This window comes from Azospirillum himalayense, from assembly GCF_042657465.1.
GTDB lineage: Bacteria > Pseudomonadota > Alphaproteobacteria > Azospirillales > Azospirillaceae > Azospirillum > Azospirillum himalayense.
The window spans coordinates 170,724-228,394 of the sequence record NZ_JBHSLC010000111.1 but is presented as its reverse complement, the minus strand read 5'-3'; the positions used below and the strand labels follow the sequence as shown (position 1 = coordinate 228,394).

42 protein-coding genes (2 of these 42 cut by a window edge) are annotated in these 57,671 nt (G+C 69.6%); 26 read left to right on the top strand and 16 right to left on the bottom strand.

Annotation, left to right across the window (positions count from 1 at the left end; genetic code table 11):
- Together ACFPMG_RS30365 and ACFPMG_RS30360 are read right to left on the bottom strand one after the other, a co-directional pair.
- Positions 1-3,105 carry the 5' portion of a HAMP domain-containing protein gene (locus tag ACFPMG_RS30365; protein ID WP_376999225.1) on the bottom strand. The gene continues 1,842 nt to the left of window position 1, outside the view, so the window shows 3,105 of its 4,947 coding nt (coding positions 1-3,105); the start codon lies at positions 3,103-3,105; the stop codon falls past the left edge of the window.
- A 141-nt stretch (positions 3,106-3,246) separates the two neighbouring features.
- Entirely contained in the window at positions 3,247-3,681 is a 435-nt protein-coding gene (locus ACFPMG_RS30360) for a response regulator (RefSeq protein WP_376999223.1), read from the bottom strand.
- A 428-nt stretch (positions 3,682-4,109) separates the two neighbouring features.
- Between ACFPMG_RS30360 and ACFPMG_RS30355 the strand changes: the two genes are divergently transcribed.
- The 3 genes from ACFPMG_RS30355 to ACFPMG_RS30345 all read left to right on the top strand — a co-directional run bounded on the left by ACFPMG_RS30355 (position 4,110) and on the right by ACFPMG_RS30345 (position 6,908).
- The gene (locus ACFPMG_RS30355; protein WP_376999221.1) at positions 4,110-5,393 is read left to right on the top strand and encodes a pentapeptide repeat-containing protein; all 1,284 of its coding nucleotides are present in this window, start codon (positions 4,110-4,112) and stop codon (positions 5,391-5,393) included.
- A gap of 294 nt (positions 5,394-5,687) precedes the next feature.
- Complete coding sequence (locus tag ACFPMG_RS30350) at positions 5,688-6,059, top strand: c-type cytochrome (protein ID WP_040136324.1); 372 nt, start codon at positions 5,688-5,690, stop codon at positions 6,057-6,059.
- Between the two features lie 255 nt (positions 6,060-6,314).
- Positions 6,315-6,908, top strand: a complete 594-nt coding sequence (locus ACFPMG_RS30345) for a DUF4142 domain-containing protein (protein ID WP_376999219.1) — start codon at positions 6,315-6,317, stop codon at positions 6,906-6,908.
- Positions 6,909-6,931: 23 nt separating this feature from the next.
- On the opposite strand, the gene ACFPMG_RS30340 is transcribed toward ACFPMG_RS30345, so the two are convergent.
- Complete coding sequence (locus tag ACFPMG_RS30340) at positions 6,932-8,926, bottom strand: methyl-accepting chemotaxis protein (RefSeq protein WP_376999217.1); 1,995 nt, start codon at positions 8,924-8,926, stop codon at positions 6,932-6,934.
- A gap of 349 nt (positions 8,927-9,275) precedes the next feature.
- Between ACFPMG_RS30340 and ACFPMG_RS30335 the strand changes: the two genes are divergently transcribed.
- Positions 9,276-11,270 carry a methyl-accepting chemotaxis protein gene (locus ACFPMG_RS30335; RefSeq protein ID WP_376999215.1) on the top strand — a complete coding sequence of 665 codons (1,995 nt, stop codon included), beginning with the start codon at positions 9,276-9,278 and terminating at the stop codon, positions 11,268-11,270.
- 33 nt (positions 11,271-11,303) lie between these two features.
- Here ACFPMG_RS30335 and ACFPMG_RS30330 read toward each other — a convergent pair whose 3' ends face one another.
- The 8 genes from ACFPMG_RS30330 to ACFPMG_RS30295 form a co-directional block, all read right to left on the bottom strand.
- Positions 11,304-12,434: a prohibitin family protein gene (locus tag ACFPMG_RS30330; RefSeq protein ID WP_376999213.1), complete on the bottom strand. Its 1,131-nt coding sequence runs from the start codon at positions 12,432-12,434 to the stop codon at positions 11,304-11,306.
- Entirely contained in the window at positions 12,431-12,628 is a 198-nt protein-coding gene (locus tag ACFPMG_RS30325) for a hypothetical protein (RefSeq protein WP_040136327.1), read from the bottom strand. Before ACFPMG_RS30325 ends, ACFPMG_RS30330 begins: the two co-directional genes overlap by 4 nt.
- Before the next feature lie 119 nt (positions 12,629-12,747).
- Positions 12,748-13,392: a YcjF family protein gene (locus ACFPMG_RS30320; protein ID WP_376999211.1), complete on the bottom strand. Its 645-nt coding sequence runs from the start codon at positions 13,390-13,392 to the stop codon at positions 12,748-12,750.
- Between the two features lie 297 nt (positions 13,393-13,689).
- Positions 13,690-14,430 carry a thioesterase II family protein gene (locus tag ACFPMG_RS30315; protein ID WP_376999209.1) on the bottom strand — a complete coding sequence of 247 codons (741 nt, stop codon included), beginning with the start codon at positions 14,428-14,430 and terminating at the stop codon, positions 13,690-13,692.
- On the bottom strand, positions 14,430-16,082 hold the full coding sequence (locus ACFPMG_RS30310) for a cyclic peptide export ABC transporter (RefSeq protein WP_376999207.1): 1,653 nt from the start codon (positions 16,080-16,082) through the stop codon (positions 14,430-14,432). Before ACFPMG_RS30310 ends, ACFPMG_RS30315 begins: the two co-directional genes overlap by 1 nt.
- Positions 16,079-17,728 carry an ATP-binding cassette domain-containing protein gene (locus ACFPMG_RS30305; protein WP_376999205.1) on the bottom strand — a complete coding sequence of 550 codons (1,650 nt, stop codon included), beginning with the start codon at positions 17,726-17,728 and terminating at the stop codon, positions 16,079-16,081. Before ACFPMG_RS30305 ends, ACFPMG_RS30310 begins: the two co-directional genes overlap by 4 nt.
- Positions 17,725-18,720, bottom strand: coding sequence for a TauD/TfdA family dioxygenase (locus ACFPMG_RS30300; protein WP_376999203.1), 996 nt, complete (start codon positions 18,718-18,720; stop codon positions 17,725-17,727). The genes ACFPMG_RS30305 and ACFPMG_RS30300 overlap by 4 nt, the downstream gene beginning before the upstream one ends.
- A 17-nt stretch (positions 18,721-18,737) precedes the next feature.
- On the bottom strand, positions 18,738-31,325 hold the full coding sequence (locus tag ACFPMG_RS30295) for an amino acid adenylation domain-containing protein (protein WP_376999201.1): 12,588 nt from the start codon (positions 31,323-31,325) through the stop codon (positions 18,738-18,740).
- Positions 31,326-31,692: 367 nt separating this feature from the next.
- On the opposite strand from ACFPMG_RS30295, the gene ACFPMG_RS30290 reads away from it, so the two are divergent.
- A complete protein-coding gene (locus ACFPMG_RS30290) occupies positions 31,693-31,896 on the top strand; it encodes a DUF3008 family protein (RefSeq protein ID WP_376999199.1) in 204 nt (67 codons plus the stop codon).
- A gap of 39 nt (positions 31,897-31,935) precedes the next feature.
- Here ACFPMG_RS30290 and ACFPMG_RS30285 read toward each other — a convergent pair whose 3' ends face one another.
- Positions 31,936-32,541, bottom strand: coding sequence for a DedA family protein (locus ACFPMG_RS30285; RefSeq protein ID WP_376999197.1), 606 nt, complete (start codon positions 32,539-32,541; stop codon positions 31,936-31,938).
- Positions 32,542-32,750: 209 nt separating this feature from the next.
- Between ACFPMG_RS30285 and glpD the strand changes: the two genes are divergently transcribed.
- From glpD to ACFPMG_RS30240, 9 genes are all read left to right on the top strand, one after another.
- Positions 32,751-34,292: a glycerol-3-phosphate dehydrogenase gene (gene glpD / locus ACFPMG_RS30280; RefSeq protein ID WP_376999195.1), complete on the top strand. Its 1,542-nt coding sequence runs from the start codon at positions 32,751-32,753 to the stop codon at positions 34,290-34,292.
- Between the two features lie 81 nt (positions 34,293-34,373).
- Positions 34,374-35,477 carry an ABC transporter ATP-binding protein gene (locus ACFPMG_RS30275; RefSeq protein ID WP_149649048.1) on the top strand — a complete coding sequence of 368 codons (1,104 nt, stop codon included), beginning with the start codon at positions 34,374-34,376 and terminating at the stop codon, positions 35,475-35,477.
- A gap of 16 nt (positions 35,478-35,493) precedes the next feature.
- Positions 35,494-36,582, top strand: a complete 1,089-nt coding sequence (locus ACFPMG_RS30270) for an ABC transporter ATP-binding protein (protein WP_376999192.1) — start codon at positions 35,494-35,496, stop codon at positions 36,580-36,582.
- Entirely contained in the window at positions 36,582-37,466 is an 885-nt protein-coding gene (locus ACFPMG_RS30265; protein ID WP_059399526.1) for a carbohydrate ABC transporter permease, read from the top strand. The genes ACFPMG_RS30270 and ACFPMG_RS30265 overlap by 1 nt, the downstream gene beginning before the upstream one ends.
- A gap of 15 nt (positions 37,467-37,481) precedes the next feature.
- A complete protein-coding gene (locus ACFPMG_RS30260; RefSeq protein ID WP_014242527.1) occupies positions 37,482-38,279 on the top strand; it encodes a carbohydrate ABC transporter permease in 798 nt (265 codons plus the stop codon).
- A 19-nt stretch (positions 38,280-38,298) separates the two neighbouring features.
- The gene (locus ACFPMG_RS30255) at positions 38,299-38,592 is read left to right on the top strand and encodes a DUF2160 domain-containing protein (RefSeq protein WP_014242528.1); all 294 of its coding nucleotides are present in this window, start codon (positions 38,299-38,301) and stop codon (positions 38,590-38,592) included.
- Between the two features lie 58 nt (positions 38,593-38,650).
- Positions 38,651-40,405: an ABC transporter substrate-binding protein gene (locus ACFPMG_RS30250; RefSeq protein ID WP_376999189.1), complete on the top strand. Its 1,755-nt coding sequence runs from the start codon at positions 38,651-38,653 to the stop codon at positions 40,403-40,405.
- Positions 40,406-40,560: 155 nt separating this feature from the next.
- The gene (gene glpK, locus ACFPMG_RS30245; protein WP_376999187.1) at positions 40,561-42,066 is read left to right on the top strand and encodes a glycerol kinase GlpK; all 1,506 of its coding nucleotides are present in this window, start codon (positions 40,561-40,563) and stop codon (positions 42,064-42,066) included.
- A 12-nt stretch (positions 42,067-42,078) separates the two neighbouring features.
- Complete coding sequence (locus tag ACFPMG_RS30240) at positions 42,079-42,852, top strand: SDR family NAD(P)-dependent oxidoreductase (RefSeq protein WP_376999185.1); 774 nt, start codon at positions 42,079-42,081, stop codon at positions 42,850-42,852.
- Here ACFPMG_RS30240 and ACFPMG_RS30235 read toward each other — a convergent pair.
- Complete coding sequence (locus ACFPMG_RS30235) at positions 42,842-43,408, bottom strand: AAA family ATPase (RefSeq protein ID WP_376999183.1); 567 nt, start codon at positions 43,406-43,408, stop codon at positions 42,842-42,844. The genes ACFPMG_RS30240 and ACFPMG_RS30235 overlap by 11 nt on opposite strands.
- Positions 43,409-43,457: 49 nt before the next feature.
- Between ACFPMG_RS30235 and ACFPMG_RS30230 the strand changes: the two genes are divergently transcribed.
- Entirely contained in the window at positions 43,458-43,925 is a 468-nt protein-coding gene (locus ACFPMG_RS30230) for a flavodoxin family protein (protein WP_376999181.1), read from the top strand.
- A 123-nt stretch (positions 43,926-44,048) separates the two neighbouring features.
- Entirely contained in the window at positions 44,049-45,389 is a 1,341-nt protein-coding gene (gene gltA / locus ACFPMG_RS30225; protein ID WP_137106006.1) for a citrate synthase, read from the top strand.
- Positions 45,390-45,404: 15 nt separating this feature from the next.
- On the opposite strand, the gene ACFPMG_RS30220 is transcribed toward gltA, so the two are convergent.
- Both ACFPMG_RS30220 and ACFPMG_RS30215 read right to left on the bottom strand, forming a co-directional pair.
- Positions 45,405-46,268 (bottom strand): aldose 1-epimerase family protein, encoded by an 864-nt coding sequence (locus ACFPMG_RS30220; protein ID WP_376999178.1) that lies wholly within the window; start codon positions 46,266-46,268, stop codon positions 45,405-45,407.
- 22 nt (positions 46,269-46,290) lie between these two features.
- The gene (locus tag ACFPMG_RS30215) at positions 46,291-46,917 is read right to left on the bottom strand and encodes a MarC family protein (protein ID WP_247889784.1); all 627 of its coding nucleotides are present in this window, start codon (positions 46,915-46,917) and stop codon (positions 46,291-46,293) included.
- A gap of 184 nt (positions 46,918-47,101) precedes the next feature.
- Between ACFPMG_RS30215 and ACFPMG_RS30210 the strand changes: the two genes are divergently transcribed.
- From ACFPMG_RS30210 to ACFPMG_RS30165, 10 genes are all read left to right on the top strand, one after another.
- Complete coding sequence (locus ACFPMG_RS30210; RefSeq protein ID WP_376999176.1) at positions 47,102-47,524, top strand: response regulator transcription factor; 423 nt, start codon at positions 47,102-47,104, stop codon at positions 47,522-47,524.
- Positions 47,525-47,551: 27 nt separating this feature from the next.
- Positions 47,552-48,190: a chemotaxis protein CheC gene (locus ACFPMG_RS30205; RefSeq protein ID WP_376999174.1), complete on the top strand. Its 639-nt coding sequence runs from the start codon at positions 47,552-47,554 to the stop codon at positions 48,188-48,190.
- Between the two features lie 90 nt (positions 48,191-48,280).
- Complete coding sequence (locus ACFPMG_RS30200) at positions 48,281-50,257, top strand: methyl-accepting chemotaxis protein (protein ID WP_376999172.1); 1,977 nt, start codon at positions 48,281-48,283, stop codon at positions 50,255-50,257.
- Between the two features lie 22 nt (positions 50,258-50,279).
- The gene (locus ACFPMG_RS30195; protein ID WP_376999170.1) at positions 50,280-51,830 is read left to right on the top strand and encodes a chemotaxis protein CheW; all 1,551 of its coding nucleotides are present in this window, start codon (positions 50,280-50,282) and stop codon (positions 51,828-51,830) included.
- Between the two features lie 18 nt (positions 51,831-51,848).
- Positions 51,849-52,949: a chemotaxis-specific protein-glutamate methyltransferase CheB gene (gene cheB / locus ACFPMG_RS30190; RefSeq protein WP_376999168.1), complete on the top strand. Its 1,101-nt coding sequence runs from the start codon at positions 51,849-51,851 to the stop codon at positions 52,947-52,949.
- A 47-nt stretch (positions 52,950-52,996) separates the two neighbouring features.
- On the top strand, positions 52,997-53,614 hold the full coding sequence (locus tag ACFPMG_RS30185) for a HEAT repeat domain-containing protein (RefSeq protein ID WP_376999166.1): 618 nt from the start codon (positions 52,997-52,999) through the stop codon (positions 53,612-53,614).
- Positions 53,615-54,490 carry a CheR family methyltransferase gene (locus ACFPMG_RS30180; RefSeq protein ID WP_376999164.1) on the top strand — a complete coding sequence of 292 codons (876 nt, stop codon included), beginning with the start codon at positions 53,615-53,617 and terminating at the stop codon, positions 54,488-54,490.
- A 12-nt stretch (positions 54,491-54,502) separates the two neighbouring features.
- Positions 54,503-54,904: a response regulator gene (locus tag ACFPMG_RS30175; protein ID WP_376999162.1), complete on the top strand. Its 402-nt coding sequence runs from the start codon at positions 54,503-54,505 to the stop codon at positions 54,902-54,904.
- Positions 54,901-57,099: a chemotaxis protein CheA gene (locus tag ACFPMG_RS30170; RefSeq protein WP_376999160.1), complete on the top strand. Its 2,199-nt coding sequence runs from the start codon at positions 54,901-54,903 to the stop codon at positions 57,097-57,099. Before ACFPMG_RS30175 ends, ACFPMG_RS30170 begins: the two co-directional genes overlap by 4 nt.
- Entirely contained in the window at positions 57,099-57,338 is a 240-nt protein-coding gene (locus ACFPMG_RS30165) for a hypothetical protein (protein ID WP_376999158.1), read from the top strand. Before ACFPMG_RS30170 ends, ACFPMG_RS30165 begins: the two co-directional genes overlap by 1 nt.
- Positions 57,339-57,525: 187 nt before the next feature.
- On the opposite strand, the gene ACFPMG_RS30160 is transcribed toward ACFPMG_RS30165, so the two are convergent.
- Positions 57,526-57,671: the 3' end of a response regulator gene (locus ACFPMG_RS30160; protein ID WP_376999156.1), read on the bottom strand. The gene runs 253 nt beyond the window's last position; only the last 146 of its 399 coding nucleotides appear in the window; its start codon lies off the right edge, out of view; it ends in the stop codon at positions 57,526-57,528.

Sequence of the window (57,671 nt, the reverse complement as noted above, 5' to 3'; positions counted from 1 at the left end):
GAAGGTGCGCTCGACATGGCCGCGCAGGTCGTCCAGCACCACCGCACCGATCTCCAGCGTGACCGTGCCGGATTCGATTTTCGACAGGTCGAGGATGTCGTTGATGAGGTTCAGCAGGTCGGACCCGGCGGCGTTGATGGTACGGGCGAACTCCACCTGCCGGGGGGTCAGGTTGTGGTCGCCGTTGTCCGACAGCAGCTTGGACAGGATGAGCAGGCTGTTCAGCGGCGTGCGCAGCTCATGACTCATGTTCGCCAGGAACTGCGACTTGTATTTGGAGGTGAGGGAGAGCTGCTCCGCCTTCTCCTCCAGCGCCTCGTTGGTCTGGCGCAGCTTTTCCTGCTGGGCCATCAGCAGCTCCTCCGACTGGCGGAGCGAGGCGGCCTGATGCTCCAGCCGCTCGTTAGTGGTCTTCAGCTCCTCCTGCTGGCTCTGCAGCTCGGCGGTCAAGCGCTGCGACTGCTTGAGCAGCCCCTCGGTCCGCATGTTGGTGGCGATGGTGTTGAGGACGATCCCGATGCTTTCCGTCAGCTGCTCCAGGAAGGAGCGGTGCGTCTCGCTGAAATGGCCGAAGGAGGCCAGCTCCAGCACGGCGTTCACCTCGTTCTCGAACAGCACGGGCAGGACAATGATGTTCAGCGGTGCCGCCTCGCCGAGGCCGGAGCTGATGCGCACATAGTCCTTCGGCACGTTGGTCAGCAGGATCGGCTTCTTCTCGTGGGCGCACTGGCCGACCAGACCCTGCTTCAGCGTGAAGCGGGTGCCCAGCCCGTCGCGCTCCTTCAGGGCGTAGCTGGCGACCAGATCGAGAACCGGCTCGTCGCCATCGCGGCTGGTGACGTAGAGGACGCCGTGCTGGGCGTTCACCAGCGGCGCGATCTCCGACAGGATCATGTTGGTGACGGTGACCAGATCGCGCTCGCCCTGAAGCATCCGGGTGAATTTGGCGATGTTGGTCTTCAGCCAGTCCTGTTCCGCGTTCTTCTGCGTCGTGTCGCGCAGGTTGCGGATCATCTCGTTGATGTTGTCCTTCAGCGACGCCACCTCGCCCGACGCCTCGACGGCGATGGAGCGGGTGAGGTCGCCCTTGGTCACCGCGGTCGCCACCTCGGCGATGGCGCGCACCTGGGTGGTCAGGTTGGCGGCGAGCTGGTTCACGTTGTCGGTCAGGTCGCCCCAGACGCCGGTGGCGCCGGGCACCTTCGCCTGTCCGCCCAGCTTGCCTTCGATGCCGACCTCGCGCGCCACGTTGGTGACCTGATCGGCGAAGATGGCCAGCGTCTCGATCACGCCGTTGATGGTGTCGGCCAGCGCCGCGATCTCGCCGCGCGCCGCCACGGTCAGCTTGCGCTTCAGATTGCCCTCGGCGACCGCCGTCACGACCTCGGCGATGCCGCGCACCTGACCGGTCAGGTTGGCGGCCATCATGTTGACGTTGTCGGTGAGGTCCTTCCAGGTGCCGGCGACGCCCTTCACCTGGGCCTGACCGCCCAGCTTGCCTTCGGTGCCGACCTCGCGCGCCACGCGGGTGACCTCGCTGGCGAAGCTGTTGAGCTGGTCGACCATCGTGTTGATGGTGTCCTTCAGCTCCAGGATTTCGCCCTTCACGTCGACGGTGATCTTGCGCGACAGGTCGCCGTTGGCGACGGCCGTGGTGACGTCGGCGATGTTGCGGACCTGATTGGTCAGGTTGCCGGTCAGCAGGTTGACGTTGTCGGTGAGGTCCTTCCAGGTGCCGGCGACGCCCTTCACCTGGGCCTGCCCGCCGAGCTTGCCCTCGCTGCCCACCTCGCGGGCGACGCGGGTGACTTCCGAGGCGAAGCTGTTGAGCTGGTCGACCATCGTGTTGATGGTGTCCTTCAGCTCGCGGATTTCGCCCTTCACGTCCACGGTGATCTTGCGCGACAGGTCGCCCTTCGCCACCGCCGTGGTGACCTCCGCGATGTTGCGGACCTGACTGGTCAGGTTGGTCGCCATCGCGTTGACGTTGTCGGTGAGGTCCTTCCAGGTGCCGGCGACACCCTTCACCTGGGCCTGACCGCCCAGCTTGCCTTCGGTGCCGACCTCGCGCGCCACGCGGGTGACCTCGCTGGCGAAGCTGTTGAGCTGGTCGACCATCGTGTTGATGGTGTCCTTCAGCTCACGGATTTCACCCTTCACGTCCACGGTGATCTTGCGCGACAGGTCGCCGTTGGCGACGGCCGTGGTGACGTCGGCGATGTTGCGGACCTGATTGGTCAGGTTGCCGGTCAGCAGGTTGACGTTGTCGGTGAGGTCCTTCCAGGTTCCGGCAACGCCCTTCACCTGGGCCTGTCCGCCGAGCTTGCCCTCGCTGCCGACCTCGCGGGCGACGCGGGTGACCTCGCTGGCGAAGCTGTTGAGCTGGTCGACCATCGTGTTGATGGTGTCCTTCAGCTCGCGGATTTCGCCCTTCACATCCACGGTGATCTTGCGCGACAGGTCGCCCTTCGCCACCGCCGTGGTGACGTCGGCGATGTTGCGGACCTGGGCCGTGAGGTTGGCGGCCATCAGGTTGACGTTGTCGGTGAGGTCCTTCCAGGTGCCGGCGACGTCCTTCACCTGGGCCTGCTCGCCCAGCTTGCCCTCGATGCCGACCTCGCGCGCCACCCGGGTCAGCTCCGCCGTCACGGTGACGAGCTGCTCGACCATCCGGTTGACCGTGCGGGCGGTGTGCAGGAAGTCGCCCTGGAGCGGACGCCCGTCGACCTCCAGCGGCATGGACTGCGACAGGTCGCCCTTGGCGACCGCGCCGATGACGCGGGCCATCTCCTGGGTCGGCTGGGTCAGGTCGGCGACCATGGCGTTGACGCTGTCCACGCAGGCGCCCCAGCCGCCCGAGGCGGTGGGCAGGCGGACGCGCTGGCCGATGCGCCCCTCCTTGCCGATGGCGACGCTGACCCGGCCGACGTCCTCCACCAGGGCTTCGTTCATCTCCACCACGTCGTTGAAGGCGGCGGCGATCTCGCCGTCCAGCCCGTCCAGGTCGAGCGGCAGGCGCACGGAGAAGTCGCCCTTGCGGAACTGGCGCAGCGCGCGCAGGAGAAGCTGGGGGGAAAGCCGGTCGTGAGCGTCGGTCATCGTCATGACGCGATGGTCCCTAAGAAGTCCAGGCCTGTGTCTCGGGTGTCCCCTTGCGCACGGTGGGCGGCGCATCCGGCGGAACGCCGGAATGGCCGCGCGCCGGAGCGGCGCAGCCATGGGACGGCAAGCGGAAGGCGGCGGGGGCTAATGCTGGGGGGCGGCGTTGTTCAGCAGGGTCTTCAACTGGCGCTCGTCGTAGGGCTTCTGGATGAAGCCGTGCGGGCCGGCGGCGCGGGCGCGCTCCAGCAGGACGGGATCGCTGGCCCCGGACATGAAGATGCTGCCCACGGCGAAACGCTCGCGCAGGGCCTGCGCGGTCTCGATGCCGTCCTGCGGACCGGCGAGGCCGATGTCCACCAGGGCCAGGGCGGGGCGTTCCCGCTCGGCGATCTTCAGCGCGTCGGCGGCGTTGGCGGCGATGCCGCACACCTCGTAGGACAACTCTTCCAACATATCGGTCAAATACATGGCGACGATCGTCTCATCCTCGACGACCAGTACCCGGACGGGGGGTGTGGCTGCGGCGGGCGCGGTCCCGTCCGCCCCGGCCCGTGGTGACCTGTTGATCGGGTTGGTCATCCCTTATCCCTCTTGTCGTTCTGCCGGCTGCGGTGCCGGAACGGCGTCGATGAGGCGCCCATCCCGCCCGCCGCCGGAACCCGAGCGGAGACGTCGGATGCCGGCGAAGCTGACCGGGACGAGTAGCACGGAGGGGTGAGGCAATTAAGGGAGAAAAGGTCAAATACCCCCAACAGGTTATACCCAGTAGGGTGGCTGCACTCCAAAAGAGGGCAAGCATATTCCTTAAATTCAATATGGAATAGCGCGAATCCGGTGCGTTTGAGCCGTCTTTGCTTGGGTTCGATTGAAATGTGCGGTGCAAACGCGCGGCAGCCATGTAGAGATGTGCGGCATTTTTAACAATTTTGCAAGTAATTTTGCGTGTAAGCTTGCTGCTGTCCACGGGGCGTGGCGTGGAGTCGATTGCAGGGGTTCTGGAAAGCGGGATGAGTGGTGCCCCGACAAGCGGGCCGGGCGAAGGGGCGGACCTGAGCCTGGAGGATCTCGCGCAGGCCATCAGAGCCCACCGGCTCTATCTGGCGGCGCGCCCGAACGGACTGCGCCTTCAATTGAAGGCTGCGGACCTGACCGGTTTCGACCTGTCGGGGCTGCTCCTGTCGGACGCGATTCTGACCGGAGCGAATTTCCGGCGCAGCGTCCTCCAGCGCTGCAACTTCGATGGAGCGGATCTGTTCGGCGCCAGCTTCGTCTCCGCCGATCTGCGGGAGGCCTCGCTGGTCGGGGCGGACATGCGCGGGGCGAATTTCACGAAGGCCTGCCTGCGCAACACCCTGTTCGAACGGGCCGACCTCCGCCCCGGCCAACTCGTGCTGTGGAAGGACCGGCGCAAAGCGCGGGAGGCGGCGCTGCGGGAAGCCGTGCTGGTCAACGCGAACTTCACCGACGCCGATCTGACCGGCGCCAACCTGACGCGCGCCAGTTTGGAGGGGGCGGACTTCAGCAACGCCGCCCTGTTCGGCGCCAACCTCAGCGGCGCCGATCTGCGCGGCGCCGATTTCAGCATGGCGAAGCTGAAGGGCGCCATCCTGAACAACGCCGTCGTTGCCGGCGCCACCTTCCAGGGCGCCGACCTGCGCGACGCCGAACTGCGCAACGTCGCCATGGCCACCGCCGATTGGGCGGAGGCGCGGATGATGGGCGCCATCTACCACCGCAACCAGTCGGACTTCCCGCCGGAAATCCGGGAGGGGCTTGACGGCCATGTCCGCTGGATCAACAGCAACGGCAAGCAGGGCAAGCGGTTCGACGTGTCGGACGGGGCCTTCGTCGGGACCGATTTCGACGGCTGCGACCTGAGCGGGGCGATCTTCCGCAATTGCGACTTCACGCGGGCGAGCTTCCGCGACAGCAAGCTGCAGATCGCCCAGTTTCCCGGCTGCCGCATGCGTGAAACCTGTTTCGAGAATTCGGAACTGTCCGGGGCCAGCTTCGAGGGCTGCGACCTGACCCGCGCCATGATGCGCAACGCGGTGATGCGGGCCATCGAGCTTCTGGCGGCGGACGGCCAGCCCACCGGGCGCCTGTGGCCGACCAATCTGCGCAACGCCCAACTGGCCGACAGCGACATCCGCGGCGCCGACCTGCGGGGTGCGCGGCTGGCCGGGGCGGACCTGACCAACTGCAACCTGTCGGGAGCCGACCTGCGCGACGCCGACATCGAGAAGGCCAACACCACCGGAACGACGCTGGTCCATTGCCGGTTGAAGTGACCGAAAATTTTAATCCCGAAAAATTTTCGAAAAGAGTCGGGCATTTTGTCGCAGGGGCTGCCCTCCAGCCATGCCCGGCATTGTGCATACCAGCATGCGGGGATTACAACGCCGGCCGAGGTGGCGGCTGGTTTCCCAAGCCGCTTGTCATGATCGAGGCCAAGTAACGGAGCGGCGGATGCCGCGTGCCGATGCGACGAATATTGATCGTGGCGAAGCGAAGAACGCAGGACGTCCTGCGGGCCTTGGGTGGCCGTGCCTGTCTTTTGGGCATTGGAAATCGAGGATAGTGCAATGAAGCGTAGTGTTGCCGTTCTGGCCTTCGGCCTGTTCGCCGCCCTTCCCGGCATCGCCTCGGCGCAGGACGCCGATGCGGGTGAGAAGGTGTTCAACCAGTGCAAGGCCTGCCACACCATCGAGGCCGGCGGCCCCAACCGCGTCGGCCCGAACCTGCACGGCGTCGTCGGCCGCCCGTCGGGCTCCATCGAGAGCTTCAAGTATTCCGACGCCATGAAGGGCGCCGGTCTGACCTGGGACGAGGCCAATCTCGACAAGTACCTGACCGATCCGAAGGGCACCGTCCCCGGCAACAAGATGGCCTTCGCCGGCGTGAAGAACGAGCAGGCCCGCAAGGACCTGATCGCCTTCCTGAAGAAGAACAGCTGACGCGTCCGCAAGGACACGCGCTGCGTGATCGGGAGGGGCGACGGCCTCTCCCGCGACCGGCGCCCCGCCGTCAGGCCACGCCCGTCCGGGCAGGATCGCCCGCCTCCCTGCGGTCCATCCTATGAGGATGGCATCGGTCAACCTGCCCTTGTGGGCAGGGGACCCGTAAAAACGCTCGTCGCCAGGCACAAGGAGAATAGGAGGCTGTTGGGGATCGGTGTGTCCCAACGCAAGATTGTAGATCGGGAGGTCGGAATGCCCATGCTGCGAACCGCGGCCCTTGCCGCTGTGTCCATCCTCGCGCTCGCCGCCTGTTCGAGCGAGCCGGGCCTCGTGCCACCGATGGGCAGCTCCGGCGCTTCCGCATCCCAGATGGGAAGCACCGGGTCGGGCGCCTCCTCGACGCTGACGGTGGCGGACCAGTCCTTTCTGACCCAGGCGGCCTACGGCGGCTTCGGCGAGGTGGCGATGGGCACGCTGGCCCAGCGGCAGGCGTCCAGCGCCACCGTACGCGACCTCGGCCGGCGCATCGCCGCCGACCACACCCAAGCCAATCAGGAACTCGCCCGGCTGGCCCAGGCCAAGGGCGTCACGCCGCCCACCGCCCCGGACCCCGGCCGGCAGGCGGTCGCCGACGCGTTGGCCTCGCTTCAGGGCACCGCGTTCGACCGGCAGTATCTGCAACAGCAGATCGCCGAGCACGAGGTGTCGATCGCCCTGTTCAACGCGCAGGCTCAGGGCGGGACCGACCCGGACGTCCGGGGCTTCGCCGCCAAATGGTTGCCCGGTCTGCAAATGCACGCGCGCGAGCTGCGCGCGCTCGGCAGCCCGCTGGCGCAGTTGCCGTAGCGGCGGGCTTCTGGGGCCAAGCCTCAGGCGACCGCTGGAAGCGGGTGCAGGCCCGCGGTTAGGCGTTGAACGTCCGAGGCGAAGCGGTCGGCGACGTCCGGCGTCAGCTCGAACCGGACATGCAGATCCTGCTCCTTGCCTCCCAGCACCGCGAAGGGGATGGTGACGGTGCAGCCGGGAATGGTCAGAACGCCACGGCTGCCGACCTTCGAGCGGTCCAGACCGCGGATGGTGGCGCCACCTTCCGACAGGTTGGTGAGCTGCCCCGACAGCGCCCCCACCGCCCCGGCGATGGTGCAGGGCAGATTGACCTCGAACCGTGGGGCGCGACGGCGGTCAACCTCGGGCGTGGCGGTACGGACGGCACGGACCAGCATCTGGCGGAGATGGTCGATGCTCCCCGCCACGTCGGAGGCCACCCGGCGCACCTCGTCGGCGCGGCTGCCGGTTATCGCGGCTTCCTCCGACACGTGGGCGATGCGGGACGACACCTCCTGGGCGGCGGCGGCGGTCTGGCCGACGTTGCGGGAAATTTCGCTGGTCGCCGCCCCCTGCTCGTCCATGGCGCTGGCGATGCTGCTGGCGACGCCGTCGATCTCGGTGATGGTGCGCCCGATGTCCTGCACCGCATCGACGGCTCCGGCGGTCATGCTCTGCAGATCGGTGATCTGGCGGGAAATCTCCTCCGCCGACTTGGACGTCTGGGTGGCGAGGTTCTTCACCTCCTGGGCCACCACGGCGAAGCCCTTGCCGGCCTCGCCCGCGCGCGCCGCCTCGATGGTCGCGTTCAGCGCCAGCAGGTTGGTCTGGCTGGCGATGTCCTGGATGAAGGTGGCGACTTCCCCGATGTGGCCGATGGCCTCGGACAGAGAGAGCACCACATCCTCGGTCCGGCGGCCGCTTTCCACGGCGCGGCGGGAAATCTGGCTGGCGAAGGTGACCTGACCGGTGATCTCGGCGATGGAGGCGGTGAGCTGGTCGGTGGCCGCAGCCACGGCCTGGGCGTTGCCCAGCGCCTGTTCCGCCGCGGCCGCCACGCTCTGCGAGTTGGCGGAGACGGTTTCGGCCGAGCTGGCCATCGCCTGGGCGTTGCTGTCCATCGAGACGGACCGTTCGGCGACGCGGTCCACGGCGGTGCGGGTCTCCTGCTCCACGGTGCGGGCCATGGACTCCAGGGCGGCGATCTTGGCGGCCTCGGCCTCGCGGCGCTCGCGCTCCTGAGCCTCGCGCAGGCGCTGGTTGTCGATCCCTTTCTGGCGGAAGATTTCGACGGTCTTAGCCATGGCGCCGATCTCGTCCTGGCGGTGCAGGCCGGGCACCGTCACGTCGTAATGCTCGTCGGCCAGTTGGAACATCGTGCCGCGGATCTGGTCCAGCGTGCTGAACTGGCGCCGGACCACCAGCAGCATCACCAGAGCCATGCCGACGGTGATGGCCGCCGCCACCTGGATGATGTTGGGCACCACCTCCTCCAGCACGCGCAAGGCGATGCTCTTCTTAAGGCCGACGAACAGGACGCCGATGACCTCGCCGTTCTGATCAATGATCGGGTCATAGGCGGTGAAATAGGCCTCGCCCAGAATGTCGGCCTCGCCACGGAAGGGCTCCTTCCCGTCGATGACGGCGCTGTAGACGGGGCCGCGGGCCAGCTTCGTCCCGACGGCCCGGTTGCCGTCCGGGTTGTGGATGTTCGTCGCCACCCGGGTGTCGCCGCGGAAGATGGTGGCCACGCCGCCGGTCACGCTGCGGACGGTGTCGACGATGTCGTTCGCGCCGTCCAGCTTGAAATCGTCAATGTACAGCGCGCCGTCCTTGATCCTGTATTCGGACCCTTTCTGGTCGAGCAGCATCCGGAAGTTGGTGATGGCCTGCTCCCTCCGCTCCGCCGCGTCCTTGCTGATGCTGGCGGTGACCTTGGCGATCGTCGCGAAGGTCAGGGCGCCGGACAGGGCAATCAGGCCGAGCGTGCACAGAATGGTCAGCTTTGTCGCAAGGCTGAACGTGCGGAGGGGATTCATCGGCCGAGAACTCCTTGAAAAATCGTCGGGTCGTCCCGGAGAGACCGGGAAGGCGGCGCATTGGTAACCTTTGCCGCGCATTTGTAACAAATAGTTTTGCCAATTTTCGGACGCACCGGAAACTTGCAATGTGAAGGTGTCGTTGCGGCACCGGTTGACCATATGGAGGAAAGTGATTGTATTATCAGGCTTATTCACTGCGATCCTGTTCGACAGCCTACAAATTAAACCTTCTGTTAATCATGAAGTGGGACAGCATGTCGCATGCGAATTCCTTTTAAGGATACCTTCGCTGTAGCGGAAATGTTATCGATTGACGCTCCTTCATTACAGAATACAAACATTCGCCATGCCGGAATCCCTTCGCGCCCTGGATGTCACCAAGACCGCCTATTTCGATCTGGGACCGGAGGCGGTCGGCAGCCTGCAGCAGGCGTTGCCGATCATCTCCAGGGCCCTTCCAGGGATTCTGGACCGCTTCTACGCCCGCACGCTGTCGCAGCCCGAGCTGGCCGCCCTGTTCGCCAACCCGACGCAGGTCGAAGGGGCCAAGCGCGCCCAGATCGCGCATTGGACCCGGCTGTTCGAAGGCCGCTTCGACGACAGCTACAAGGAGTCCGTGCGCGCGGTCGGCATCGCCCATCACCGCATCGGGCTGAGCCCGAGCTGGTACGTCGGCGGTTACGCCTTCATCCTCGGTGAGATCATGGCCGCCCTGGCGCAGAGCATGGGCGGAACCTTGCTGACCGGCGGCCGGCTCGGCTCCATCGTGACCATGCAGCGCGCCGTGGTGTCGGCGGTGCTGATGGATCTGGACGCTGCCCTGTCCGTCTACTGGGACCGCCTGATCGACGAGCGGCTCCAGGCGGTGGACGCGATGGTCGACTCCATCGACCACGAGGCCAACGACGTGGTGGACAGCGTCGCCAGCTACACCGCGGACCTCCGCCGCACGGTCGGCGACCTGGACAGCGTCTGTGCGTCCGTCAAGGACAGCATCGCCGACACCTCCGCCGATACGGCGGAGGCGCTGGACGCCGCCCAGACCGTCGCCGCCGGTGCGGAACAGCTTCAGGCCGCGGTCGGCGAGATCTCGGTGCAGGTCGGCGGCGCGTCCCGGATCGCCGGCGAGGCGGTGGAGAAGAGCGGCGAGGCCCGCCAGATCATGGCGCAGCTCAGCACCGCGGCGCAGGAGATCGGCGGCATCCTGAACCTCATCCGCGCCATTGCCGGGCAGACCAACCTGCTGGCCCTGAACGCGACCATCGAGGCCGCAAGGGCCGGGGAGGCCGGCAAGGGCTTCGCCGTGGTCGCCACGGAGGTGAAGAATCTCGCCGGGCAGTCGGCCCAAGCGGCGGACGAGATCGCCGCCAAGGTCGGCGCCATCCAGGCGGTGGCGGAGCAGGCCATCACCGGCATGGACGGGGTGGCCACCACCATCACCACCATGCAGGAAATCAATTCCTCGATCGCCGCGGCCGTGGAGGAGCAGTCCTCCGCCTCGCGCGAGATCGCCCGCAACATCGGCGAGGTCGCCGGCATCTTCCGCGATATCACCACCCGGATGACCGAGGTCGGCGGCGAGACCCAGCGCGCCACGACCGTGGCCTACACGGTCGGCGAAAGCGCCGACCGCATGCAGGAGGCGCTGGACACCCTGCCGTCCCTGCTGGCTCGGGCCATCCGCACCTCCTCCGATCTGGCGAACCGGCGCCACACGCGCCGCCGTCCGGTTCTGCTCGACGGCAGCGTGGACCAGACGCCGGCGCTGGTCCGTGACATCTCGGAATGCGGCTGCTACGCCGAGACGAAGGGGGCCGCGCCCACCGGCGGGCAGGTCACCGTGTCGCTTCCCGGCTACAAGCTGTCGCTGCGCGGCTCGGTGGTGGCGCGGCACGACAACCGGCTGCACATCCGCTTCGACGAGCGGAAGATCGGCCGCGAGGAGGTGGACCGCATGAGCCGCGACGGGGTGGGCGAACTGGTCCGGCTGGCCAAGCAGGACCATCTCGCCTTCGTGGACAAGATCATGGAGGCGGTTGGCGGCCAGTGCACGCTTCTGCCGGCGGACCTGTCCACCCATCACTCCTGCCGCCTCGGCCGCTGGTACGACAGCGTGAACGATCCCCGGACGATGCGCCTGTCCACCTACAAGGGCATGGCGACGCCGCACCGCACCGTCCATGAGTCGGGCCGCGAGGCGCTGCTCGCCCTCCAGGCCGGCAACCGCCTGGAGGCCGAACGCCACGCCGCCGAGATGAAGCGGGCCTCGGCGGAGGTGGTCCGCCTGCTCGACGAGATGGAGCGCGATTTCGCCCGGACCCTCGCCGAGGCCGCCGACTAGCCGATTCCTTTGGGATCGGCGGTTCGCCGGGCGTCAGCGCCCGGCGGCGTCCGGAGGGGCTTCCGGCGCGCTGTTCTCCGGCGGCGGCTCGTCCAGGGTGGACAGGCGGGCGGCGAGCCCGTCCGGCTCCTTGGCGGCGGGCTCGTGAGGGGCCGCGGTGCTGGCCGCCGTACCCGACGCTGGCGTTCCCGACGCTGACGTTCCCGACTTGGCGTCGTCGCCGGTGTTCAGGATGACCGGCAGTCCGTCGCGTCCGCCGATGATGATGGTCTTGGCGTTGGAAGAGGTGGCGAAGGCCCGCGTCGCCTCGATGCCGCGCAGGCGCAGATACTCCGGCGTGATGTTGCGGGCGACGATGTCCTGGAAGTCGCGCACGCCTTCCGCCTCGATCCGCTTGCGGTCGCGCTCCTTGGCCTCGCGGGCGATGCGGAAGTCGTATTCCTCCATGATCTGCTGCTGCTCGATCTTGCGGTCGATGGCTTGGCGGACCAGCGGCGGGAAGCTGACCCCGGCCACCAGCACATCCTCCACCCGGATCATCAAGGCGCCGTAATCGTCGGCGATCGCGCCCGGAGGCAGCTTCAGCGCCTGCAGATCGGTCGGCGGCGCCGGGAACTGACGGCGTGCCTCGGTCAGCAGGAAGCCTTGGATGTCCGCCCGGTTGATCGAGTAGAAATTCTCCGGATTGTGCTTCGACACGAATTCGTAGACGAGGCTGGCGATCTCCGGATGCACCAGCTTTTCCGCGTAATCGTCCCCGGCCAGCTTGTGAAGCAGGCCGGCGGCGGGAGGGTTGACGCGGTAGCGCAACGCCACGGTCACCGTCATCGACATGCCGTTGGCCGCCACCGCCTCGTAGGTGCGGGTGTCGGTGCGCAGGCGCACGTCGTACATCGTCACCCGGTCCCACGGGAAGATCAGGTGGGTGCCCTCGCTGTAGACCCGGTCGGTGACCGTGCCGCCGAAGAAGCGCAGCCACAGCACCCCGACATGGCCGGACGGCACCTCGACGAAGACGGCGGGGGCAATGGCGAGGAAACCGAGGATGAGGGTGAGCGTCAGGGCGTAGATCGACACGCTGCGCCGTTTCAGCCAGAGGCCGGCGCGCTGCCCCAGGGGGGCGCGGGCGAGGCCGTCCCCGGCGGACTGGTCCAGCGTGGTCATCGCGGTCTCGTCGTCAGCATCTTCTCACGTTCCCGCGTGCTGGGGCGGCCCACCGCCTGGATCACAAAGTTCACCGGCGGAGTCAGGAAGAGGGCCAGCAGGAAATGGCCGATGAAGCCGATCGTGGTGTTGCGGCCCATGACGGCGCACACCAGACAGGCGAGGAGATAGAGCATGACGAGAACGAGGGGCATGCGCGTCCGGCCTTGGAATGGGAGCAGGGCGGAAGGGTGACGGCGGACGGAGGGGGCGGGGATGCGCGGAGGCGTCCCCGCCCGTCCTCCCGGTCCGTGGCGGCGTCCGGGTGCCGCGGTCAGGCCGCGGCCGGGGCCGCCTCCGGCGTCGCACCCTTGCGGCGGCGGGCCTCCTCGAACTTCTCGCGGAAATAGGTCTTCACCTTTTCCGGCTGGAAGGTCAGGAAGGTGCCACCCGAGGCGAAGTGCTGCTGGAAGACCTTGCCCAGCGCGTAGGTGAAGGCGCTGTTGAAGGCTGGCTGGGTGGCCAGCCGCGTCACCGTGCCGATCACCGGCACCGAGCGCAGGGCCATGTTGAACGCCATGGAGCCGAGCAGGCCGCCGGCCAGGGCGGTCGGGGCGACCGTGGCGAACAGCGTGCCGACCGCGGAGCGGCCGATGTCGCCGCGGAAGTCGACGCCGTGCAGTTCCGAGAGCTCCTTGAGCAGGCGGAGCTGGACAACGGCGAGCGCCGCGGTGTCCACGAAGTTCAGCGGGATGACGCCCGCCGCGGCGGACAGCAGCACATGCTTGCGGATGATCTCCGCCGCCTGCGCCTCGGTGGAGACCGGAGCGGCCGGAGTGGCTTCCGGAGCGGCTTCGGAGGTGCTGGCGGTGGTGGTTTCAGGGGCGGCCGTCACGGCCTCCGGAGCCGGGGTGGGGGCCGAGGCGGCGGCCGTTTCCGGCTTGGCCTTGCCGCCCGGGGTTTCTTTCTCACTGACCATGCTGTGGTGCTCCAAAAAGGGACGTTGTCGAGAGAAAATCAGCAATGAACGCCGCGCACCGGATGGCCCGTGGCGACTGTCGGCCCCGGAGGCCGGACAAACGCGTTTGGCCCCCCGTCTCCCCAGAGGGGAGAGGGCTAGGGAAGACCAAATGCGATGACCCTGACCCCACAGGGACGGCCCGCTCCGAAAACGCCGCCGGTGGTGGCCGGCGGCACCGTCATATGGGCTAATGAATGCGGTTGTCTTCGTCAAAGGATTTGCCATCAAAAAGAATCCAAACGCTTAATGGGTGTTTCAGAAATCCTCCTCCGTCAGATACCGGACAATCGGCGCGCGCTGCCCGTGCAGGAAAAAATGGCCGCCGGGAAGCGTGCGCAATGTGAAGCCCGCCCCGGCCAGCCGTTCCCACCCGGCGACCTCCTCCACCGTGGCCTCGGTGTCCTCCGCCCCGGCGAAGGCCAGGATCGGCACCGGAAGCGGCTGTGGATCAGGTTCCAGGAAGGCGTCGGACATGGCGAAGTCGGCCCGCAGCATGGGCAGCATCAGCTCCATCAGGTCGTCGCAAGCCAGCACCTCGGGCGGGGTGCCGCCCAGCGCGGCGAGGCGGCTGCGGAAGGCCGTGTCGTCCAGCCCGTGAACGGGTTGTCGCCGCGACGGGAGGTGGGGCGCCCGGCGCCCCGACACGGCCAGCAGGGCGGGCGGACGCCCCCGCGCCACCAGAGCACGGGCGGTGGCGTAGGCCAGCGCCGCGCCCAGCGAATGGCCGAACAGGATCAACGGGCGGTTCCCCAGCGGTTCCAGCGCGGCCAGCAGGGCGGGCACGGAGTCCTCGACCCGATGCAGCGGCGGCTCGCCGATGCGGTTCTCCCGTCCGGGCAGCCGCACCGCCAGCAGGTCCGTGCCCGGTCCGACCTCCGACGCCCAATCCCGGAAGACGGCGGCGCCGGCCCCGGCGTAGGGGAAGCAGAGCAGGGAGCGGAGCGGCACCGAAACCGCCCGGAAGCCTTGCAGCCAGGGGGAGGGAGGCGGGGCCATCACGCCGGCTCCAGTGCGAACAGGGGATGGTGGCCGTGACCTTCCTCGATGCGGCCCTCGTTCATGTGATAGACGCGGTCGGCGAGGCCGAACCAGCGCTCGTCGTGGGTCACGCAGATGACGATCTTGCCCAACGCCTTCAGCTCGGGCAGCAACTCCTCGTAGAAGACGCGGCGGAAATGCGGGTCCTGGTCGGCGGCCCATTCGTCCAGCACGATCACCGGCTTGTCCTCAAGCTGGGCGACGACGAGGGCGAGGCGCTTGCGCTGGCCGGTGGACAGGGCGACGGTGCTGAAGCCGCCGTTGGCGACCGTCACCTTGTCCTGCATCTCCAGCCGCTCCAGCAGGAGGCGGACGCTCGCCGGGTCGGGGTCGGCGACGCCGTAGAGGCGGCGCGACAGGTGATAGTCGGAGAAGATGGCCGAGATCATGTCGCGGTAGCTCTGCATCCGCTCCGCCGGCACCGGCTCCCCGTCGGCGAGCAGCTGGCCGCCGCTCAACGGCATCAGCCCGGTCAGCAGGCGCAGCATGGTCGACTTGCCGGAGCCGTTGCCGCCGGTGACGAAGGTGATCTCCCCCGCCCGGAACTCCGCCGAGAGCGGCCCGACCGCGAAGACCGGCGTGCCCTCGCCGTCGTGATAGGAGAAGGTGGCGTCCTTCAGCGCGACGCTGGTGGGCGGGCCGGGCAGCCGCTCCGCCCCCTCGTCCGGGGCGCTGCCGGCGGCGGCGCGCAGCCGATCCTCCATCGCCTCGATGTTGGACAGGGCCATCTCGGTCTGGGCGACCAACGGGGTGACGAAGGAGACGGTGCTGACCGGCCCGACGATGAACAGCGCCGCCGTGGTCGCCGCCACCACCACCGCGTGATAGCCGGTGGTGAACAGCGGCACGACGAAGACCATCATGCCGATCAACGTGTAGAACATCGCCTCAACCAGCGCGAAGTTGCGGCCCCATTGCGCCTTCATGTCCACGTTCACCGCCCGTGCCCGGGACGAGGCGTCGGCGAGGTCGCGGATCAGCCCGTCGCCGCGGCGGCGGTTCATCCGCACCTCCTTGAAGCCGCGCAGCAGGTCGGTCAGCCCGTCGAAGACGCGCGTCTCCGCCGCTGCCGCCTCCACCATGCTGCGGCGCAGGCGCTGCACCCGCGCGACTTTCACGGCCACGGCGATCCCGGCGAAGGCGAAGGCCATCACGCAGGCCAGCGGCGACAGCCAGGCCAGATAGACCGCCAGGAAGACCAGCATCACCGCCTGCTGCCCGCCGATCGCCAGAAGCGGCAGGGTCTGGGCCAGCGTCTGGGTGTCCTGGGTCAGCACGCCGTGCAGCGACGCCCGCCCGATGCGGTCCACGGTCACGAGGTCGGCGCGGCGCACCAGATCGAACAGGCGCAGGCGGATCTTGTGGATCAGCCGCTCGGCGTCCTGGGACGCGGTGACCAGCGCGTAATTGTGGGTCACTCCGAACAGCGTCACCGTGACCGCGTACATCACCAGAAGCCGCGGGCTGATGATGCCCTTGGCGGCGTCCTTGGCGGCGGCGTCGACCAGCCACAGCAGCGCCGCGGTCGCGATCGCGGACAGGACGTTCATCAAAGCGAGCGTGCGCAGATTCTCCGGAAGCTCGCGCAGGACGATGGCGGCCAGCCTCATGCCACGCCCTCCGCCAGGTGGGCGAGTTCGGTCAGGCGGCCCTCCTCCATGTGCAGGCGGCGGTCGGCGACGTCGAAATAATGGTCGTCATGGGTCACCGCCACGATGGTCAGGCCGCGCCGCTTCAGCTCCGGCACCACTTCCCGGTAGAACTTGAAGCGGAAATGAGGGTCCTGGTCGGCGGCCCATTCGTCGAGAATCAGGATCGGCGCCTTCTCCAGGATGGCGGCGACGAGGCCAAGCCGCTTGCGCTGCCCGGCGGACAGGTCGCGCCGCCCGAAGCGGTCGCCCTCCAGAGCGGTGACCCGCTCCATCTCCATCCAGCGCATCAGCTCGGCGGCCTCCACAGGGTTGAGGGCGTCCTGGCCGTAGAGCCGGGCAAACAGGTGGAAGTCGGCGAAGACGGTCGCCATCAGCTCGCGGTAGGCGGCGATGCGCTGCGGCCCGACCGGCACCCCGTCCACCGTGATCCGCCCGCGCAGCGGGTGGTAGAGGCCGGTCAGCAGCTTGATGAAGGTCGATTTGCCCGACCCGTTGCCGCCGGTGATGAAGATCACCTCGCCGCGCCGGATGGTCAGGTCGAAGGGGCCGACCGCGAAGGGTGGCTCGCCCGGCGGGGCGGGGAAGGCGAACTCCACCCCCTCCATCGTCACTTCGGCAAAGTTGACGGGCACCGGCAGGGCGGGGCCGTCGCTTCCGGCCTCCGCCAACTCCGAAAGCTGGCCTTCCAGGGCCATCATGCGTCCGGCGGCGGCCTCCGCGGCGCTCATCACCGCCAGCGACTGCATCAGCCCGAAGACCGGGGCCGACATGAAGAAGATGGCGGCGGTGATCTTCACCAACTCCGCCGAGATGGCGCTGGAGTAGGATGGCACGACGAAGACGACCACGCCCAGCATTAGGTTGAAGGCGCATTCGCCGAACACGAACTGCTGCCAGGTGTGCAGATGCACCGCGCCGCGCGCCGTCGTGGTGCGGCCGGACACGGAGGCGAAGGCGGCGTTCAGGTCGCGGCTGCGGGCGCTGTTCAGCCGCTGTTCCTTGAAACCGTCGAACAGGTCCGACACGCCTTCGAACAGGGCGGCCTCCTCCGCCATCATGGCGCGCTGCCGCTCCTCCAGCGCGCGGCCCAGCCGGATGTAGAACCATGTCCCGGCGCCGAGCAGCCCACCAATCAGCAGGAAGGCGACCGGCGAGATGGTGGCGATGTAGAGCAGGATCGTCCCGGTCAGCAGGACCGAGCGCACCGTCAGCGCCAGGAACTGCGAATTCTGCGAGATGAGCTGGCTGCTCTGCGTCACGCTTTCGAACAGCGGGGTCTGGCCGAAGCGCTCCAGCTTCCACAGGTCGGCGCGGCGGATCTGGTCGAGCAGCCGCATGCGCAGCGTGTCCACCACCTCCTCCGCGTCCGCCGACAGGTGGGCGACCATGCGGCCTTCCAGGAGCATGTAGAGGAGGACGCTGACGACGAAGGCGGCGGCCAACGGCACGTTGACGAAGTCGGCCTTTTCCGCGGCGATCTCCTCCGCGCCGCGGTTGACCAGCGCGAGCACCAGCGTGGAGAAAAGGGCCGACCCCAGGGCGTAGAGAACCAGCCGGCGCAGCGGCGCCGGTCCCAGCCGTCCCAGCAGGCGAAGGAGGTTCATCGAGCGGAATCCTGCCGCGTGGAATTCTGCGGGGCGCCATCGTCGATGCGGATGCGCAGCGCGTGGCGCTCCGGGTCGGCGAAGGCGCCGCGCCCGTGGAGTGCCTCGTGGTTGTTCATCGCCAGCAGGCTATCCGACTCCATGAAGGTCTCCAGCCGCCGGGCCGGGTTGTGCAACTCAGCCTGGAGGATGGCGAGCGCGCGGCGGACCTCCGGCGTGTCGTGCTCCGGACGGGCGGCGAGGCCACGGAGCAGCGTGTCGGTGCGGAAGCGGATGAGTGGACGCTCCCCGAAGACGGTGGCGAAGGTCACCTCCACCGCGTCCCGCGATCCGGTGCGGGTGAAGGTGGCGGGAATGCGGAAGGGCAGCGCCGTTCGTGACAGCAGGTCCAGCGCCCAGCGCCCCTCGTCGCTGCCGGCCAGAGCCTCGCGGACGCAGCGGGCGTCACGCAGGCTGGAGCGGCCGCCGCCGCAGGCCGCCGCTTGGGCAAAATAGAGCAGCATGTAGCGTTCGGGGGCTGGGAAATACTGGGTGTCGGTGTGGAAGTCGGCCTCGTCGGCGTGCTCCGAGAAGGTGGAGGCGGCGCCGCTGCGCACCAGCTCGGGGCGGAGCTTGATGTCCCACACCACCTTGCGGTCGATCCGGTCGGTTGCGGTCGGCGCGCCGATGCCGACGGCCAGCGCGTAAAGCAGGCGGCGCCGGGTGTCGAGAACGTGACCGCCGAGATGGGCGCGGCGGATCAGCACGCCGCTGTGGCTGGTCTCCAGCCGGACGCGGATCGCCGTGGCCAGGGCGGACAGGCCGGGCGCGGCCTCCGCCAGCTCGTTGCGCAGCTCTGCCTCCCGCCCGTCCGGGACGAGGGCGTCGGCGTCGATTTCCGTCCCGTGGCGGGCGGCCAGGACGGCCAGCACGCGCGCCGTCTCGGCGTCGGGCAGCGGCTCCACGGTGAACTCCCCGGTGCGGAAGCCGAGATCCTGGACATGGGTGAGCATGATGGCTCCGAAGGCGTTCATCGGGAGAACAGGTCAGCGGCGGCGCGCAGCATGTCGGCCTGCCCGGCGCGGGGAACCGGCGGCCAGCCGAAGCCCATGCGGCCGAGCAGTGCTTGCGTGCGTTCGGAGGTCAACTCCTGCCGCCGGCCGCGCGCCTGGGGGGAGCGCCCGCTGTAGAGACCGAAGCCTTCCAGCGTCTGGGCCAGAGCGCCGTCCATGTCGGGTTCGCCGATGGCGCGCTCCAGCCGGTCGAGCAGCGCGTCGAAGCCGACCGCCCGCACCGCACCCGCCATGCCCGCCGCCGAGGTCACGAAATCGGCCAGCGTGTCGCGGCGGTGGTTCTCCACATGGTGCGTCTCGTTGGCGAGGCCGGCGGCGCCGGCCAGCAGAGCCACCGCGCGGGCGACGAGATCGACGTGGCACAGCCAGACGTGCGAATCGTCGGGAACCACCCCCAGCCGCACGAAGGCGGCGAGTTGCCGGAAGAAGGCGTTGTCCCGCAGGTTCAATTGCAGCGGCCCGCCCTCCGCCGCGAAGACGACGTTGCCGACGCGGTGGATGCTGGCGTTGCGCAGATCGCCGCGCGCCGCCGTGACCAGCCGCTCCGCCTCCTGCTTGCTGCGGACGTAGTAGTTCTCGTCGAGGGCGTCCGGCACCGCGTCGTACTCGGTGACCAGTCTGAAGCCGTCCTCCGGCGCCTTGCCGGTGACCGACAGGGTGGAGATCAGGTGGAAGTCCGCCGGGTCGCCGCGCCGCGCGGCAGCGAGGTCGAGAAGCCGGCGCGTCGCCTCCACGTTGTCGGCGTGGAACTCCGCGTAATGGCCGAAATGGTTGACGTTGGCCGCGCAGTGGAAGACCGCCCGCACCCCCTCCGCCAGCGCGCCGTGGGTGGCGGGGGTGAGGCCCAGCCCGTCGCGGCGCAGGTCGCCGGCCCGGACGGTCAGGCGCGGATCGGCGATCAGAGCGGCACCCTTCTCCGACCCGAAATAGCCAGCCAGCACGCGGCCCAGCCGGGCTTGGGCGGCCCCGTCGTCGTTCCCGCGGATCAGCGCGGTCACCCGCCGTGTCGGGTCGGACAGCAGTTCCCGCAGCAGATAGGCGCCGAGATAGCCGGTGGCGCCGGTCAGCAGCACCTCGCCATAGTCGCGCCGCTCCGTCCCGTCGAAGGCATCGTAGGACGCGTTCCGCGCCTCGTAGGCTTGCTGCTGCTCGGCCAGCGCCCGGTCGCGGGCGGCGTCGAAGTCGGGCAGGGCCGCCTGATAGTCCCGCCAGTGTGCGCGGACGGCGGCGATGACGCGGTGCAGATGGTCTGGCTGGGGCCGCAGGCGCAGCGCGAAGTCCGCCAGCACCGGCGCTTCGTAGAGGTCGTTGATCTTGCAGGCAAACTCGCGGCGCAAGCGGTTGACCACGGCGATCGCCCGCAGGCTGTCGCCGCCCAGCTCGAAGAAGCCGGCCTCCCTCCCCGGAACGGGCCGCTGAAGCTGCTCGGCCCACAGCTCGGCCACCCGCTGCTCCACCGCGTTGCGCGGCGGGGTGTAGGCGCCGGAAGCCGTGCCTTCGGAGGGCGCGTGGTCGGCCAGCGCTTGCAGCAGGGCCTTGCGGTCCACCTTGCCGGCTACGGTCACCGGGATCGCGGGCATCCGGATCACCGCCGCCGGCACCATGTAGGCGGGCAGCGCCGCCGCCGTGTGGGCGGCCCAGGCGGCCTGCGTCGGCTCGGCGGCGTTGGGGGCGAGGCTGACGAAGGCCCACAGCGTCTGGGCGCCGCCCGGCGGCGTGTCCACCAGGGCCACCGCCTGCTGCACGCCGGGGTGGGATTCCAGCCGATGCTCGATCTCGCCCAGCTCCACGCGCTGGCCGCGCAGCTTCACCTGGCTGTCCGACCGGCCGAGGACCAGCAGTTCGCCATTCGGCAGCCAGCGGCCGAGGTCGCCGGTGCGGTAGCGGCGGCCCTTTGGCGTTTCCACGAAGGCGTCGGCGGTCAGGTCGGGCCGGTTCAGGTAACCGATGGCCAGCCCCATGCCGCTCAGCCAGACATGGCCGATGGCGCCGGGGGGCACCGGTTCCCCGTCCTCGTCCAGGATGTGGACGGCGGTGTTGGGCAGCGGACGCCCCGCGCTCATCCACGGCGAGTCCGGGGACAGGATGCCGATGCTGGCGGCGGCGGTGTTCTCGGTCGGGCCGTAGCCGTTGATGTAGCGCAGCCGGGCCGCGTAGTGCAGGGCGTCGGCGGCGTTGGGCGGCTCGCCCACCGTCATCAGGATGCGCAGGGTCGGCAGGTCCGCCTGCTCGAACAGCCGCAGGTAGGAGGGCGGCAGGGTGGCGGAGGTGACGCCCAGCCGCTCCATCTTGGCGCGCAGCCCGGCGGTGTCGTCCATCTCGGCGCGGCGGATCGGAACCAGCGCGCCCCCGGTCGCCCAGGTCATCACGCAATCGGAGATCCAGGCGTCGAAGGAGGGAGAGGAGCTGAGGAGCGTCCGCTCGTCCGGCTGGACGCCCATCATCCGCGCCATCGACAGGCCGAGGTTCAGCAACCCGCCATGATGCAGCACGACCCCCTTCGGCACCCCGGTGGACCCCGAGGTGTGGATGATGTAGGCGGGATCGCCGGGATGGCTGCGTTCTCCGGCCTCCGGCTCATGGGCGTGGGCGGTGCGGAAGTCCTTGGTCAGGGATTCCGGGCGGATGACCGCGTATCCCGCCTGTGCCAGCGCGTCGGGCAGGGTGTGGCCGTCCAGCGCCACGACGATACGGATTGCGGCGTCGCGGGCGATGAAGGCCAGCCGGTCCGCCGGCAGGTCGCGGGTCAGCGGCAGATAGGTGGCGCCAGCCTTCCAGATCGCCAGCACCGCTTCGGGCAGGGCGGGCGAGCGCTCCGTCAGAACGCCGACCGCGTCGCCGGTCCGCACGCCCTGCGCCAGCAGCGCGTGGGCCAACGCGTTGGCGCGGGCGTTCATCGCGGCGTAGCTGACCGCGCCGTTATCGGTGATGAGGGCTGGGCGATCCGGCTGCGAGCGCGCCAGAGCGGCGAACTGGTGGTGGAAGCAGGGAACCGGGTGCGGCATCGCCGGGCCGCGCTCCCACACGGTGAGCAGCGTTTCCTCGTCCGGCAGCAGGGCGGGCAGCGGTTCGCCCGGTGCCCGCTGCGGATCGGCCAACCGCCGCGCCCAGCCGGCCAGCGCTGCCGCCCAGGCTTGCGCGGTTTCCCGTTCGTAGAGGGCGGCGTTGGCGTAGAGCTGGAGAACCAGCCCGCCGTCCGCCTGCCCTTCATGCACCAGGACGAGGTCCTGGGCGGGGGCGCTGCGGCGCAGCTCGTAGCGGATATCGTCGCCGTCGAGGGTGTCGATGGCCGCGAAGCGGAGCCCGTCGCAGGGCGGGGCGGCCATGGCCGGATTTTCCGTCACCGCCAGATCGAACAGCGGGTAGCGGGCCGGATGATGCGCCTGAGGCTGGCTGCGGCGGAACTCCTGGTGGATGCGGGCGAAGGGTTGGCGGCCATGACGCAAGGCATCCGCCAGACGGCTTTGCGTGGCCTTGATCGCCTGTTCCAGCGGCTCGCTCCGGTCCCCTTGGAAGAGCACCGGCAGCATGTTGATGCAATAGCCGACGACGCCCGCCTCCTCCGCCGTGTCGCGGGTGGAGGCGGCGGTGCCCATCAGGAACGCCGCCCGGCCGGTGCGGCGGCGCACCTCGTGCGCCATCAGGGTCATCATCAGGGCGTGCAGGCTGGCACCGTTGCGCCGGGCGAAGGCGCGCAACGCCTCCGCCACGTCGGGGGTGAGGCGGACGCTGTGGCAATGGCTTCCCTGGGCCGTTTCTGCGCTGCGCACCGGCGGACGGGGTTTGTCGAGCGGCCATTCCTCGAAAGCGGCGGGGTCGATTCCGGCGAGCAGGCGCTGCCAATGCTCCGCGTCCGCCCGGGCGGCCTCACCGGCCAGATAGGCCTCCTCCCGTGCGGCGGAGCGGCCGAATCCGGGCGCGCGGCCAGACATGGGCACCCTGCGCAGCAGTGCTGCGAAGTCGTCGGCCAGCAGGCCGAGCGACAGGCCGTCACCAATGGAATGGTGCAGGGTCAGCCAGAACAGGTCCCCGCTGCCGTCGGCCACCCGGACCAGCCCGGCCCGCCACAGCGGCGGAGCGGCCATGGCGAAGGGCGCCGTCTGGCGCTCCCGGATGAGGTCGAGCGCGGCGTCGCGGTCGGGGGCCGTGCCAATCTCCAGAGCGTCAGTCACGGGATGGACGACGCGGCGGAGCGGGCCACCTTCATCCTCGTGGAAGCCGGTGCGCAACGCCTCGTGCCGCTCGGCAAGGGTGAACCAGGCTGCTTGCCAGCGGTCGTCGGCAGGGGTGTCGCCTTCCACCGCCAGTGTCAGGGGGATGTTGAAGCCGCGGGTATCCAGCCCGGCCTGCTCGGCCACCCAGAACTCCCGCTGGCCTTCGGTCGCGCGGTCGGATTCGGCATCGGATGGGAATTCCGCGGGAGCGGCGGCGGCGAGGCGGGCGGCGAAGCCGCGCAGGGTCGGTTCGGTGAACAGGTCGCGGGCGGAGACGGCGTATCCTAGCTCCGTTTCCAGCGCGTGGGCGACGGCGATGGCGAGCAGGCTGTGGCCGCCGAGCGCAAAGAAATTGTCGTCGCGCCAAACCGGGCCGCGGCCCAGCCGCTCCACCCAGACGCGGGCGACGGTTTCCTCAAGCCGGCCCTGCGGCGCCATCTGTGCGCCCTGCGGGGCGTGACCGGCGACAAGCCCTTGCAGGGCCGCGCGGTCCACCTTTCCGGACGCCGTGACAGGCACCGTCTCCACCGCAATCACCCCGGCCGGGATCATCACCGCGGGCAGCCGGTCGGCCAGCCAGCCGCGCCAGGAGTCCTCGGCTGGCGCCGGCTTGCCGTGGATGGGGCGGATGAAGGCCCACAGACTCTGCGCCGCGCCGGCCTTGCCCTGCACCAGGGCCACCGCCTGAGCGATGTCCGGGTGGCCGCCCAGCGCCTGTTCGATCTCGCCGAGTTCGATGCGGATGCCGTTCAACTTCACCTGATCGTCGATGCGGCCCAGCACCTCCAACTCGCCGTCGGCGCGCCAGCGCCCGAGGTCGCCGGAGCGGTAGAGCCGCCCGCGTTCCGTCCCGACGAAGGCCGCCGCCTCTTGCTCCGGACGGTTCAGGTAGCCGCGGGCGAGGTTGGCGCCGCCGAGCCAGATCTCCCCGATCGCTCCCGGCGGCACCGGGCGGCCCGCCACGTCGCGGATGTGGACCGAGGTGTTGGGAAGCGGACGCCCGACGGGCAGGAAGCCCCGGTCCTCCGCGCTCAGCAGCCCCATGGCGCTGGTGATGGTGTTCTCGGTCGGGCCGTAGGCGTTGAAGTAGCGCAGCCGCCCGGCATAGGCTCGGACGTCGACCGCCAAGGGTGACTCGCCGCCAGTCACCAGGATGCGCAGTGACGGCAGCTCCGCCCCGTCGAACAGGCGCAGGTAGGTCGGGGTGAGGTCGGCGACGGTCACCCGCTGCTCGGCCAGGAAGGCGATCAGGCGGGCCGGCGCGCTCAGCACCTCGTAGGAAACGGCGCAGAGCGCCGCCCCGGCGGCCAGCGGCACGCCGATGTCTGACAGCGACACGTCGAAGGAGGGGGAGGCGAACATCAGCGTCCGGTCCTCGGCGGTCAGGCCGAAGGTTTCCACGGCGCCCAAGACCATGTTCACGTAGGCGCCGTGGCTGATCGGCGTGCCCTTGGGGCGACCGGTGGAGCCGGAGGTGTAGAGGATGTAGGCGGTGTCCTCCGGTCCGGTCGCGGCTTGCGGACGGTGGGCGTGCGCCGTGCGGAAATCGGCGGAGAGATCCTCCGGACGCAGAACGGGCAGGGCGGACAGCGCCTCGGGCACCGCCGCCCCGTCCAGCGCCAGCAGCAGGGCCGCCCCGGCGTCCCCGGCGATGAAGGCCAGCCGTTCCGCCGGCAGGTCGGCGGCGAGCGGCAGATACACCGCGCCGGCCTTCCACACGCCCAGAAGCGCGGCGGGCAGGTTGGGGGAGCGGCCGGTCAGCACGCCGACCACGGTGCCGCGCTCCGCCCCGCGCTCCCGCAGGGCGTGGGCGATGGCGTTGGCCTCCGCCTCCACGGCGCGGTAGGTCAGAACGCGGTCGGCGGTGATGACCGCCGGGCGTCCGCCCTGGCCGGTGCCGGGACGGTCAACCAACCGCTCGAACAGCGCGTGGAAGGGCAGCGCCGGGCGCTCCACCGCCGGACCATGCTCCCACGCCGCGAGGGTCGTCTCCTCCTCCGGCAGCAGGGCGGGCGGGGTCAGTTCGGCGCGGGTGGCGTCGCCAGCCAGCCAGCGCGCCCAGCCGGTCAGCGCATCGAACCAGCGCTCCGCGGTGTCCTTGGCGTAGAGCGCGGCGTTGACGTGCCATTGCAGCAGCAGCCCGCCGTCCGCCAGCCCTTCATGGATCAGCACCATGTCCTGGCCCGGCGAATGGCCGGTGCGTTCATAGGCTGGCCCTTCGCCATCGGGGCGGACGAGGCGCAGCGGCCCGGCGACGGGGCCGGCTTGCGGGTTCTCCGTCACCGCGATGTCGAACAGCGGGTAGCGCGCCGGGTCGCGGTGTTGCGGACGATCCGCCCAGAGACCGTGGCAGATCCGCGCGAAGGGCAGACGGGCATGCTGGAGCGCTTCGGCCAGTGCGGCCTGGGTGGCGCGCAGTTCCGCTCCGAAGGGGGTGCCGGCGGCGGCCTGGACGATTAGCGGCAGCATGTTCACGCCGTAGCCGACGACCCGTGAGTCCTCGGCGGTTTCCCGGATGTCGCCGGTGGTGCCGATGGCGAAGGCGCCGCGCCCGGTGCGCCGCCGCACCTCGCGCGCCAGCAGGGTCAGCAGGACGGCGTGCAGGCTGGCTTCGTGCCGGCGGGCGACGGTCTTCAGCCCGGCGGCGGTGGCCGGGTCCAGCCGCAACTCGAAACGGTGGCTGCCCGGAGCGGCCCCGGCGGCGCGCGGCGTGTCGAGCGGCCAGTCCTCGAAGATCTCGGCGGGCAGGGCGGACAGCCGGTTCCGCCAATGGGCCTCGTCCGCGGCGCGGTCCGGGCCATCCAGATAGCAACGCTCGCGGGCGGCCATGGCGGTGTAGCGGGCGGGAGAGGGCGGCAGGCGCTCACCCGCCAGCAACACGGTCAGCTCCTCCAGCAGGATGCCGACCGAGCGCCCGTCGCCGATGGAATGATGCATCGCCATCCAGAACAGCGGCGCGCCGCCGTCCGCCGGCGTCACCAGCCCGGCCCGCCACAGCGGAGCCGCGGTCATGGCAAAGGGCTCCCCCTGGCGTGTGCGGATGTGGGCCAGCGTCGTGGCGCGGTCGGGTTGTGCGGACAGCTCCAAAGTGACGCCGACGGTGGGGGCGACGCAGCGGCGCAGACGCCCTTCCGCATCTTCCGCGAAGGTCGTACGCAGCGCCTCGTGCCGCCGCGCGAGCGCCGTCCAGGCGTCCGACCAGCGGGCCGGGTCCGGCAATTCACCCTCTACGGCGCGGATCACCGGAATGATGAAGGGCCGCGTGTCCAGCCCCGCCGCCTCGGCCACCCAGAACTCCCGCTCCCCTTCGGTGGCGAGGTCGGAGCCGTCCGCTTCGGTTGGTGGCGCTTCCGCGTCGCGCAGTTCCGCCACCTTGCGGGCGAAGCCGGCCAGGGTCGGGGCGGCGAACAGGGCGCGCGCCGGGACGGTTACCCCCAGCTCCTGTGACAGCCGGTGTGCGATGGTCACCGCCAGCAGGCTGTTGCCGCCGAGCGCGAAGAAGTTGTCGTTGCGCGCAACCTCCTCTCCCAGCAGGTCACCCCACAGGGCGGCGATGCGGCGTTCGGGCCCCTCCAAGGGCGTCTGCCCTTCCGTCGTGGCGGCGTGGCCATGGGCGTGGGCGAGGCGGAGCAGGGCGTCGCGGTCGATCTTGCCCGCGAGCGTCAGGGGTATGCTGTCCACCGCCGTCACGCTGGCCGGCACCATGAAGGCGGGCAGGCGGTCGGTGAGGAAGGCGCGCCAGGACTCCTCGTCGGGAAGGGTGGCGCCGCCCTTTGCGCGGACGAAGGCGCGCAGGGCCTTGGTGCCCTCCGCCGCGGCGTCCACCAGCACGACGGCCTGCGCGGCGGCGGGGTGGGCCAGCAGGTCCTGCTCGATCTCGGCAAGCTCGACGCGCTGGCCGTGCAGCTTCACCTGATGGTCGATGCGGCCGCAGAGGATCAGTTGACCGTCCGTGGTCCAGCGCCCCAGATCGCCGGTGCGGTAGAAGCGGCCATCCGCCGTCCCGATGAAGGCTCGGGCGGTCAGCTCCGGGTTGTTGAGATAGCCGCGGGCGAGACCCACCCCGCCCAGCCACAGCTCCCCTGGCAAGCCGGGTGGTACCGGCGTGCCGTCCGGGCGCCGCAGCGTGACGCGGGTGTTGGGCAGCGGGCGCCCGGCGGGCACCGGCCCGCCGCATCCACTGTCGGGCAGGATTCGCCCCATGGACGCGACGATGCTCGCCTCGGTGGGGCCGTAGGCGTTCCAGAAGGCCAGATCGGCCGCGTGGTGGCGGGCATCGTCGGCGTTCGGCGCCTCTCCGCCGGTCAGCAGGACACGCAGGCCGCGGAACGGCTTTTCCTGGCTGACCCGCAGGTAGGAGGGGGCGTGGAAGGCCACGGTGACGCCCAACTCCGCGTAGGCGTCCTTCAGTGCCCAGGGGTCGTCGCGCAGGTGCGGCGGCACCGGCACCAGCGCCATGCCGTGCAGCAGCGCCAGCCCGAGTTCCCACAGCGAGGCGTCGAACCCCGGCGTCGCGGCCAGCGCCATGCGGTCGTCCGCCCGCAGGCCGACCGTCTCACCGGTCGCCAGCGCGGCGTTGATGAAGCCATCGTGCCGGACCGCGACGCCCTTCGGATGCCCGGTCGTGCCGGAGGTGTAGATGATGTAGGCGAGGTCGTCCGGCCTTCCGGCAATCATTGTCCGTTCGGCGGAGCCTTGGAGAGCTTCCGGGCGGATCAGCGTGGGCACGGCCTCGGCCAGGGCGGGCGGAACGGGCTGGCCGTCCAGCGCGATCAGCAGCCGGACGCCGGCGTCGCGGACCATGTAGGCCATCCGTTCCGGCGGCAGGTCCTGGGCCAGCGGCAGATAGACCGCCCCAGCCTTCCAGACGCCGAGCACCGCCGCGGGCAGATCCGGCACGCAGCCGGTCAGCACAGCCACCGGCTCCTCCCGTGTCGCGCCACAGCTGAGCAAGGCGGCGGCGATGCGGTCGGCGTCCCGGTTCAGTTCGCTGTAGGTCCGTGCGCCGGTGCTGGTGACCACGGCGGGGTGCGCCGGCCGGGCGGCGGCGATTTCCTCGAACAGCTCATGGGCGCGCAGGGCCGGGCGGGGGCGCTCCTCGCCCTGTTCCCAACGGTCGAGAAGGGCCGACTCGTCCGGCAGCAGCGCGGGCAACGGCGATTCCAGCCGCGCCGGGTCGGCGGCCAGCCAGCGCGCCCAGGCGGCAATGCCGGACAGCCAGGAGCGCGCGGTGGCCTCCGTGTAGACGTCCAAATTCCACAGCAGCGCCAGTTCCAGCCCTTCGCCATCCTCCGCCGTCACCGGTTCGTGGCTGAAGGCGAGGTCGAGGCCGGCGGCGGGGTGGGCGAGTGAGCCGGGCAGGCGGCGCGGGGCGAACGACAGGCCGCCGGCCGGATCGCTGCTGGTCCGCGGCGGGTTGGCGGTCAGCGCCACCGAGAAGAGGTTGGTGCGGGCGGGGGGCAGCGCGTCGGGCCGGCGCTGGCGGAACTCCCGCTGGAACAGGTTGGCGGGCAGGCCGGCGTGGCCGACCGCCTCGGTCAGAGCGTCCTGGGCGGCACGGACCTGCCCGGCCAGCGGTGCCACGACGCCGGGCAGGACGACCGGAACGAGATTGACGAAATGCCCAACGGCGTCTTCCGCTCCCGCCGGGCGCAGCGAAACGCCGGTGCCCAGGATCAGGGCCGCCCGCCCGGCGCGCCGTCGCGCCTCCGCCGCCAGGATCGCCAGCAGCAGGCCGTGCAAACCGACGCCCTGCGCCTTCGCGATGGCGGCGAGAGCCGCAGTGGTCGCGGCGTCCAGCCGCTCCGCCAGCGGCCGGGCGGAGCGTCCGCCGGGCGTGACGGGGCGGGGCTGGTCGAGCGGCAATTCCTCGAACGCCTCCGGAGGCAGGGCGTCCAGCTTGGCATTCCAGAAGGCGCGGTCCTGATCCGCCCGGTCGGAGCGGAGGTGGCGCGCTTCGTCCTGCGCCGCCAGCGCAATGCCGTGCGGCGCCGGCGGCAGGGGGTGGCCCAGCAGCAGGGCCAGGACATCCTCCTGCACCGTGCGGGCGGACTGGCCGTCCACCACGGCGTGATGAAGCACGAACCAGAACAGCGTCTCGTTGCCGGATTCGATAAGCATCAGGCCGGCGCGGGCCAGCGGCGCCTTGGTCAGAGCGAAGGGCGTCTCGGCATAGCCGGCGATCAGCTCCCGCGCTTCCTCCGGGAGGTGGCAGCGGTCGACCGAGAAGCCGGCGGCGGGCGGCAGAGCGTCGGTGGGGACCGTGCGCCAGCGCACCCGTCCTTCGGCGTCGGCGTGGAAGGCGGTGCGCAGGGCGGGATGACGCTCCAGCAGGGCGGCCCAGGCGGCATGCCAGCGCTCCATGTCCGGAACCGGGCCGCGCACCGACAGGACGCGCACGACGTGCGACCCGGCGGCGGCGAGGCCGAGCTTGGCGGCGATCCAGAAATCCTCCTGCCCAGCGGTGGCGGGGCCTTCGCCCAGGTCCGGCGGGGCGGTGTCCTCGCCCTTCGGTTCCGCGATGCGGCGGGCCAACGTCTCCACCGTCTGCGAGGCCAGGATCACCGGCACCGCCACCGGATGGCCGAGCGCGTGGAGGCGCTGTCCCACCGCGATGGCGAGCAGGCTGGTGCCGCCGATGGCGAAGAACGGGTCGTCCCGCATCACCGGGCGGGTGTCCAGCACCTCCTCCCACACCGTGGCAATGGCCCGCTCCAGATCGCCTTGCGGTGGCGTTCCGCCCGTGCCGCGCGCGGCGGTCAATGCCTCGTCGGCGAGCGCCAGCAGGGCGCGGCGGTCGGTCTTGCCGGCGGAGCTGATCGGCATCCGGGCCACGGCCTTCACTTGCGCCGGCACCATATAGGCGGGCAGGCTGCGGCCGAGGAAGGCGCGCCAGTCTTCCGACTGCGCCGCCTGCGGATCGGCGCTCTCGACAATGGCGGTCAGGCGGCCCTGGTGCTGAAGAGCGGCGGCGCGGCTGACCAGCGGGTGGCGCAGCAGCGTCCGCTCGATCTCGCCCAGCGACACCGACTGCCCGGACACCTTCACCATGTCGTCGGCGCGGCCCAGCGTCTCCAGGTCGCCGTCTTCGTTCCAGCGACCCAGATCGTGCGTGCGGTAGGCACGCCCGAAGCGCGTCTCGACGAAGTTCTCCGCCGACAGTTCGGGCTGGTTCAGGTAGCCGCGCGAAACGCCCCGCCCGATGACGTGGATCTCCCCGACCGCGCCGTCGGGCACCTCGTTGCCGTGGCGGTCGAGCAGATGGACGGCGTTGTTGGTGAAGGGCCGCCCGCTGGGCAGCGGGCCGTCGCCGTCCGGATTCACCTTGTGCATGCAGATGGTGCCGCAGACCTCGGTGGCGCCATGCATGTTCCAATAGTCAAGGTGGCGGGCGTAATGCCGCGCGTCGTCGGGGTTGGGCCGTTCCCCGGCCGTCAGGATCATCCGCAGCCCCGCCGGAACCGCCCTGCGCAGAAGCCGCAGGTAGGAGGGGGTGAACAGGGCGATGGTCACGCCCAGCCGAGCCATGTGGTCCAGCAGTCGCGCCGGATCGTCGATCAGCGCGCGCGAGGCCGGGACATAGGCGGCCCCCGAGAGCAGCGGCAGGCACAGCTCCCGGAAACCCAGGATGAAGCCGGGGGAGGTGGACAGCAGCACCCGGTCACCCGGCCCGACGCCCTGCGCTTCCGTGTGGCCGAGCGCCAGATTCACGCAGGCGTCGTGCTGGATCAGCACGCCCTTCGGCTGGCCGGTGGACCCGGAGGTGAAGAGGATGACCGCCAGCCCGTTCGCCGGACCGGGGCGGTTCGGGCGCTCCGCGGACTTGGCAAGGCTGTCTCCGTCCAGGGACTCCGGGCGCAGGACGGCCTGCGGTCGTTCCGTGTTGCCATTGACGGACAGGGTATCGGCCAGCGCGTCCGGTATGGGCAGCCCGTCGAGGGCGATCAGCAACCGCATCCCTGCTTGACGCGCCATGTTCGCCAGCCGCTCCGGCGGCAGGTCGGCGACCATCGGCACATAGACGCCGCCCGCCTTGAGAATGCCGAGGAACGCTTGCGGCAGATCGCCCGATCGCTCCGCCAGAACGCCGACCGGCTCCTCCCTGTCCAGCCCCAGCGCCAGCAGCGCGTGGGCCAGCGCGTTGGCCGCCGCGTCCAGCCCGGCATAGTCGAGGATGCCAGCCTCGGTCACCACCGCCGGGGCGGTGGAGTGCCGCTCCGCAAGCCGTTCGAATCCCTCGTGCAGACGAAGATCAGGCCAGATTTTGGCCGGTCCGAAACTGTTGGGCAGATGAAGGCGGTCGTTGGGGCGGTGCGGTGTGATGTCGGGCATCGAAGTCCCCACAAATCCTTCGGCGTTGCAATGATCCGACGGGAAAATTCGCGGCGAATTTTTACAGAAACGTCATGTGCGTCCCAAAAAGGGATTAGATCGCAGACAATACGTCCATAAGAAGGATTGTCAACGAATGATACAACTCAAAGGAATTTTAACGAAAGAGAAAGCCGCATTACGGATATGGAATGGTGTAGGCATACAAACGTGTGGTTACTCCGTTCCGACGAGCGCCGTGTCGGCCCCGCTTGGGATGAAGCGGTTGTGGCGGAGCATCAAAGGTTGCGGAACCGGTCGGCAAGAACGGAATCCGCTCCCGATCTGTTGAAGGAACGAGCGTTCACATCACAGGAGGAGGAGCCGGATGAGCAAGGCGGAGTCGAAGAAGCAGCAGATGGCCGCTGGTGCGGCGCTGGCCGCCAAGCGCGGGGAGCAGCCGGAATCTAGCCTGCGCGGCGCCTCGAAGGAAATGGCAAAATCAATGAGCGAAAAGGAACTGCGGGAGATGGCGTCCGCAAAGCGCAAGGACCTGCCCGCCCGCAGTTCGAAGGACGATGCGAAGGAGTGAGGTTCCTCCGATGTTGGGGCACTGACGGGGTGCGCCCCGTCAGTTCTGCTCCTGCGGGCGGAAGGTGGCGACGCGGTAGGCGTACCAGGCGGCGATGGCGGTGATGACCAGCTTGGCCACCGGGTCCATCCAGCCCGCCACCTTGTTGTACTGGCCCTCCAGCAAATAGCCGGCGCCGGCGAGGACCAGGGTCCACAGCGCCGTCCCAATGGTCGAATAAAGCAGGAAGCGGACCAGCCCCATCCCGGCAATGCCCGCGGGAACGGAGATCAGCGTGCGCACCGCCGGGATCAGGCGCCCGATCAGCACCGACAACCCGCTGTGCCGGCGGAACCAGCCCGTCGCCTCGTCCACCTGCGCGGGCGCCACGGTCAGCCAGCGGCCATGCCGCGCGGCCAGCCGCTTCAGCCGCTCGCTGCCCAGCCACCGCCCGGCGTAGTACCAGAACAGCGCCCCCGCCACCGATCCGGCGCTGCCCGCCAGAACCACCAGCGGGAGGCTGAGATCGCCACGGGCCGCGACGAAGCCGGCCAGCGGCATGATGAGTTCCGATGGGATGGGCGGAAAGACATTCTCCAGCAGCATCAGAAGCGCGATGCCGGCGTAGCCGCCGCTTTCGACCATGTTTGTGATCCACTCGAACACGCGGTCCTCCGGTTCCGGTTGCCTGGATAACCCGCCAGCGCCGCGGGAGTTCACCGGCTCTCCCAATGAGGGAGGGGGGTGGCACCATGACCTTTCGTATCGCTTTCACTTTTTTCGTATTGCGGCCTGCTGAACCCTCGGCTACCGTTTGAAACGAAAACAAAGGCGCACATCGCAAAGGGCGGGCGCACAGCGGAGAGGAGGGATGGATGGCCGGGGTCTACGACCTTGCCATCGTCGGCGGCGGCATCAACGGCTGTGGCATCGCGCGCGATGCCGCGGGGCGGGGCTGCTCCGTCTATCTGTGCGAACAGAAGGATCTGGCGTCGGGCACGTCCTCGGCCTCGACGAAGCTGATCCACGGCGGCCTGCGCTACCTGGAATATTACGAATTCCGGCTGGTCCGCGAGGCGCTGCGCGAGCGCGAGGTGCTGTGGCGCATGGCGCCGCACATCATCTGGCCGCTGCGCTTCGTCCTGCCCCATCTGCCCGGCCTGCGGCCCTCCTGGTTCCTGCGGCTGGGCCTGTTCCTCTACGATCACCTTGGCGGGCGGGAGAAACTGCCGGGCACGCGCGGGCTCGATCTGCTCAGCGATCCGGCGGGGAAGCCGCTGAAGCCGGGTTTCGGTCGCGCTTTCGAATATTCGGATTGCTGGGTCGACGACGCGCGTCTGGTGGTCCTGAACGCGCAGGACGCGGCCCGCATGGGTGCTGCGATCCGCACCCGCACCCGTTTCCTGAGCGCCGTTCGCGAGGACGGGCTGTGGAGCGTGACGGTCGAGGACGCGCGCAGCGGCCGGCGCAGCAGCATCCGCGCCCGCGCGCTGGTCAACGCCGCCGGCCCCTGGGTGTCGGAGGTGATGCGGCAGGGAGCGCGCTCCACGGTGGACGCGCGCATCCGCTTGGTCCAGGGGTCGCACATCGTGGTGCCGAAGCTGTTCGACCACGACCGCTGCTACATCTTCCAGAACGCCGACAAGCGCATCGTCTTTGCCATCCCCTACGAGCGCGATTTCACCCTGATCGGCACCACCGACAACGATTACCAGGGCGATCCGGCGGACGTCCGCGCGTCGGAGGCGGAGATCGCCTATCTCTGCGTCGCCGCCGGGGACTATTTCGCCAAGCCGGTGACGCCCGCCGACGTGGTGTGGACCTATTCGGGCGTCCGCCCGCTCTACGACGACGGCGCCTCGACGGCGCAGGCGGCGACCCGCGACTATGTGCTGGCGCTCGACGCGCCGGCCGACGGCAAGGCGGCGCTGCTCAACATCTTCGGCGGCAAGATCACCACCTACCGCCGTCTGGCCGACGCGGCGATCGCCAAGCTGGCGCCCTTCCTGCCGAAGCTCGCCCCGGGCACCTCGGACTGGAGCAGCGCCGGCACCCTGCCGGGTGGCGATTTCCCGGTGGACGGCGTCGCGGCGCTGTTCGCCGAGCTGCGCGGGCGGGCGCCCTTCCTGACGCAGCCGCATCTGGAGCGGCTGGTGCGCACCTACGGCACCCGCGCCCGCCGGATTCTCGACAGCGCGGCGCGTCCGGAGGATCTGGGGCGCGACTTCGGTGGGACGCTGACTGAAGCCGAAGTCCGCTACCTGATGACGGAGGAATGGGCGGAGACCGCCGAGGACGTGCTGTGGCGCCGGACCAAGTTGGGGCTGCGGCTGGACGTCGCCCAGGCCCAGGCGCTCGACGCCTTCATGACGGAGGAGCGCAGCCGGAGGGAGAGGGCATCCGACGCCGCGGAATAGCAGGCGTGGAAAAACAGGCTGGAAACACGGCGACAAGAACCATCTCAATAAAGAAAAAATGAATATTGGGGAGGAAGGCCGGTGGGCTTGGTTCTGGACAAGGTCAGCAGGCATGTCGGCGGCCACGTTCACCTGGAGAACGTGTCGCTGAGCCTGGAGCGCGGGTCGCTGAACGTTCTGCTGGGGCCGACTTTGTCGGGCAAGACGTCGCTGATGCGGCTGATGGCCGGGCTGGACGTGCCCAGCGCCGGGCGCGTGCTGGTGGACGGGGTGGACGTGACGGGGCGGCACGTCCGCGAACGCTCCGTCGCCATGGTCTACCAGCAGTTCATCAACTACCCGTCCCTGACCGTCTACGAGAACATCGCCTCCCCCCTGCGGGTGGCCCGCCGGCCCAAGGACGAGATCGACCGCAAGGTGCGGGAGGCCGCCCGCCTGCTGAAGCTGGAGCCCTACCTGCAGCGCACGCCGCAGCAGCTCTCCGGCGGCCAGCAGCAGCGCACCGCCATCGCCCGCGCCCTGGTGAAGGAGGCCCAGCTCGTCCTGCTCGACGAGCCGTTGGCCAACCTGGACTACAAGCTGCGCGAGGAACTGCGGGAGGAGTTGCCGAAGATCTTCGCCGCGACCGGCGCGGTCTTCGTCTACGCGACGACGGAGCCGGCGGAGGCGCTGCTGCTCCGCGGCAACACGGCGACGCTGTGGGAAGGGCGGCTGGCGCAGTTCGGGCGCACGCCGGACGTTTACCGCCGCCCGGCCAACCTGACCAGCGCGCGCGTCTTCTCCGATCCGCCGCTCAACACCATGCGGGTGCACAAGCGCGGCCTGCAGATTGTGCTGGCGACCGGCGAGCACGGGCCGGCGCGCGGCGTGCTGGCGGAGTTGCCGGACGACGATTACACCATCGGCTTTCGCGCCGACCACTTGCATCTGACGCGGCCCCACGCCGACGCGATGTCCCTGAGCGGTGCGGTGGCGGTCAGCGAGATCACCGGCTCGGAGAGCTTCGTCCACATCGACCTGCCGCGCACGGATGGCGGAACCGACCGCTGGGTCGCCGTCACCCGCGGCGTGCTGGAGGTCGAGCCGGGCGAGCGGATCGACTGCTTCATCGACCCGCGGCGGCTGTTCGTGTTCGGCCATGACGGGCGGCTGGCCGCGGCGCCGCCGCTGGTCATGGCGGCGTGACGGGAGGGCGGACGGCATGGCGCGCATCGACCTTCAATCCCTCGGCCACAGCTACACCCCCAACCCGAAGAGCGACGACGACTACGCGTTGAAGCCGATGACCCATGTGTGGGAGCAGGGCGGGGCCTACGCGCTGCTCGGGCCGTCGGGCTGCGGCAAGACCACGCTGCTGAACATCATCTCCGGCCTGCTGACCCCCAGCGAGGGACGGGTGCTGTTCGACGGGAAGGATGTGACGGCCCTGCCGACCGAGGCGCGCAACATCGCCCAGGTCTTCCAGTTCCCCGTCGTCTACGACACCATGACGGTCTACGAGAACCTCGCCTTTCCGCTGCGCAACCGCGGCCTGCGCGGGGCGCCGCTCGACGCGCGGGTCCGGGAGATCGCCGGGCTGCTCGACCTGACGGCGGACCTGAACCGGCGCGGGCGGAACCTGACCGCCGACGCCAAGCAGAAGATTTCGCTGGGGCGCGGGCTGGTCCGCCCGGACGTGGCGGCCATCCTGTTCGACGAGCCGCTGACCGTCATCGACCCCCATCTGAAATGGGAACTGCGGTCGAAGCTGAAGGCGCTGCACCGGGCGCTCGACCTGACGATGATCTACGTGACCCACGACCAGACGGAGGCGCTGACCTTCGCCGACAAGGTGGTGGTGATGCATGACGGGCGCGTCGTCCAGGTGGGGCGCCCGCAGGAGCTGTTCGAGCGGCCCGCCCATGTCTTCGTCGGCCATTTCATCGGCTCGCCGGGGATGAACGTCCTGCCGGCCGAGGTGTCGGGGCGCGCGGCGCGGGTCGGCGGGCACGTCATCGCGCTGCGCCGCGGCTATCCGACGCTTGATGGTGGGGCGAAGATCGAGATCGGCGTGCGGCCGGAATTCGCCACGCTGGCGCCCGCCGGGGCGGGCGGCGTGCCGGTGCGGGTGCGCCGGCTGGACGATCTGGGGCGCACGCGCATCGCGCGGGTGGAACTGTCGGGCCTGCCCATGGCGGCGACGGTGCCGGAGGATCTGACGCTGGCGGGGGACGAGGCGTCGCTGCTGCTCGACCCCGCCATGGTGCATGTCTACGCGGACGGAACGCTCGTGGAAGGGGAGGCGGCGTGATGGACAAGCCCGTCAACCAGGGGGCATGGCTGCTGGTCCTGCCGGTTCTGCTGATCGTCGCCTTTTCGGCCATCCTGCCGCTGATGACGGTGGTCAACTACTCGGTGCAGGACACCTTCGGAAACAACCAGTTCTTCTGGAACGGCATCGGCTGGTACCAGGAGCTTCTCGATCCCTCCACCGACCTTGGCGGGCGGTTCTTCGACGCGCTGTGGCGCAACCTGCTGTTCTCGCTGCTGATCCTGTTGATCGAGGTGCCGCTGGGCATCGCCGTGGCTCTGAGCATGCCGCGCCACGGCTGGCGGGTGGCGGCGACGCTGGTGGTGCTGGCGCTGCCGCTGCTGATCCCGTGGAACGTCGTCGGCACCATATGGCAGATCTTCGCCCGCGAGGACATCGGCCTGCTGGGCTGGGCGGTCAACCGGCTGGGCATCCCCTACAACTACACGGCGGACCCGCTGTCGGCCTGGGTGACCATCGTGACGATGGACGTCTGGCACTGGACCTCGCTGGTGGCGCTGCTCTGCTACGCCGGCCTGCGTTCCATCCCCGACGCCTTCTATCAAGCCGCAAGAATCGACGGGGCGTCGCGCTGGGCGGTGTTCCGCAACATCCAATTGCCGAAGATGCACCGGGTGCTGCTGATCGCCGTTCTGCTGCGCTTCATGGACAGCTTCATGATCTACACCGAGCCCTTCGTGGTGACCGGCGGCGGCCCCGGCAACTCGACCACCTTCGTGTCGATCGACCTCGTGAAGCTGGCGCTGGGGCAGTTCGACCTGGGCAAGGCCGCGGCGCTGTCCATCGTCTACAACCTGATCATCCTGGCGGTCTGCTGGGTCTTCTACACCGTCATGACCCGCATGGACGCGCAACGGAACTAGCAAAGGAAACGGGCCATGCTGCGCGCACGGATCGTCCTCACGCTCTACATCCTGTTCCTGATGCTGCCGATCTACTGGCTCGTGAACATGAGCCTGAAGACGAACACCGAGATCGTCAGCGGCCTGACACTGTGGCCCCACACGCTGACCTTCGAGAATTACCGGCGCATCTTCACCGATTCGTCCTGGTACTCGGGCTATTTGAACTCGCTGCAGTATGTGGCGCTGAACACGGTGCTGTCGATCGCGCTGGCCCTGCCGGCGGCCTACGCCTTCTCGCGCTACCGCTTCGTCGGTGACAAGCATCTGTTCTTCTGGCTGCTGTCCAACCGCATGGCCCCGGCGGCGGTCTTCGCGCTGCCCTTCTTCAACCTCTATTCGGCCATCGGTCTGTTCGACACGCCGCTCGCCGTGGCGCTGGCCCACTGCCTGTTCAACGTGCCGCTGGCGGTGTGGATCCTGGAGGGCTTCATGTCGGGGGTACCGCGGGAGATCGACGAAACCGCCTATCTCGACGGCTACAGCTTTCCGCGTTTCTTCGTGAAGATCTTCATGCCGCTGGTGGCCAGCGGGATCGGCGTCACCGCCTTCTTCTGCTTCATGTTCAGTTGGGTCGAGCTGCTGCTGGCGCGCACGCTGACCTCGGTGGACGCCAAGCCCATCGCGGCGACGATGACGCGCACCGTCTCGGCCTCCGGCATGGACTGGGGGCTGCTGGCTGCGGCGGGGGTGCTGACCATCCTGCCCGGCGCGCTGGTGATCTGGTTCGTGCGCAACTACATCGCCAAGGGCTTCGCCCTGGGCCGCGTCTGACGGGAGGGAGGACGCCGCCATGGACACCGTCACCGAACATCTCGCCTGGATGGCCTGGACCTGGCAGACCGGCGCCTTCTTCGCCGTCATCGCCGGGCTGCTGACCCTGCTCACCGTCCTGGCGCTCAACCGGCCGGAGGTGGCGCGCCCCGGCGTGCTGGGCATCACCACGACGCGCGGCGACCGGCTGTTCATCACGCTGCTCGGCAGCGCCTTCATCCACCTCGCCTGGCTGGGGCTGGTGGGCGGGGAGGTGCACTACGCGACGGCACTTTCGCTTCTTTACGCCGCGGCGGTCTTCCGCTGGGTGTGACGGCCGGCCTGTGCCGGCCGGAACGGGCCTAAAACAATGGAAACGGGAGGAATAAACGATGCGTACCCTGTATCTCGCCTCCGCATCCGCGGCGGCGCTTCTTCTGTCATCGGCCCCGGCCTTCGCCGACATCGAAGCGGCCAAGCGCTGGATCGACAGCGAGTTCCAGCCTTCGACCCTGTCGAAGGAGGACCAGCTGAAGGAAATGCAGTGGTTCATCGACGCCGCCAAGCCCTTCGCCGGCATGGAGATCAACGTCGTCTCCGAAACCATCACCACCCATGAGTACGAGGCCCGGACGCTCGCCAGGGCCTTCAGCGAAATCACCGGCATCAAGCTGCGCCACGACCTGATCCAGGAAGGCGACGTGGTCGAGAAGATCCAGACGCAGATGCAGTCCGGCAAGAACATCTACGACGCCTGGATCAACGACAGCGACCTGATCGGCACCCATTTCCGCTACAAGCAGGTGGTTCCCCTCACCGACTGGATGGACGGGGAGGGCAAGGACGTCACCCTGCCGACGCTGGACGTCAACGACTTCATCGGCAAATCCTTCACCACGGCGCCGGACGGCAAGCTCTACCAGCTTCCCGACCAGCAGTTCGCCAACCTCTACTGGTTCCGCTACGACTGGTTCACCAACCCGGACATCAAGGCCAAGTTCAAGGCCAAGTACGGCTATGAGCTGGGCGTTCCGGTCAACTGGTCGGCCTACGAGGACATCGCCGAGTTCTTCACCAACGACGTGAAGGAGATCGACGGCGTCAAGGTCTACGGCCACATGGACTACGGCAAGAAGGACCCGTCGCTGGGCTGGCGCTTCACCGACGCGTGGCTCTCCATGGCCGGAAACGGCGACAAGGGCCTGCCCAACGGCAAGCCGGTGGACGAGTGGGGCATCCGCATGGAGGGCTGCCGCCCGGTCGGCTCCTCCATCGAGCGCGGCGGCGACACCAACGGCCCGGCCGCCGTCTACTCCGTCACCAAATACGTGGAGTGGCTGAAGAAATACGCGCCGCCGCAGGCCGCCGGCATGACCTTCTCGGAATCCGGCCCGGTGCCGGCCCAGGGCAACGTCGCGCAGCAGATGTTCTGGTACACCGCCTTCACCGCCGACATGGTGAAGGACGGCCTGCCGGTGGTGAACGCCGACGGCACGCCGAAATGGCGCATGGCCCCGTCGCCCAAGGGCGCCTACTGGAAGGACGGCATGAAGCTGGGCTACCAGGACGCCGGGTCCTGGACGCTGCTGAAATCCACCCCGGTGGACCGCCGTAAGGCGGCGTGGCTCTACGCCCAGTTCACCATGGCGAAGTCGGTCAGCCTGAAGAAGAGCCATGTCGGCCTGACCTTCATCCGGGAAAGCGACATCTGGGACAAGAGCTTCACCGAGCGCGCGCCGAAGCTGGGCGGGCTGGTCGAGTTCTACCGCTCCCCGGCGCGCGTGCAGTGGACGCCGACCGGCGTGAACGTGCCCGATTACCCGAAACTGGCGCAGCTCTGGTGGCAGAACATCGGCGACGCCTCCTCCGGCGCCAAGACGCCGCAGGCGGCCATGGACGCGCTGGCCGCGGCCCAGGACTCCGTGATGGAGCGTCTGGAGCGGTCAGGCGTGCAGGGCGAGTGCGGACCGAAGCTGAACAAGAAGGAGTCGGCGGAGTTCTGGTTCGCCAAGGCCGAGAAGGATGGCACCACCGCGCCGCAGCGCAAGCTGTCCAACGAGAAGCCCAAGGGCGAGACGGTGGACTACGACCAGCTCATCAAGTCCTGGCCGGCCTCGCCGCCGAAGAAGGCCGCGATGGCGCAGTGACGGTACAATAGCCCACAAAATAACCCTCTCCCCTCTGGGGAGAGGGGAGGGTGAGGGGGATGCGCATGGCGGTACGTCCGGCAAACGCGCAACCCCCTCACCCTAAACCCTCTCCCCAGAGGGGAGAGGGAACGAACGACACCATAGGAAAGACCATGTCCGAAGCCGGCCACGTCCTCGCCATCGATCAGGGCACCACCTCCACCCGCGCCATCGTCTTCGACCGGCGGGGCGTTCCCGCCGGGGTGGCCCGGCGGGAGTTCGCGCAGCATTATCCCGCCGACGGCTGGGTGGAACACGATCCGGAGGACATCTGGCGCGACACCGTGGCGGTGATGTGGGGGGCCGTGGACGAGGCCGGGCTGAGCGCCGCGGACATCGCCGCCATCGGCATCACCAACCAGCGCGAAACCACCGTCGTCTGGGACCGCCGCACGGGCGAGCCGGTGCACCGCGCCATCGTCTGGCAGGACCGCCGCACGTCCGACCTCTGCCGCAGGCTGGTCGAGGAGGGCTGCGGGCCGCTGGTGCGGCGCAAGACCGGTCTGCTGATCGACTCCTACTTCTCCGCCACCAAGATCGCCTGGATTCTCGACCATGTCCCCGGCGCGCGGGAGCGGGCGGAGCGGGGCGAACTGTGCTTCGGCACCATCGACAGCTTCCTGCTGCACCGGCTGACCGGCGGGCGGGTCCACGCGACCGACGCGACCAACGCCTCGCGCAGCATGGTCTTCGACATCCACCGCCAGGATTGGGACGACGAACTGCTCGCCCTGTTCCGCATCCCCCGCGCCATGATGCCGGAGGTGCTGGACAGCAGCGCCGAGTTCGGCGCGACGGAGCCGGACCTGCTGGGCCGCGCCATCCCGATCACCGGCATCGCCGGCGACCAGCAGGCGGCGACCTTCGGCCAGGCCTGCTTCGAGCCGGGGATGGTCAAGTCCACCTACGGCACCGGCTGCTTCGCCCTGCTGAACACCGGCGGCGAGCCGGTGGAATCGCGTTCCAACATGCTGACCACCGTGGCCTACCGGTTGGACGGGCGGACGACCTACGCGCTGGAGGGCTCCATCTTCATCGCCGGGGCGGCCATCAAATGGCTGCGCGACGGGCTGGGGATCATCACCCACGCCTCGCAGACCGACGACATGGCGACCCGCGTTCCCGACAGCCACGGCGTCTATCTGGTGCCGGCCTTCGTGGGCCTGGGCGCCCCCCATTGGGATCCGGAGGCCCGCGCTGCCATCTTCGGTCTGACGCTGGACGCCGGCCCGGCCCACATCGCCCGCGCCGCGCTGGAGGCCGTGGCTTTCCAGACGCGCGACTTGCGCGATGCCATGGTTTCCGACTGGTCGGCCGCGCACACGGCGACCTCCGACGCGCTGAGGGTGGACGGCGGCATGGCGGCGAACGACTGGCTGTGCCAGTTCCTGGCCGACGTGCTGGACCTGCCGGTGGAACGCCCAGCGGTGATCGAGACGACCGCGCTGGGGGCGGCCGGGCTGGCCGGGCTGAAGGCCGGGGTCTACCGCGATCAGGCGGCGCTGGCCGGCGCCTGGCGCTGCGACCGCCGGTTCGAGCCGCGGATGGACACGGCCAAGCGCGCCCGCCTTTACGACGGCTGGCTGGACGCCGTGCGCCGCGTGCGCCGCGAACGCTGAGGGGCAGGAGCCATGACTTTGTTGGGCGAGGATCTGCGCAGCAAGCGCGTGCTGGTGACCGGCAGCAGCCGGGGCATCGGGGCGGCGGTGGGCACCGCTTTCGCCAGCCTGGGCGCGCGGGTGGCGCTCCACGGTTCTGGTGTCAACGATGCCGCGGCGAGGCTGGCGCTCGCCCTGACGGCGGGCGGGACGGACGTCTACGCCGTCAGCGGCGACTTCCGCGACCCACGCGCCGTGGATTCGGCCGTGGACGCTGCGGTGCAGGCGCTGGGAGGGCTGGACATCCTCGTCAACAACGCCGGCACCATGGTCGGGCGGGTGCCGCTGGAGCGGGTCGGCGACGATTTCCTGGACGAGGTGATCGACCTCAACCTGCGCTCGGTCGTCGTGGCCTGCCGGCGCGCCCTGCCGGCATTGCGGGCCGCTGGGGGCGGGGCGATCGTCAACACCGTCTCCATCTCCGCCCGCACCGGGGGCAGCCCCGGCTCGTCGATCTACAGCGCGTCGAAGGCCTTCGTATCGACCTTCACCCGCTCGCTGGCGGCGGAGCTGGCGCCGGACCGCATCCGCGTCAACGCCGTCTCGCCCGGCACCATCGACACCGATTTCCACCAGCGCTACTCCTCGCCGGAGAAGCTGGCGGCGACGGCGGCGCGCATCCCGTTGGGCCGGCTGGGCACGGCGGAGGACTGCGTCGGCGCCTATCTGTTCCTGGCGTCCGAGGCGCTCAGCGGCTACATCACCGGGCAGGTGATCGAGGTGAACGGCGGCCAGCTCATGGCGTGAGCGGCCCCGGTTCGCCAAGCCGGTCCAGGACGCAGCGCAGCCGCTCCGCCACAGGCGCCTTGGGCAGCGCGACCAGTTCGTAACCCAGCCCGCCGTAGGTCTTGACCATGGCGTCGTGGGTCGCCGCGGCTTCGGCCGGGGTCTGCCGGCGCTCGGCGTCCGGCGCGAAAATCTCCGGCCAGGGTGGTGCGACGAAGACGGTCCGGTGATAGCGGAAGCGCTGGGCCGCCCTTTCCATGTGAGCGGGGACCGGGCGCTTCATCAGGCGCAGATAGCCGATGACGTCCGGGATGCCGCGGTCGAAAAAGACCGTTCCCGCCTGCTCCCGCGCGAGGCGGAGGGAGCGCAGTTCCCAGCACAGCATCAGCTCCGCGAAGGCCGCTGGGTCGATCCAGGGCAGCGCCGGCCCGCCGATGGCGGTCTGGTCCTGGATGATGGCGCGGCCCGCCTCCACGCTGTGGGCGTAGCCTTCGCGGGCCAGCGCGTCGATCAGGGTGCTTTTTCCGGAGCCGGGGCCACCCGTGACGACGACGAATCGGCGCGCGTCTTCGCTCATGGGACGTCATCCTGTGTTGTTGGTACAGTCGCCGTGGAAAGGATGAATCATGCCGCCCAAACGCCTCCTCGTCGTCGCCCACTGCCCGTCGCCCAACACGCGGGCGCTGCTGGACGCCGTGCTGCGCGGGGCGCGCTCGCCGGAGGTGCAGGGGGTGGAGGTGGTGGCGAAACCGCCGCTGGAGGCCGGGCCGGAGGACGTGCTGGAGTCTCAGGGCGTGATCCTCGGGACGACCGAGAATCTGGGATACATGAGCGGGGCGCTCAAGGATTTCTTCGACCGCAGCTATTACCCCTGCCTGGAGCGAACGCAGGGGCTGCCCTACGCGCTGTTCATCCGGGCGGGCCATGACGGGACGGGGACCTGCCGCGCCGTCGCCTCCATCGCGACGGGGCTGCGCTGGCGTCCGGTGCAGGAACCGCTGGTCTGCCGCGGCCCGTACCGCGACGATTTCTCCGCCTCCTGCGAAGAGCTTGGGCTGCTGATGGCTGCCGGGCTGGAGGCGGGGATCTTCTGATGGCCTATGCCCGGCGGAGTGGCATCTATCGGGAGTGCTATTGACGACACCCCCCTTTCATACAGTCTCCTACGTGCAACGAAACAGCGTCACGCCCGATGACGCGTGCATAAGGAGGGGCCGATGGAGAGCAGCAAGGGCCGGCCGGTCTGGCGCGGCGAGGTCAAGCAGGTCGGAACCATCACGGTCACCGACGACACGACCGGAAAAACCGTCAAGCTGCCGCTGCTGGAAGGCGAAACCGGCCCGCGCGCCATCGACGTGCGCAAGCTCTACGCCGAAACCGGCTACTTCACCTTCGACCCCGGCTTCACCTCCACGGCGAGCTGCGAGTCGGCGATCACCTACATCGACGGCGACGAAGGCATTCTCCTGCACCGCGGCTACGCCATCCAGGATCTGGCGGAGAACTGCGACTACCTGGAGGTCTGCCATCTGCTGCTGCGCGGCGAGCTGCCGAATCCGCAGCAGAAGGAGGATTTCGAGCGCACCATCACCTACCACACCATGGTGCATGAGCAGTTGAGCCGCTTCTACAGCGGGTTCCGCCGCGACGCGCACCCCATGGCGGTGATGTGCGGCGTGACCGGAGCGCTGTCAGCCTTCTACCACGACTCGACCGACATCCTTGACCCGCGCCAGCGGATGATCGCCGCGCACCGGCTGATCGCCAAGATGCCGACGATGGCCGCCATGGCCTACAAATATTCTGTCGGCCAGCCCTTCATGTATCCGCGCAACGACCTCAGCTACGCGGAAAACTTCCTCTACATGACCTTCGGGACTCCGTGCGAGACCTGGAAGGTCGATCCGGTCCTGGCCCGCGCCATGGACAAGATCTTCATCCTGCACGCCGACCACGAGCAGAACGCCTCGACCTCAACGGTGCGGCTGGCCGGCTCGTCGCACGCCAACCCCTTCGCCTGCATCGCCTCGGGCATCGCGGCGCTGTGGGGGCCGGCCCACGGCGGCGCCAACGAGGCGGTGCTGCTGATGCTGGAGGAGATCGGCTCGGTCGAGCGCATCCCCGAATTCATCAAGCGCGCCAAGGACAAGAACGATCCCTTCCGCCTGATGGGCTTCGGCCACCGGGTCTACAAGAACTATGACCCGCGCGCCAAGATCATGCGCCAGACCTGCTACGAGGTTCTGGACGTTCTGGGCATCAAGGACGAGCCGCACCTCGCCATCGCCATGGAGCTGGAGAAGATCGCGCTGGAGGACCCCTACTTCGTCGAGAAGAAGCTGTATCCGAACGTCGACTTCTACTCGGGCATCATCCTGAAGGCGATGGGCTTCCCGACCAGCATGTTCACCGTGCTGTTCGCGCTGGCTCGCACCGTCGGCTGGATTTCCCAGTGGCAGGAGATGATCGAGGACCCGCAGCAGAAGATCGGACGTCCCCGCCAGCTCTACACCGGCAATCCGGGCCGCCCCTTCGTTCCGCTGAACAAGCGCGGCTGACGGACAGCCGATCCCTTACCCCACGGCGATGCGGTAGCTCAGCTCCCGCGTCGCTCCGGGGGCGAGATGCAGCAGCCCCGGCTTGTCCGCGAACTCCCCGTCGAAGTCCGCCGGGGAGGCGTGGCCGTGCCAGGGCTCGATGCACAGGAAGGGCGCGCCGGTCGGCTTCGACCAGATGCCCAACTCGCGGAAGCCTTCCCAGGAGACGGTGATGGCCGGGGTGCCGGGCGCGCCGTAGCGGACGGAATGGCTGGCCGGCCGGTCGAGGATCACCGCGTCCCGCGTGAACAGCCCCTCGTTCAGCGGCAGGCGGCGGCCCTCGACGGGCGTCGGCTCAGGCTGCGGCGACAGCAGACCGCCATCGACGCGGCGGATCGGGGCGGGTTCGTCCGCCTCGAACAGAAGCTCGTGCGCCTCCTTCGGCACGCCGTCCTGCAACGGCCAACGGAAGGCCGGATGCACGCCAAGCGAGGCGGACAGCACCTCCGCGCCCGGATTGGTGATGCGGTGGCGGATGGTCAGCCCTTCCGCGTCCAGCTCGAAGATCAGCTCCAAATGGAAGGCGAAGGGATACAGCGCCCGCGTCTGCGCGTCGTCGGACAGCGAGAGGCGGCAAAGGGTAGGCGTGTGCTCCTCCCAGGCGAAGCGGCGGTCGCGGGCGAAGCCGTGCTGGGTCATGCGGTAGATCTGCCCTCTGTGGAGCAGCGTGTCGTCCTTCAGCCGCCCGACGATGGGGAACAGCACCGGCGCGTGGCGCGGCCACTCCGGACCGGCCTGCCAGAGCAGTTCCCGCCCGTCGAGGGTCAGGGAGCACAGCTCCGCCCCGTCGGCTTTGATCGCGGCGCCGAGGCGTCCGTTGCTGAGCGTGTGCCGGTCCATGAGACGACGTCCTTTATGGAGATCAGTGGGGTGGGTAGACGGCGGTGATGCCTTCGATGATCGTCTGGGCGGCCAGCGCCGCCAGGACGATGCCCAGAACGCGGCTGACCGTGTGGATCACCGTGCGACCGAGCAGCTTGTTCACCAGATCGGCGACGACCAGAAGCGCCATGACGCTGCCCACGGCGACCGCGGCGGCGCCCAGCACCATGCCCTGGCCGCCCAGCGTCGCGCCGTAGCGGTCCATCAGCAGCAGCGTCGAAGTGATGGCGCCCGGCCCGGCGATCAATGGGATCGCCAGCGGGAAGACGGCGAGGTCGTGGGCCTCCTCCTCCGTCCGGGCGTCGTCGGCGGTGCGCTCCTTGCGCTCGGCCCGGCGCTGGAACAGCATTTCGAAGGCGATCCAGAACAGCAGCGCGCCGCCGGCGATGCGGAAGGCCGGCATGCCGATGGACAGGGCGTTCAGAACCAACTCGCCCAGATAGGCGAAGAAGACGATGATGGCGAAGCTGATCAGCGGACCGCGCAGGGCGATGGTGCGCTTGCGCCGGCTGTCGAAGCCGCGGGTCAGGCCGAGATAGATCGGAACCAGCCCGATCGGATCGACCACGACGAGAAACACCACGAGCGCGCTGATGAAATCTTCCACGGACGGAACCCCGGACGGCGTGACCCTGTTGGCCCACCTTCTGTTAGCAAAGCCACCACGGGCGGCCAAGGGGAGGCGCGTCGAAAAACGCTGATTGCGGACCGCAATCCATGCTGGCGCGCAGCGTGCCGACGGTTATAATCGTTTCACAATTCAAATTTTCTCTCCTCCCGGAGCACAGGCGTTGAGCAAGACCGTAATCGTCGTGGACGACAGCAAGCTGTCCCGTATGCATGTCCGCGGCATAATACTTCGGAACAAGCCGGATTGGACGGTCATCGAGGCGGCGAACAGCGCTGAGCTTTATGGAAAACTCGACGAAAGTGATATCCATATCGCCATAATCGACTTCAACATGCCGGGCGACAACGGTCTGGAAGCCGCCGCCCGCCTGCTGCAGGCGAAGCCGGACATCCGCGTCGCCATCATCACGGCCAACGCCCAGGATTCGGTGGTGTCCGGCATCCGCGCGCTGGGCGCCGCCTTCATGCCCAAGCCGCTGGAGGAGGAGCAGATGGCCCGCTTCCTGACCGCCGCCAGCCTGCCGCGCCGCCCGTCATCCAACGATGGTGCCGGCAACAACGGAACCGGCGGGGGCGCCGGTTGATCGGCGCGGTCCGGCCGGCGCCCGCCGATGGACCCGATCCCCATGGTTCTTGAGCTGGACGATCTGGAACGCGACGCGCTGACGGAGCTGGGGAACATCGGCGTCGGCCGGGCGTCCACGGCGTTCAGCCGGATGATCGGCGGGCCGGTGGAAATCTCCGTGCCGATGGTCAGCCTCGTCCCTGGCGATCGGGTGTGCGGCCTGCTTCGGTCGGCGATGCCGGGGGAACTGATCGCGGTGACCGAGTGCCTGTCCGGCGCCTTTCTTGGTTCGGCCATCCTGCTGATGCCGGAACGGAGCGGCCTGCCGCTGGCCGCCGCCGCCCTGCCACCCGGCGTCCCCAAGGAGGACGCGGCGGAACTGGTGGAGGAGGCGCTGGCCGAGGTCGGCAACATCGTGCTGAACAGCTGCCTTTCCTCCATGGGGAACCTGCTGGGCGTCGCGGTCGGCACCACCCTGCCGCAGGTCTTGCGCGGCGTGGGGGACGACCTTCTGGAACGCTGCGGCGTCGCCCTGACGGCGGAGGCGCAGGCCATCCTGTTCCACGTCACCTTTCGCGCACCGCCCCACGATGTCGAGGGGACCGTCGTTCTGGCGCTCGACGCCGGGTCCGCGGTGGAGCTGAAGGCCGCGATCGGGCGCTACATCGGCCGGGTGCTGGCCTGAGGGCGGGCAACCGTCGGCAATCAACGCAAGCCAATCAACAAGAGCCACCGACAGAGAAACACGGGCTCGCGGGGCAAGGGGTTTTGAACCATGGCTTTGGTCAAGAAGAAGCGGATCGACACGGCGAACGCCGCCCGCAATGCGGACACCGGCGAGGACACGGTGGCGCTTCCCAATGACGCCGCACTTACCGGCCAGCAGCCCGACAACGCCCTCTCGACCCGCCGCGCGGCTGAGGTGCGGCGGCGTGCCCGCGCCGGGAACCGGCGGCGCAAGGCGGCGGAGGGCATCGCCGCCGCCGCGAACGAACTTGCCAGCGGGGTGACCCAGGCCGCTGCCGCCGCCGAGGAATTGCGCAAGGCGATGGAGCAGGTGGCCGCCGGGGCGGAAGAGGCGGCCAGCGCCACCCAACAGTCGCAGCGGATGATCGACCGCAGCGCCAGCCTGATCGGGCGGGCGCGCGGCAACGCCGAGTCCTCGCTGTCCCGCATCGAGGCGCTGCAAGGGCTGATGAAGGATGTCAGCGGTCAGATCCTCACCTCCGTCGATGGGCTGGTCCGTGCCGCCACGCGGCAGGAGGCCGCCGTCGCCCTGGTCCGCGATCTGGAGCGGCAGGCAGCGGAGATCGGCACCATCGTGGAGGGGGTGGCGGTCATGGCCGACCAGACCAACCTCCTGGCGCTGAACGCCGCCATCGAGGCCGCGCGCGCGGGCGACGCCGGGCGCGGCTTCGCCGTGGTGGCCGACGAGGTCCAGGCCCTGGCCGAGCGTTCCGAACGCTCCGCCAACGAGATCAACCGCATGGTCGCGGAGATCCAGAAGGCGGTGGGCGCCATCGCCGAGAGCATCGTGGCCGGCGCGGACGCGTCCAAGGCGGAGGTGGAGCGGGGCCGCCAGATCGCCGGCCAGCTCGACCGGGTGCGCGACGGCATGGGGGACATCGCCCGCGGCGCCCAGGAGACGATCAAGGCCGCGCTGGAGGCCGATTCCGCCGGGCGGGAAGCGCAGCGCGGCGCCGAGAGCGTGGCCTCCGCCGCGGAGGAGCAGGCGGCGGCGAGCGAGGAGGCCCTGAAGACGGTCGGCGAGCAGGCCAAGGCGCTGGCCCAGAGCGAGCAGGCCGCCGGCCAGTTGTCCGATCTGGCCGACGAGCTGACCGGCACCACCGACGTCCACCGCGCCGCCAGTGATCTCGCCTCCGCCGCCGAGCAGCTCTCCGCCGCCATCGAGGAGATCAACCGCGCCGCCGCCCAGATCATGGCGGCGATCACCCAGATTTCCCGCGGCGCCCAGGCCCAGGGGGCGGCGACCCACCAGTCGAGCAGCGCCATCGCGGAGATCGAGGCCAGCGCCAAGCTCGGTCACAGCCGCGCCGAGGAGGCGCTTCAGCGCTGCGTCGGACTGGAGGCGCTGCTGTCCGAGACGCAGGACATGGTGGGCTCCCTGACCGCCGGGGTGGGTGAGGCGGTGGCCGCCAGCCGCCGCACGGTGGAGCGGATCGGCGCCATGGAGCAGATCGGCCGGCGCATCGACAAGGTGGTCGACGCCATCTCGATCATCGCCATCCAGACCGGCATGCTGGCGGTCAGCGGCTCCATCGAGGCGGCGCGGGCCGGGGAGTTCGGGCGCGGCTTCACCGTCGTCAGCAACGACATCCGCAACCTCGCCCGCGACAGCTCGGAGAATGTCGAGCGGGTGAAGGACATCGTTCACGCCATCCAGGACCAGATCGGGCGCGTCCGCCGCGACATCGAGGACATCGGGAGCGAGACGGCGCGCCAGTCCCTGCGCCACCAGGAGTTCGCCGGCAGCCTCGCCGCCGCCATCGCCGATCTGCGCACCGTGACCTCCGGCAGCCGCGAGATCGTCGAAAATGCCGGTGAGGTGCAGCGCGCCGTGGCGGAGGCGCAGAAGGGCGTCGAGCAGGTCGCCACCGCGGCCAACCAAGCCAACCGCTCCGCCAACGAGGCGGCCAAGGCCGCGCGGGAGCAGGCCAAGGGAGCCGAGGAACTGGCCGCCGCCATCGAGGAGATCGCCGCCATGGCCGAAGAACTGCAAGGGGCCGGCTGACCGGCCGGCGGGGAGACGACCGATGGCCGCGATCATCCGCCGCGACGGCGTGCGTTCCTTCGTCCTCTTCACGGTCGGCGGCATGGAACTGGCCCTGCCGCTGGACAGCGTGCTGGAAATCCTGCGCCCGCCCGCCCTGGTGCCGATCCCGTTGGGGCCGCCCAGCCTGGAAGGGCTGGCCCGGCGGCGTGGCGCCGTGCTGCCGGTCATAGGGCTGCGCCGGGTCCTGGGCCTTGCTGGAGCCGGGGCCGGGGAGGGTGGAACCGATGATGGGGAGACGAAAGCGGCGCGGCTGCTGATCCTCCGTCACAACGGCCAGCCGGTCGGCCTGCTGGTGGACCGCGTGTCGGGCCTGTCCGCCGTGGACGAGGACCGCATCGCCGATTCCGGGGCGGCGCCCGATCCCTCCATCGACGCCGATCTTCTGGCCGGCGCCATCCTGGCCGGGGACGGGGCCGCGGGGGACGGTGCCCTGATCCTCGACCCCGGCCCGCTGATCGAGCGCCAGTTCGCCGACCTTGGGCGGGGGCCGGCGGGCAGCGCCGATTTCAGCGCGGCGCCCCAGCCGAAGACCGTTGCCGTGATGAGCCAGGACGAGGAACAACTCGTCGTCCTCACCGTTGCGGACCAGGAGTTCGCGCTGCCGGTGGCGGCGGTGCGGGAGGTCGTTCCGGTTCCCGAGACGGTAACCCGTGTCCCCCGAGCCCGCCCCCATCTTCTGGGCATGATGACGCTGCGCGACGCGCTGCTTCCCCTGGTCGGGCTGCGGGAGCTGTTCGGGCTCGACGCTGCGAAGGACGTGGGCCGTGGCAAGGTGGCCGTCCTGCGTACGGCGGAGGGGCTGGTCGGTGTGGCGGTGGAGGATGTGCGGGAAATCCTGCGCGTTCCCCGCGAACGCATCGATCCGGTGCCGCCGCTGATGGCGCGGGAGGCGGAGTTCGAGGATATGGACGGCATCGCGCGGCTGGACGGTGGCGCGCGGCTGATCCCGGTCCTGTCGGCGGAACGGCTGTTCCGTCATGGTGCGGGCAATGGCGCCGGGGTGGGCGGTGATGCCCGGGGGCGCGAAAGAGAGGTGGCTGTGGCGACGGATGCGGGGGCGGAGCGGGCGGAGGCCTTCGTGGTGTTCCGGCTGGCCGGGGCGGAATACGGTCTGCCGGTCGCGGCGGTCCAGGAGGTGCTGCGCCAGCCCGATGCCGTGACCCCGCTGCCCAACGCGCCTGACTTCGTCAGCGGCGTGACGACCCTGCGCGGCGCCGTCCTGCCGCTGGTTGCGCTGCGCCGCCTGCTGCGCCTGCCGGAGGGGCGTGGGAGCGCGGAGGAGCGGGGCCGCGTGGTGGTGATCGCCGCCGGGGCGGCCCGCGCCGGGCTGCTGGTGGACGGCATGGCCGGGATCGTCCGGCTTCCGGACGGCGCCATCGGGCCGGCCCCCGTCGTGTCGCAGGCGCAGCACCGGCTCATCCGCCGCATCGGCGCGTTGGAGAACGCCGGGGAGCGGCGGATGATCCTGCTGATGGACCCGGCGGAATTGCTGGACATGGACCAGCTCGCCGACCTTCTGGCCACCGTCTGATCGGAAGGTGGGCCCGTCATGCTGAAGGTCCTGGTCGTCGATGATTCCGCGCTGATGCGGCGGCGCATCGGCGACATCCTCTCGTCCGCCGGTTTCGAGGTGGAGACCGCCGCCGACGGGGCGGAGGCGCTGGAGCGGCTGCCCGCCTTCGATCCGGATGTGGTGACCCTGGACGTCACGATGCCCGGCATGGACGGCCTCGCCTGCCTCAAGCGCATCATGGTCGAGCATCCCAAACCGGTGGTGATGGTCTCGGCCCTGACCGCCGACGGGGCGGAGGTGACGCTGGAGGCCCTGCGGCTGGGGGCGGTGGAGGCGGTGCGCAAGCCGTCGGGGGTCGGCGCCATCGCCGGCATCGCCGAGGACTTGGTGGACACCGTGCGTGCCGCCGCCGGGTCGCGCCCGCGTCGGGTGCTGGGGCTGCGGGAACGGCTGCGCCGGGCGCGCGAGCGCATCGTCGGGGAGGACTTCCTGGCGGACGCTCCCCTGTCCAAGCCGCGGACCGTGGCCGACGGCGACGAGGACGGCGACAGGCCGGGTGAGGGGCTGGTGCTGATCGGCGTGTCCACCGGCGGGCCGCGCACGCTGGAGGACATCCTGCCGCTTCTGCCGGCGGATTTTCCCTGGCCAGTGGTGGTGGTCCAGCACATGCCCGCCAGCTTCACCGGGCCGCTGGCCCGCCGCCTCGACACCATCTCCGCCGTGACAGTGGTGGAGGCCGCGACGGCCACCGCGCTCCAGCCGGGGATGGCGTGCATCGCGCGCGGCGGCGCCGACCTTCAGATCGTCCGGCGCGGCGGGCGGCTCTGCGCCCAGCCCGTCCCGGCGGACGAGCGGCGGAGTTGGCACCCCAACGTGGATCGGCTGGTCGAGAGCGCCCTGCGCGCCGTGGCTCCGTCGCGGCTGATCGGCGTTCTCCTGACGGGCATGGGGTCGGATGGGGCGGTTTCGATGGCGGAACTGCGCCGCCAGGGTGGGCGCACCATCGCGGAGGCCGAGTCCAGCGCCGTCGTGTTCGGCATGCCGCAGGAGCTGATCCGCCGCGGCGGCGCCGACATGGTGCTGCCGTCCGACCGGGTGGCCCAGCAGGTGACGCGGTGGGTGATGGCCGCCGAATGATGGCTGGTGGGTGATGACATGAACGCGACAGGCGTGGTGGAGGCGGCATGGCCCTGGTGAAGGCCCGGAAGATCGACGGAGCGAAGCCGGCGGGCGCCACGGAGGGCGGTGACCCGCTGGCCTGGCTGGAGGATGGCGACCCGGCCCGGCGGCGGCAGGCCGCCCACACGCTCGGCGAGCGCCCCGACGCCGTTCCCGCCCTGTCCGCGAGGCTGTTGCGCGAGGAGGACCTGAGCGTCCGCGAAACCCTCCTCACCGCTCTGGTCCGCACCGGCACTGCGGAAGCCGCGGCGGCGCTGACTCCCCATTTGGCGAGCGAGGACGTCGGGCTGCGCAATGGCGTGATCGAGAGCCTCCAGCAGATGCCCGCCGCCGTGGTGATGCCGGAGGTCGCTCCGCTGCTGAGAGCCACGGATTCGGACCTGCGCATCTTCGCGGCCCAGCTCGTCGGGAAGCTGCCCCATCCGGACCGGCTGGGCCTGCTGGCCGGGGTGATCGACCGCGACCCGCACGTCAACGTCTGCCTCTCCGCGGTGGAGGCGCTGATGGAAAGCGGCGATCCCGCGGCCCTGCCGGTCGTGGAGCGACTCGGCGCGCGTTTCCCGGATGATCCCTTCGTGGCCTTTTCGGTCGATGCGGCGCGCCGCCTGTTTTCCGGAGCCTGAATGAGCCTGCCTTCGGATAAGGGGCCTTCGGACAAGGGGGACACCGCCGGACTGAGCGCCGCGGACTATGACGCCTTCTGCCGGTTCTTGCGGGAACGCACCGGCCTGTCCTTCACCGAGGCCAAACGCTACTTCGTCGACCGCCGCGTGTCGGAGCGGATGGCAGCGGTCGGCGTGGAGCATGTCCGCCAATACCTGAATCTGCTGCGCTACCAAGCGTCCGGGGAGGAGTTGCAGCTTCTCGTCAACCGCATGACGGTGAACGAGACCTATTTCTTCCGCGAGATGTATCAGCTCGACTGCCTTGTGAACGCCGCGCTGGACGAGGTGGTGCGCGGGCGTGAGCCGGGTAGCCGGGTGCGCATCTGGTCGGCCGGCTGCGCCACCGGCGAGGAGCCCTATTCCATCGCCATCACGCTGCTGGAGCGGTGGAGCCGGGTGGACGATTTCGAGATCGAACTCTACGCCTCCGACATCGACAGCCATGTGCTGGCCCGCGCGCGGGAGGGCATCTATCAGGAACGGTCGCTCCAGGCGATGCCGCGCGATCTCGTCGCCAAATACTTCACCCGGCTGGACGACCAGAACTGGCAGATCATGGAGGAGTTGCGGGATTCCATCGACTTCTCGCTGGTGAACATCGCCGATCCGCAGCAGATGGCGAATTTCCGTGGCATCGACGTCATCTTCTGCCGCAATCTGCTGATCTACTTCGATGATCTGGGGCGGCGCGAGGCGGCGTCGATGTTCTACGACGCGCTGTCGCCCTGCGGCTTCATCTGCCTCGGCCATTCTGAAAGCATGAGCCGGATGTCGTCTCTCTTCGTGCCGCGCCGGTTCCCCGACGCCATCCTCTATCAGAAGCCCCAGAGTTAAGGAGGCCGCCCGGTGACCGACCGACCCAATCCGCAGCACCCCCGCGTCCTCGTGGTGGACGACGCCGTGACCGTCCGGGCCTACACCCGGCAGGTTCTGGAGACCGACGGCTTCCTGGTCGACGAGGCGGTGAACGGGATCGATGGGCTGGAGCATGCGCTGGCATCCACGCCGGACCTGCTGATCGTCGACATCAACATGCAGAAGATGGACGGCTACACCATGCTGCGCCGCCTGCGGCAGGAACAAACCTTGCGGGACGTGCCGGCGATCATGATCAGCACCGAATCCAAGGACAGCGACCGCGAGAAGGCGCTGCTCGCCGGGGCCAACTGGTATTTCGTGAAGCCGGTGCGCCCCGCCGACCTCACCGCCGCGGCCCGCCTGCTGACGGGGCGCGAGGGGCGGTCATGAGCGCGCTGTTCGAGCAATTCGTCCTGGAATCGCGGGAGTTGCTGGAGGCGGCGGGCGCCGCCCTGCTGCGGCTGGAGCGCGATCCGACCGACAAGGCCGCGGTCAACGACCTGTTCCGCGCGCTGCACACGCTGAAGGGCGCCACCGCGCTGTTCGATATGGCTCCCTTCACCCGCATGGTCCATGCCGGCGAGGACGCGCTGATGGCGGTGCGCGACGGACGCGCCGCCATGAGCGGCGAACTGGCCGACCGGCTTCTGGAACTGCTGGATACCGGCGCGGCGTGGGTCGATGGGCTGGAGCACGGCCAGTCCCTTCCCGACGGTGCCGATGACCGCGCGCAGGCGCAGGAGGCGGGGCTGCGCGCCGCCCTCGGCGGGCCGGCGGAGGCCGCGGACAGCAGCGGCACGCCCGCCGGCTTCGCCTGGGTGGACGAGTTGCCGGAGGCCGACCGGGCCAAGGCCGCCGGGCGCACGGTCACCGCCATCGCCTACGACCCCGCGGAGGATTGCTTCTTCGCCGGGGACGATCCGTTGGATCTGTGCCGACGCATTCCCGATCTGCTGCTGCTGCGCATCGGGTCCGCCGGGCCGTGGCCGCCGCTGACGGACCTCGACCCCTACCGCTGCGCCCTGCGCTTCCGCGCCCTGAGCGGCGCGCCGAAGGACGAGCTGATGCGCCTCTTCCGGGGCGTTCCCGATCAGGTGGCGCTCGCCACGGTCGTGATTCCGGCCCGGCCCGAGCCGGCGCCCGTCGTCGCGCCGGCAAGTCTTGCCATGGCCATGCTGCGGGAGCAGGCGCGCATCCTCGGCCTGCCCGGCAGCGACGACGAGACGGCGGCCCGCCGGGCGGCGGTGCTGCGGGCGACGCGCAACATCCTCGCCGCCGAGGGGCGGGGTGCGGAGGGGACGGCGCTGGACCGCGCGGCCGAAGGCTCCATGGACGCGCTCATCCGCTGTCTCGAGGCCCTGGCGGACGGCCCGGCCGCGGTATCGCCGGCGGCGCCCGCCGCTCCGGCAACTCCGGCGCGGCGGGCGTTGCGGGTGGACGCGGAACGCATGGACCGGCTGATGGCGCTGGTCGGCGAACTGGTCGTTGCCAAGGGAAGCCTGCCCTACCTTGCCCGCGAGGCGCAGGAGGGGCGGAGCGCCGACGCGCTGGTCCAGGGCATCAAGGAAGCCCATGGCCGCATCGACTCCATCGTCGGTGACCTGCAGGACGCGGTGTTGCGGCTGCGGCTGTTGCCGGTGTCGCGCGTCTTCGACCCGCTGCCCCGGCTGGTCCGCGACACCGCGCGGCGGCTCGGCAAGTCGGTCGAGCTTCACCTCTCCGGTGGCGAGACGGAGGCGGACAAGGACATCCTCGACATCCTGGGCGAACCGCTGCTGCACCTCGTCCGCAACGGACTGGACCATGGCATCGAGCCTCCCGAACAGCGCCGCGCCGCCGGAAAGCCGGAGATCGCGGCGATCCGCGTCCAGGCCTTCCAGGACAGTGGTGGCGTGGTGGTCGAGGTCTCCGACGACGGGGCGGGCATCGACGCGGCGGCCGTGCGCCGCAAGGCGGTGGCGACGGGCGCCCTGACCGCGGAGCAGGCGGCGGCCCTGTCGGAGGCCGAGTCCCTGCGCCTGATCTTCCTGCCGGGGCTCAGCACATCGGCGACGGTGTCGGACCTGTCGGGCCGTGGGGTAGGGATGGACGCCGTGCGCGGCGCGGTGGAGCAGGCAGGCGGACGGGTGGAGGTCGCCTCGACCCCCGGCGCCGGAACGCGCTTCCGCCTCGTCCTGCCGCTGACGATGATGGTCACGCGGCTGGTGACCGTGGAGACGGCCGGCGCGCTCTATGGCTTTCCGGTCACGCTGGTCACCGGCATGCAGCGCGTTCCCCACGGCGCGATCCACCGGATGAAGCACGCGGAGAGCGTCGTCGTACAGGACGCGGTGGTGCCGCTTCTGCGGCTGCGCCGCCTGCTCAACCTGCCGGAGGACGAGCGCGAGCGCAGCGGGGAGGCGGTGCTTCTGGTGGACCTCGGCGGGCAGCCCATGGCGCTGGTCGTGGACGCCTTCCGGGAGCGCGCCGAGGTGGTTCTGAAGCCGATGACCGGGCTGCTCGCCCGGCTGCGCGGCTATGCCGGCACGGCGGTGCTCGGCGACGGGCGGCTTCTGCTCGCCCTCAACCTGCGGGAGCTGCTGTGATGCCCATCCGTCTCGAGGACCGCACCGCCTGTTTCAAGGGCGCCTGCACGGTGGAGGAGGCGATTCCGCTGGCCGAGTGGCTGTGTGCCGTGGATGAGCCCCGGCTGGACCTCGGCGGCTGCACCGCCCTGCACACCGCCTTGCTTCAGGTGCTGCTGGCAAAAGGAAAGCCGGTCGCGGTGCCGCCGGAAGACGCCTTCCTGAAGGACTGGGTGATGCCGGTGTTGGGCAAGCGATAGCGCGTGAACCGCTTTCGCCTCCAGGAGAACCGGCGCGAGCCGCGGTCGGCTCCCGCGCCGGTGGCGGAGGGGGCTTAAAGCGGATTTCAATCCGCTTTGGACCGCGACTGCGGTCCCGGCCGCAAGTGCGGCTGAAGCCCGGCCGACAGATGAGGCCGTATGAATCTAAAGCGAATGAAAATTCGCTTTAGGAAAACAGCTCCATCGTGTCGGGAACCTTGGTGGGCGTCCGCCCGGCCAGGATAGCGCTGACCACTTCGACCGCGGAGACCAGCGAGGTCTGCGAGAAGGGCTTGGGCAGGCAACCCACCCCGTACTCGCGCGTCGGCTCCA

What these genes read in the sequence shown, in the direction of transcription:
- ACFPMG_RS30320 (WP_376999211.1), bottom strand. Translation starts at nt 13,392, where the DNA reads ATGGTCAGTGAGAAAGAAACCCCGGGCGGCAAGGCCAAGCCGGAAACG.
- ACFPMG_RS30165 (WP_376999158.1), top strand. Translation starts at nt 57,099, where the DNA reads ATGCCCATCCGTCTCGAGGACCGCACCGCCTGTTTCAAGGGCGCCTGC.
- gltA (WP_137106006.1), top strand. Translation starts at nt 44,049, where the DNA reads ATGGAGAGCAGCAAGGGCCGGCCGGTCTGGCGCGGCGAGGTCAAGCAG.
- ACFPMG_RS30335 (WP_376999215.1), top strand. Translation starts at nt 9,276, where the DNA reads ATGCCGGAATCCCTTCGCGCCCTGGATGTCACCAAGACCGCCTATTTC.
- ACFPMG_RS30315 (WP_376999209.1), bottom strand. Translation starts at nt 14,430, where the DNA reads ATGGCCCCGCCTCCCTCCCCCTGGCTGCAAGGCTTCCGGGCGGTTTCG.
- ACFPMG_RS30250 (WP_376999189.1), top strand. Translation starts at nt 38,651, where the DNA reads ATGCGTACCCTGTATCTCGCCTCCGCATCCGCGGCGGCGCTTCTTCTG.
- ACFPMG_RS30340 (WP_376999217.1), bottom strand. Translation starts at nt 8,926, where the DNA reads ATGAATCCCCTCCGCACGTTCAGCCTTGCGACAAAGCTGACCATTCTG.
- ACFPMG_RS30235 (WP_376999183.1), bottom strand. Translation starts at nt 43,408, where the DNA reads ATGAGCGAAGACGCGCGCCGATTCGTCGTCGTCACGGGTGGCCCCGGC.
- ACFPMG_RS30325 (WP_040136327.1), bottom strand. Translation starts at nt 12,628, where the DNA reads ATGCCCCTCGTTCTCGTCATGCTCTATCTCCTCGCCTGTCTGGTGTGC.
- ACFPMG_RS30295 (WP_376999201.1), bottom strand. Translation starts at nt 31,325, where the DNA reads ATGCCCGACATCACACCGCACCGCCCCAACGACCGCCTTCATCTGCCC.
- ACFPMG_RS30305 (WP_376999205.1), bottom strand. Translation starts at nt 17,728, where the DNA reads ATGAACCTCCTTCGCCTGCTGGGACGGCTGGGACCGGCGCCGCTGCGC.
- ACFPMG_RS30220 (WP_376999178.1), bottom strand. Translation starts at nt 46,268, where the DNA reads ATGGACCGGCACACGCTCAGCAACGGACGCCTCGGCGCCGCGATCAAA.
- ACFPMG_RS30300 (WP_376999203.1), bottom strand. Translation starts at nt 18,720, where the DNA reads ATGCTCACCCATGTCCAGGATCTCGGCTTCCGCACCGGGGAGTTCACC.
- ACFPMG_RS30170 (WP_376999160.1), top strand. Translation starts at nt 54,901, where the DNA reads ATGAGCGCGCTGTTCGAGCAATTCGTCCTGGAATCGCGGGAGTTGCTG.
- ACFPMG_RS30290 (WP_376999199.1), top strand. Translation starts at nt 31,693, where the DNA reads ATGAGCAAGGCGGAGTCGAAGAAGCAGCAGATGGCCGCTGGTGCGGCG.
- ACFPMG_RS30255 (WP_014242528.1), top strand. Translation starts at nt 38,299, where the DNA reads ATGGACACCGTCACCGAACATCTCGCCTGGATGGCCTGGACCTGGCAG.
- glpK (WP_376999187.1), top strand. Translation starts at nt 40,561, where the DNA reads ATGTCCGAAGCCGGCCACGTCCTCGCCATCGATCAGGGCACCACCTCC.
- ACFPMG_RS30180 (WP_376999164.1), top strand. Translation starts at nt 53,615, where the DNA reads ATGAGCCTGCCTTCGGATAAGGGGCCTTCGGACAAGGGGGACACCGCC.
- ACFPMG_RS30350 (WP_040136324.1), top strand. Translation starts at nt 5,688, where the DNA reads ATGAAGCGTAGTGTTGCCGTTCTGGCCTTCGGCCTGTTCGCCGCCCTT.
- ACFPMG_RS30205 (WP_376999174.1), top strand. Translation starts at nt 47,552, where the DNA reads ATGGACCCGATCCCCATGGTTCTTGAGCTGGACGATCTGGAACGCGAC.
- ACFPMG_RS30330 (WP_376999213.1), bottom strand. Translation starts at nt 12,434, where the DNA reads ATGACCACGCTGGACCAGTCCGCCGGGGACGGCCTCGCCCGCGCCCCC.
- ACFPMG_RS30200 (WP_376999172.1), top strand. Translation starts at nt 48,281, where the DNA reads ATGGCTTTGGTCAAGAAGAAGCGGATCGACACGGCGAACGCCGCCCGC.
- ACFPMG_RS30270 (WP_376999192.1), top strand. Translation starts at nt 35,494, where the DNA reads ATGGCGCGCATCGACCTTCAATCCCTCGGCCACAGCTACACCCCCAAC.
- ACFPMG_RS30240 (WP_376999185.1), top strand. Translation starts at nt 42,079, where the DNA reads ATGACTTTGTTGGGCGAGGATCTGCGCAGCAAGCGCGTGCTGGTGACC.
- ACFPMG_RS30355 (WP_376999221.1), top strand. Translation starts at nt 4,110, where the DNA reads ATGAGTGGTGCCCCGACAAGCGGGCCGGGCGAAGGGGCGGACCTGAGC.
- ACFPMG_RS30265 (WP_059399526.1), top strand. Translation starts at nt 36,582, where the DNA reads ATGGACAAGCCCGTCAACCAGGGGGCATGGCTGCTGGTCCTGCCGGTT.
- ACFPMG_RS30345 (WP_376999219.1), top strand. Translation starts at nt 6,315, where the DNA reads ATGCCCATGCTGCGAACCGCGGCCCTTGCCGCTGTGTCCATCCTCGCG.
- ACFPMG_RS30230 (WP_376999181.1), top strand. Translation starts at nt 43,458, where the DNA reads ATGCCGCCCAAACGCCTCCTCGTCGTCGCCCACTGCCCGTCGCCCAAC.
- glpD (WP_376999195.1), top strand. Translation starts at nt 32,751, where the DNA reads ATGGCCGGGGTCTACGACCTTGCCATCGTCGGCGGCGGCATCAACGGC.
- ACFPMG_RS30195 (WP_376999170.1), top strand. Translation starts at nt 50,280, where the DNA reads ATGGCCGCGATCATCCGCCGCGACGGCGTGCGTTCCTTCGTCCTCTTC.
- ACFPMG_RS30185 (WP_376999166.1), top strand. Translation starts at nt 52,997, where the DNA reads ATGGCCCTGGTGAAGGCCCGGAAGATCGACGGAGCGAAGCCGGCGGGC.
- ACFPMG_RS30310 (WP_376999207.1), bottom strand. Translation starts at nt 16,082, where the DNA reads ATGAGGCTGGCCGCCATCGTCCTGCGCGAGCTTCCGGAGAATCTGCGC.
- ACFPMG_RS30360 (WP_376999223.1), bottom strand. Translation starts at nt 3,681, where the DNA reads ATGACCAACCCGATCAACAGGTCACCACGGGCCGGGGCGGACGGGACC.
- ACFPMG_RS30260 (WP_014242527.1), top strand. Translation starts at nt 37,482, where the DNA reads ATGCTGCGCGCACGGATCGTCCTCACGCTCTACATCCTGTTCCTGATG.
- cheB (WP_376999168.1), top strand. Translation starts at nt 51,849, where the DNA reads ATGCTGAAGGTCCTGGTCGTCGATGATTCCGCGCTGATGCGGCGGCGC.